This is a genomic window from Streptomyces sp. NPDC102283 (assembly GCF_044766265.1).
GTDB lineage: Bacteria > Actinomycetota > Actinomycetes > Streptomycetales > Streptomycetaceae > Streptomyces.
Window position 1 is genome coordinate 114,928 of the sequence record NZ_JBIWLQ010000004.1, and the last position, 57,326, is coordinate 172,253.

Consider the following 57,326-nt stretch of genomic DNA (forward strand, 5'->3'; position numbering starts at 1 on the left):
GGACAGCGGGCGGTCAGGAGGGTGTTGGTGAGCAGGTCGTCGGCGAGCCCGTGGGCCGCCTTGGCCAGCATGTCCGCGGTGGCCGGGGCGACCACCACGAGGTCGGCCTCCTGCCCGATCCGCACGTGCGGGACCTCGTGGACGTCGCTCCAGACCTCGTCGGAGACCGGGTGGCCGGAGAGCGCCGACCAGGTGGCGGCCCCCACGAAGTGCAGCGAGGCGGCGGTCGGGACGACCCGTACGTCGTGGCCGGACTCGGTCAGCCGCCGCAGCAGCTCGCACGCCTTGTAGGCGGCGATGCCCCCGCTGACCCCCAGGACCACCTTCGGCTTGTCCACTGCGTCTCCCCGCACTCGGCAACGTAAGGCAACGTGTGCGTCCCATGCTGCCTCACCGCCGCGAGCGCGTTCATCCGGCCCCGGACACACCTCAGGCCCGGCGGACGGGCCGCCGGGCCTGGAGTGAAGGTGCCGTGGTGCTCCTGCGTTACTGCGCGGGGCCCTCGATGGCCTCGGAGGTCAGCAGGCCCGCGTTGATCTCGCGGAGTGCGATCGAGAGCGGCTTCTCGTGCACGTGGGTGTCGACGAGCGGACCGACGTACTCGAGGAGGCCTTCACCGAGCTGCGAGTAGTACGCGTTGATCTGGCGGGCGCGCTTGGCCGCGTAGATCACCAGGCTGTACTTCGAGTCGGTGGCTTCGAGGAGCTCATCAATCGGCGGGTTGATGATGCCCTCGGGCGTGGTGATGGAAGAGGACACTCTCTGCCTTCCGAAGGGGATGTAGATCAAAGATCAACAGGATCTGACACGATCGTGGAGATCTAGGCCTGAAGCATCAACGTTAGCAGCTCACGCGCCACGTCCTCGACGGAGGTGTTGACGAGCGTCGTATCGAACTCGGCCTCGGCGGCCAGCTCGATCTTCGCGGCGGCGAGCCGGCGCTCGATGACCTCGGGGGCCTCGGTGCCCCGGCCGGTGAGCCGGCGCACCAGCTCGTCCCAGCTCGGCGGGGCCAGGAAGACCAGCCGCGCGTCGGACATCGACTGGCGGACCAGCCGGGCGCCCTGGAGGTCGATCTCCAGCAGGACCGGTTCACCGGCCTCCAGGCGATCCAGCACGGCGCGGCGGGGCGTGCCGTAGCGGTTGCCCGCGAACTCGGCCCACTCCAGCAGTTCACCGTTGGCGACGAGCTTGTCGAACTCCTCGTCGTCCACGAAGAAGTAGTGCACACCGTTGCGCTCCCCGGGGCGCGGCTTGCGTGTCGTCGCCGACACGGAGAGCCAGACCTCGGGGTGCACGGTGCGCATATGAGCGACGACCGTGCTCTTGCCGACCCCTGAGGGGCCGGAGAGCACGGTCAGCCGCGGACGTACGTCCGGGGGTACGGGGGACGTCCCCCGGGATGTTGCAGCCATGGGGCGATTATCCCCGCTCTCAGGAGTGCCTGAGAACGTCAGGCGGGGCTGCCGCCGAACTCACGCTCCAGGGATGCGATCTGATTGGAGCCAAGACCCCTGACCCGGCGGCTCTCGGAGATACCGAGACGCTCCATGATCTGCTTGGCGCGGACCTTGCCGACGCCCGGCAGTGATTCCAGCAGTGCGGAGACCTTCATCTTCCCGATGACGTCGTTCTCCTGGCCCTGTTTGATGACCTCCTGGAGGGAAGCGCCGGAGTGCTTGAGTCGATTCTTGACCTCGGCCCGCTCCCGGCGAGCCGCGGCGGCCTTTTCGAGCGCGGCTGCGCGCTGTTCAGGGGTAAGGGGCGGAAGAGCCACGCCTACGTCACCTCGGATGTCGATCTGTCGGATACGGACCGGCGGGGAAGCTGGACGCCACCCACCAGGTGAGCGGAGAACACACTGTGCTCGGCCGCTCTCGACGGAGACTAGCGGCAAGGGCCGCTGTAGTCAGCGAGAACAGACGAAAAGTCCTGGTCAGCTGTGGCCGACCAGGATTTTCGCGACATATCGACCAGGTTTCTCGTCAGTATTTCGTCAACACGCTGTAAACGTGTCAGGGTCAGCTGCCGGATACGGCGTCGCGGACCTCGTCCGCGAACCGTTCGGCGGCTTCGCGCAGCCCGGACACGTCCGGGCCGTGGCGCAGCACGCCGCGGCTCACGCTGGGGACCACGTTGCCCACCGCGTCGCCGAACACCGCCGGGAGATCCGCCGGGGTCGCGCCCTGGGCGCCGATGCCGGGCGCGAGGAGCGGTCCGTTGATCGCCAGGTTCACCCCGGCGTCGCCGAGCGTCGCCCCGACCACCGCGCCGACGGAGCCGAGCGGAGTGGCTCCCTCGTTCTCCGCCGCCATGTGGTCGAGCATCAGCTGGGCGAGCGAGCGGCCGTCGGCCGCCGTCGCCCGCTGGACCTCGGCACCCTCCGGGTTGGAGGTGAGGGCGAGGACGAAGACGCCCGCGCCGGAGGCGGCGGCGGCGTCGAGCGCCGGGCGCAGCGAGCCGAAGCCCAGGTACGGGGAGACGGTGACCGCGTCGGAGAAGAGCGGGGAGTCCTTGTCCAGGTAGGTCGCCGCGTAGGCGCCCATGGTGGAGCCGATGTCGCCGCGCTTGGCGTCCATCAGGACGAGCGCCCCGGCGGCGCGTGCCTCCTCGACGGCCTTCTCCAGGACGGCGACGCCGCGCGAGCCGAAGCGCTCGAAGAACGCGGACTGCGGCTTGAGGACGGCGACCCGGTCGGCCAGCGCCTCCACGACGGTCCGGGTGAAGCGCTCCAGGCCGGCGATGTCGTCGTCGAGGCCCCAGGAGGCGAGCAGGGAGGCGTGCGGGTCGATGCCGACGCAGAGCGGCCCGCGGGTGTCCATGGCACGGCGCAGGCGGGCGCCGAAGGGTTCCGGCGTCACAGGGCGGCCTTCTTCCGGGTCTCGGCGCCGACGGCCTCGGCGAGGGTGGCGTACGGGGAGGCGGCGAGCCGGGCGGCGAGGCCCTTGTGGATCGCGCGGGCGTAGCAGGGACCTTCGTAGATGAAGGCGCTGTAGCCCTGGACGAGGGTGGCTCCGGCGAGAATGCGCTGCCAGGCGTCCTCGGCGTCCTCCACGCCCCCGACGCCCACCAGCGTGATCCGGTCCCCCACACGGGCGTACAGGCGGCTCAGGACCTCCAGCGAGCGCTCCTTGAGGGGCGCGCCGGACAGTCCGCCGGTCTCCGCCACCAGATCGGGGGCCGACCTGAGACCCAGGTCCTCGCGGGCGATGGTGGTGTTGGTGGCGATGATGCCGTCCAGACCCAGCTCCACGGCGAGGTCGGCGACGGCGTCGACGTCCTCGTCCGCGAGGTCCGGGGCGATCTTGACGAGCAGCGGGACGCGCCGGGTGGTGACGGTGCGGTCGGCGGCCTCGCGCACGGCGGTGAGCAGCGGGCGCAGCGACTCGGTGGCCTGGAGGCTGCGCAGGCCGGGGGTGTTGGGCGAGGAGACGTTGACGACCAGGTAGTCGGCGTGGCCGGCGAGGGCTTCGGTGGACTTCACGTAGTCGGCGGCGGCCTCGGCCTCGGGGACGACCTTGGTCTTGCCGATGTTGACGCCGACCGTGGTGCGGAAGACGGGGTTGCGGGCGGCCAGGCGGGCGGCGACGGCGGCGGAGCCCTCGTTGTTGAAGCCCATGCGGTTGATCAGCGCGCGGTCCGCGACCAGCCGGAAGAGGCGCTTCTTGGGGTTGCCGGGCTGCGGCTCGCCGGTGACGGTGCCGATCTCGACGTGGTCGAAGCCGAGCATCGCCATGCCGTCGATGGCGATGGCGTTCTTGTCGAAGCCGGCGGCGAGGCCGAAGGGACCGTGCATCCGCAGGCCGAGGGCCTCGGTGCGCAGCTCCTCGAAGCGCGGGGCGAGGGCGGCGGCCACGAAGGTGCGCAGGACGGGGACGCGGGCGGCGAGGCGGATCCAGCGGAAGGCGGCGTAGTGGGCCTTCTCGGGGTCCATCCGCTTGAAGACCAGCCGGAAGAAGAGCTTGTACATGGGGTGGTGTCCTTGGTGCTCGGTGGGCTCGACGGGGCTCGACGGGGGCTCGCAAAGAGGGGGACACCGTTTGACGGTGTCCCCCTCACGCCCTAGTCGCGGGCCGCGATCAAGTGTTCCGCGTGTTCCTGGAGGGAACGGACCCCGACGTCGCCGTGGTTGAGGGCGTCGATGCCCTGGACGGCGGCGGCGAGCGCCTGGACCGTGGTCAGGCACGGTACGGAGCGGGCGACGGCCGCGGTGCGGATCTCGTAGCCGTCGAGCCGGCCGCCGGTGCCGTACGGCGTGTTGACGATGAGGTCGACCTCGCCGTCGTGGATGAGCTGGACGATGGTCTTCTCGCCGTTGGGGCCGGTGCCCTCGGACTGCTTGCGCACGACGGTGGCGTTGATGCCGTTGCGCTTGAGGACCTCGGCGGTGCCGGAGGTGGCCATCAGCTCGAAGCCGTGGGCGACCAGCTCGCGGGCCGGGAAGATCATCGAGCGCTTGTCGCGGTTGGCGACCGAGATGAACGCGCGGCCCTCGGTGGGCAGCGGGCCGTACGCGCCGGCCTGCGACTTGGCGTACGCCGTGCCGAAGACCGAGTCGATGCCCATGACCTCGCCGGTGGAGCGCATCTCCGGGCCGAGGACCGTGTCGACGCCCCGGCCGTGGATGTCGCGGAAGCGCGACCACGGCATCACGGCCTCCTTGACGGAGATCGGCGCGTCCAGCGGCAGGGTGCCGCCGTCGCCGCTCTTCGGCAGCAGGCCCTCCGCGCGCAGCTCGGCGATGGTCGCGCCCAGCGAGATGCGGGCGGCGGCCTTGGCGAGCGGCACGGCGGTCGCCTTGGAGGTGAAGGGGACCGTGCGGGAGGCGCGCGGGTTGGCCTCCAGGACGTAGAGGATGTCGCCGGAGAGCGCGAACTGGATGTTGATCAGTCCGAGCACGCCGACGCCCTTGGCGATGCCCTCGGTGGAGGCGCGCAGCCGCTTGATGTCGAAGCCGCCGAGGGTGATCGGGGGCAGGGCGCAGGCCGAGTCGCCGGAGTGGATGCCGGCCTCCTCGATGTGCTCCATGACGCCGCCGAGGTACAGCTCGGTGCCGTCGTAGAGGGCGTCCACGTCGATCTCGATGGCGTCGTCGAGGAAGCGGTCCACCAGGACCGGCCGGGTGGGGCTGATCTCGGTGGACTCGGAGATGTACGAGGCGAGGCGCGTCTCGTCGTACACGATCTCCATGCCGCGCCCGCCGAGCACGTAGCTCGGGCGGACCAGGACCGGGTAGCCGATCTCGTCGGCGATGGCCTTGGCCTCGCCGAAGGTGGTGGCGGTGCCGTGCTTGGGCGCGGGCAGTCCTGCCTCGGCCAGGACCCGGCCGAAGGCTCCCCGGTCCTCGGCGGCGTGGATGGCCTCCGGGGAGGTTCCGACGACGGGCACGCCGTTGTCCTTGAGGGCCTGCGCGAGGCCGAGCGGGGTCTGGCCGCCGAGCTGCACGATGACACCGGCGATCGGGCCCGCCAGCGATTCGGCGTGCACGATCTCCAGGACGTCCTCCAGGGTGAGCGGCTCGAAGTAGAGCCGGTCGGAGGTGTCGTAGTCGGTGGAGACGGTCTCCGGGTTGCAGTTGACCATGACGGTCTCGTAGCCCGCGTCGCTCAGGGCGAAGGAGGCGTGCACACAGGAGTAGTCGAATTCGATGCCCTGGCCGATGCGGTTGGGGCCCGAGCCGAGGATGATCACGGCCGGCTTGGTGCGGGTCGCGACCTCGCTCTCCTCGTCGTAGGAGGAGTAGAAGTACGGCGTGTTCGCGGCGAACTCGGCGGCGCAGGTGTCGACCGTCTTGTAGACCGGGCGGATGCCGAGCGCGTGCCGGACCTCGCGGACGACGTCCTCGCGCAGCCCGCGGATCTCGCCGATCTGGGCGTCGGAGAAGCCGTGCCGCTTGGCCTCGGCGATCAGGTCGGCGTCCAGGCGTTCGGCGGAGGCCAGCTCGTCGGCGATCTCCTTGATCAGGAAGAGCTGGTCGACGAACCAGGGGTCGATCTTCGTGGCGTCGAAGACCTCCTCCTGGGTGGCTCCGGCCCGGATCGCCCGCATGACGGTGTTGATGCGGCCGTCGGTGGGGCGGACCGCCTCGGCCAGCAGCTCGGCCTTGTCGCCGACCGGGCCGGTGAAGGCGAACTGCGAGCCCTTCTTCTCCAGGGAGCGCAGGGCCTTCTGGAGGGCCTCGGTGAAGTTCCGGCCGATCGCCATGGCCTCGCCCACCGACTTCATGGTGGTGGTGAGGGTGGAGTCGGCGGAGGGGAACTTCTCGAAGGCGAAGCGCGGGGCCTTGACGACGACGTAGTCGAGGGTCGGCTCGAAGGAGGCCGGCGTCTTCTCGGTGATGTCGTTGGGGATCTCGTCCAGGGTGTAGCCGACGGCCAGCTTGGCGGCGATCTTGGCGATCGGGAAGCCGGTGGCCTTGGAGGCGAGCGCCGAGGAGCGGGAGACGCGCGGGTTCATCTCGATGACGATGACCCGGCCGTCGGTGGGGTCGATGGCGAACTGGATGTTGCAGCCGCCGGTGTCGACGCCGACCTCGCGGATGATCGCGATGCCGACATCGCGCAGCCGCTGGTACTCGCGGTCGGTGAGCGTCATCGACGGGGCGACGGTGATGGAGTCGCCGGTGTGGACGCCCATCGGGTCGAAGTTCTCGATGGAGCAGACGACCACGACGTTGTCGTTCCTGTCGCGCATCAGCTCCAGCTCGTACTCCTTCCAGCCGAGGATGGACTCCTCCAGGAGGACCTCGGTGGTCGGGGAGAGCGTGAGGCCCTGTCCGGCGATGCGCCGCAGTTCCTCCTCGTCGTGGGCGAAGCCGGAGCCGGCGCCGCCCATGGTGAAGGAGGGGCGGACGACGACGGGGTAGCCGCCGAGGGTGCCGACGCCGGCGATGACGTCGTCCATGGTGTGGCAGATGACGGAGCGGGCGGACTCGCCGTAGCCGATCTTCTCCTTGACGGCCGCGACGACGCCCTTGAAGAGGTCGCGGTCCTCGCCCTTGTTGATCGCCTCGACATTGGCGCCGATCAGCTCGACGCCGTACTTCTCCAGGACGCCGTTCTCGTGCATGGAGATCGCGGTGTTCAGCGCGGTCTGGCCGCCGAGCGTGGGCAGGAGTGCGTCGGGGCGCTCCTTGGCGATGATCTTCTCGACGAACTCGGGGGTGATCGGCTCGACGTAGGTGGCGTCGGCGATCTCCGGGTCGGTCATGATCGTCGCCGGGTTGGAGTTCACCAGGATGACGCGCAGGCCCTCGGCCTTGAGGACGCGGCAGGCCTGGGTGCCGGAGTAGTCGAACTCGGCGGCCTGGCCGATGACGATCGGACCGGAGCCGATGACCAGGACGGACTGGATATCGGAGCGCTTAGGCACGCTGGCCCTCCATCAGGGTGGTGAAACGGTCGAAGAGGTACGCGGCGTCGTGCGGGCCCGCGGCCGCCTCGGGGTGGTACTGGACGCTGAAGGCGGGCCGGTCCAGGAGCTGGAGGCCCTCGACCACCTGGTCGTTCAGGCAGACGTGGGAGACCTCGGCGCGGCCGAACTCCGTGTCGGAGACCTTGTCCAGCGGGGCGTCGACGGCGAAGCCGTGGTTGTGCGCGGTGACCTCGACCTTGCCGGTGGTGCGGTCCTGCACCGGCTGGTTGATGCCGCGGTGGCCGTACTTCAGCTTGTAGGTGCCGAAGCCGAGCGCGCGGCCGAGGATCTGGTTGCCGAAGCAGATGCCGAAGAGCGGCGTGGACCGTTCCAGGACGCCGCGCATGAGGGCGACCGGGTGGTCGGCGGTGGACGGGTCGCCGGGGCCGTTGGAGAAGAAGACGCCGTCGGGCTGGACCGCGTACACCTCTTCCAGGGTGGCGGTGGCCGGCAGCACGTGCACCTCGATGCCGCGTTCGGCCATCCGGTGCGGGGTCATACCCTTGATGCCGAGGTCGATCGCGGCGACGGTGAACTTCTTCGTGCCGATCGCGGGAACGACGTAGGCCTCCTTGGTGGCGACCTCGGCGGAGAGGTCGGCGCCCACCATCTCGGGGGCCTGCTGGACCTTGGCCAGCAGCGCGGCCTCGTCGGCCAGCGCCTCGCCGGAGAAGATCCCGACGCGCATCGCGCCGCGCTCGCGCAGGTGGCGGGTGAGGGCGCGGGTGTCGACGCCGCTGATGCCGACGACGCCCTGCGCCGCCAGCTCCTCGTCCAGCGAGCGCTGGGAGCGCCAGTTGGAGGGCTTGCGGGCGGGGTCGCGGACGACGTAGCCGGAGACCCAGATGCGAGCGGACTCGGGGTCCTCGTCGTTCACGCCGGTGTTGCCGACGTGCGGGGCCGTCATGACGACGACCTGACGGTGGTACGAGGGGTCGGTCAGCGTTTCCTGGTAGCCGGTCATGCCGGTGGAGAACACCGCTTCGCCGAAGGTCTCCCCCACGGCCCCGTAGGCACGGCCGCGGAAGGCGCGGCCGTCCTCCAGGACGAGTACGGCGGGGGTCTGGGCCCCCCGGGTGGAGATCGTCATCGTGCGGTGCCTTCCGTAGTGGTTCCGGTGAGTTCGGTGGTGGCCGGTGCGCCGGCGAGCCGGCTGACGGCGTCGACCCAGGCCTGGTGCTCGGCGGCGTGGTCGGAGCGGAAGCCGGAGTCGATCAGCGTCTCGCCGTGCGCCCAGGTGATGATCAGCAGGCCGCCCTCGGGGAGGACCTTGCCCGCGAGCGCCTTGTCGAGGCGGGCCTCGCGCAGGGCGTCGGCCGGGATGAAGAAGTCGGCCGCCCCGGGGCGTTCGACGTGCAGGCCGCGGGCGGTGAGCGTCAGCTCGGTGCGGCTGCGGGTGCCGAGGCCGTGCGCGACGATCCGGTCGAGCCACTGCCCGGCGGTGGTGGAGGCGTGGTAGCGCCCCTCCAGAGTCAGCAGCGTCTCGTCGTCGGCGAAGCCCTCGGGGGCCGCCGGCAGCTCGGGCAGGCCTGCCTGGAGGCTGCCGCGCCACTTCCAGCCCTGGCGCATCAGCCAGTAGACGAGGGCGATGAAGACGAGCAGGCCGATCACCCAGGCGATGCGGGCGGCCCAGTCCGTCACTTCCGCCGACTTCTGCTCGGCGGCCAGGTGGTACAGGGGGGTCAGAGTTGTCACGCGAGCTTCCCGTCGACGACCGTGGCACGGCCCCGCAGGAAGGTGTGGGTGACGCGGCCCGGCAGCTCACGGCCCTCGTAGGGGGTGTTGCGGCTGCGGGACGCGAAGCCCGCGGGGTCCACGGCTCCACGGTATGCCGGATCGACCAGCGTGAGGTTGGCGGGCTCACCCGCCGAGACGGGGCGGCCGTGTCCTTCGAGCCGTCCGATGGCCGCGGGGCGGAAGGACATGCGGTCGGCGACGCCCGCCCAGTCCATCAGGCCGGTGTCCACCATCGTCTGCTGGACGACCGAGAGCGCGGTCTCCAGGCCCACCATGCCCATGGCGGCCGCGGCCCACTCGCAGTCCTTGTCCTCGTGCGGGTGCGGGGCGTGGTCGGTGGCGACGCAGTCGATCGTGCCGTCGGCGAGCGCCTCGCGCAGGGCCAGCACGTCGGCCTCGGTGCGCAGCGGCGGGTTCACCTTGTAGACCGGGTTGTAGGTGCGGACCAGCTCGTCGGTGAGGAGGAGGTGGTGCGGGGTGACCTCGGCGGTGACGTTCCAGCCCTTGGACTTGGCCCAGCGGACGATCTCCACGGAGCCGGCGGTGGAGAGGTGGCAGATGTGGACGCGGGAGCCGACGTGGGCGGCGAGGAGGACGTCGCGGGCGATGATCGACTCCTCGGCGACGGCGGGCCAGCCGCCGAGCCCGAGTTCGGCGGAGACGATGCCCTCGTTCATCTGGGCGCCCTCGGTGAGGCGGGGCTCCTGGGCGTGCTGGGCGACGACGCCGTCGAAGGCCTTCACGTACTCCAGGGCGCGGCGCATGATCACCGCGTCGTCGACGCACTTGCCGTCGTCGGAGAAGACCTTCACGCCGGCGGCGGAGTCGTGCATCGCGCCGAGCTCGGCGAGTTGCTTGCCCTCCAGGCCGACGGTGACGGCGCCCACGGGCTGCACGTCGCAGTAGCCGGACTCCTTGCCGAGTCGCCAGACCTGCTCGACGACGCCGGCGGTGTCGGCGACGGGGAAGGTGTTGGCCATCGCGTGCACGGCGGTGAAGCCGCCGACGGCCGCGGCCCTGGTGCCGGTGAGGACGGTCTCGGAGTCCTCGCGGCCGGGCTCGCGCAGATGGGTGTGCAGGTCGACCAGGCCGGGCAGCAGGATCTGCCCCTCGGCCTCGATCACGGTGGCGCCGGCGGCGTCGAGGCCGGTGCCCACCTCGGTGACGGTCTCGCCTTCGATCAGTACGTCCCTGGGCTCGCCGCCGAGGATCCGCGCACCGCGGACAATGGTCTTGCTCATGGTTACTTGTTCTCCTCGGTACGGGCGGGGGCGGCGGACAGTGCGGTGTCGGAGCCGCCGAGCAGCAGGTAGAGCACGGCCATGCGGATGGAGACGCCGTTGGCGACCTGCTCGACGACCGTGCAGCGGTCGGAGTCGGCGACCTCGGCGGTGATCTCCATGCCGCGGACCATCGGGCCGGGGTGCATGACGATGGCGTGCTCGGGCATCTTCGCCATCCGCTCGCCGTCCAGGCCGTAGCGGCGGGAGTACTCGCGCTCGGTCGGGAAGTACGCGGCGTTCATCCGTTCACGCTGCACACGCAGCATCATCACCGCATCGGACTTCGCCAGCACGTCGTCGAGGCTGTAGCTGACGTCGCAGGGCCACTTCTCGACGCCGACGGGGACCAGGGTGGGCGGGGCCACCAGGGTGACGTGCGCGCCGAGCGTGGTGAGCAGGTGGACGTTGGATCGGGCGACACGGCTGTGCAGGATGTCGCCGACGATCGTGATGCGGCGGCCGTCCAGGTCGCGGCCGAGCCCGGCGTCGGCGCCGACGAGCCGGCGGCGCATCGTGAAGGCGTCCAGCAGGGCCTGGGTGGGATGCTCGTGGGTGCCGTCCCCGGCGTTGACCACGGCCCCGTCGATCCAGCCGGAGGTGGCGAGCCGGTAGGGGGCTCCGGAGGCGCCGTGCCGGATGACGACGGCGTCGGCGCCCATCGCCTCCAGGGTCAGCGCGGTGTCCTTCAGGGACTCGCCCTTGGAGACGGACGATCCCTTCGCGGAGAAGTTGATGACGTCGGCGGACAACCGCTTGGCGGCCGCCTCGAAGGAGATGCGGGTGCGGGTCGAGTCCTCGAAGAAGAGGTTGACGACGGTACGGCCGCGCAGGGTGGGGAGCTTCTTGATCGGCCGGTCCGCGACCCGGGCCATCTCCTCGGCGGTGTCGAGGATCAGGACGGCGTCGTCGCTGGTGAGGTCGGCGGCCGAGATGAGGTGACGCTTCATCTGGGGGTTCTCCGGGTTGCTGGAGGGAGTTTCAGGCATGCGGGCGCGCGGGAGCGGCCGTACGTCCCCGAAAGGGCGTACGGGAGGGCTCGGGCTACTGCGTGTCCGCGGGGGTGGCCTGCTTGACGCCCAGCAGCACGGCGTCGCGGCCGTCCTCCTCGGCGAGCTGGACCTTGACCGTCTCCCGCAGCGACGTGGGGAGGTTCTTGCCGACGTAGTCCGCGCGGATCGGGAGCTCGCGGTGGCCGCGGTCGACGAGGACCGCGAGCTGCACCGCGCGGGGGCGGCCGATGTCGCCGAGCGCGTCGAGGGCGGCGCGGATCGTGCGGCCGGAGAAGAGCACGTCGTCGACCAGGACGACCAGACTGCCCTCGATCCCCTCGCCGGGGATGTCGGTGCGGGCCAGGGCGCGCGCCGGGCGCATCCGCAGATCGTCGCGGTACATGGTGATGTCGAGTGATCCGACCGGCGTCTTCCGGCCGGTGATCTCCTGGAGTTTCTCGGCCAGCCGACGCGCGAGGAAGACGCCCCGGGTCGGGATGCCGAGCAGCACCACGTCGTCGGCGCCCTTGGCGCGTTCGACGATCTCGTGGGCGATACGGGTCAGAACACGGGCGATGTCGGGGGCCTCGAGAACGGGGCGCGCCGCGTTGCCGGTGTCGTCGTGCTGTGCGTCCATAAGAAACGGACCTCCTTCTCCGCCTCACGGGACGGATCGTTAAAGGACGTCGAAATTGCGTCATCCACGCTACCAGGGCTTGCGCTCGGCCCTGGCCCCGCCCCCGGGAGGTGCCGGTCCGGACCATTCGGCTTGACGCATCCAAGTAACGCTGCGTAACCTCACAGTGAGTTACCAGCCACGCGGCGGAGCCGCACACTGTTCCAGCGTCCGGGGAGCCATATGTCCAGCGAATACGCAAAACAGCTCGGGGCCAAACTCCGTGCCATCCGCACCCAGCAGGGCCTTTCCCTCCACGGCGTGGAGGAGAAGTCCCAGGGTCGCTGGAAGGCCGTCGTGGTCGGTTCGTACGAGCGCGGCGACCGTGCCGTGACCGTACAGCGCCTCGCCGAGCTGGCGGATTTCTACGGGGTCCCGGTGCAGGAGCTGCTGCCCGGTACGACGCCGGGCGGGGCCGCGGAGCCGCCGCCGAAGCTCGTCCTGGACCTGGAGCGCCTCGCCCACGTCCCGCCGGAGAAGGCCGGTCCGCTGCAGCGCTACGCGGCGACCATCCAGAGCCAGCGCGGTGACTACAACGGCAAGGTGCTCTCGATCCGCCAGGACGACCTGCGCACGCTCGCCGTGATCTACGACCAGTCGCCTTCCGTGCTCACGGAGCAGCTCATCAGCTGGGGCGTGCTGGACGCGGACGCGCGCCGCGCGGTCTCCCACGACGAGGGCTGAGCGAGCGGGGCAGGACCCCACAGCAGAAACGTGCCGCCGGGTGGGCGGGGACCTTCGGGCCCCGCCCACCCGGCGTTTCCGTGCCCGCGCCCGTGGAGCGCCTCCAGTGGAACCGCGGTGGCGCTCACGGGTACGACGGAGGGCCCGCGGTCGACCGCGGGCCCTTCGTGGTGTGTGCGACCGAACCGTCGCGGCCGGGGGCTACTGCTCCCGGCGGAGGTTCGGCTTCAGGTCCTTGAAACGGGCCAGCAGGCCGTTCACGAAGGACGGGGAGTCATCGGTGGAGAACTCCTTGGCGAGCTGGACGGCCTCGTCGATCACCACGGCGTCCGGGGTCTCGTCCATCCAGATCAGCTCGTACGCACCGAGCCGCAGGATGCTCCGGTCGACGACCGGCATGCGGTCGATCTCCCAGTCCACGGCGTAGGTGACGATGAGGTCGTCGATCCGGTCCGCGTACTGCGCGTACCCCTCGACGAGCTCCATCGTGAACTCCCCGACCGGCGGCTGACGGTCGTCGGTCCGCGAGAGCCGAACCCAGTCCGCGAGCACGCTCTGCACGGACTCACCGCGCTGGTCGGCCTCGAAGAGGATCTGGAAGGCGCGCTTGCGGGCCTTGTTCCGGGCAGCCACGGTTAGCTGTTCACCCGGCCGAGGTAGGTGCCCGTGCGGGTGTCGACCTTGATCTTCTCGCCGGTGCTGATGAAGAGCGGGACGCCGATCTCGTAGTCGGTCTCCAGGGTGGCGGGCTTGGTGCCGCCGGTGGAGCGGTCGCCCTGGACACCCGGGTCGGTGTGCTTGATCGTCAGCTCGACGGCGGCGGGCAGCTCGACGTAGAGCACCTCGCCCTCGTGCTGGGCGACGGAGGCGGTGAAGCCCTCGATCAGGTAGTTGGCGGCGTCGCCGACAGCCTTGCGGTCGACCATGAGCTGGTCGTAGGTGTCCATGTCCATGAACACGTAGTACTCGCCGTCCATGTACGAGAACTGCATGTCGCGGCGGTCGATGGTGGCCGTCTCGACCTTCACGCCGGCGTTGAACGTCTTGTCGACGACCTTGCCGGAGAGCACGTTCTTGAGCTTGGTGCGCACGAAGGCGGGGCCCTTGCCGGGCTTGACGTGCTGGAACTCGACGACGGACCAGAGCTGGCCTCCGTCGAGCTTGAGCACCAGGCCGTTCTTGAGGTCGTTCGTGGAAGCCACGGTTGCGGAATCTCCTGGACTGAAGCTGGTGGAACGACCGCGGAAGCGCGCTAGAGCGCGAGCAGCTCCTTGGTCGTCATGGTGAGTAGCTCGGGTCCGCCGTCCGCCTCGGGGCGCACGACGAGCGTGTCATCGATCCGGACACCGCCCCGGCCCGGGAGGTGGACCCCCGGTTCGACGGTGACCGGCACACAAGCGTCCAGTTTACCCATGGCTGTCGGTGCCAGTTGCGGGTCCTCCTCGATTTCGAGCCCCACACCGTGCCCGGTCCTCGGTTGAAGCCCCTCTCCGTGCCCCGCCGACTCCAGCGGATGCCGGGCGGCACGGTCCACGTCCCGATAGGCGGCACCCGGCGCCAGGGCCTCCCGGCCGGCCCGCTGAGCGGCGAAAACGAGGTCGTAGAGCTCGATCTGCCACTCGGCGGGGGCGGTGCCGATGACGAAGGTCCGGCCGATCTCGCAGCGGTAGCCGTGGTAGCTCGCCCCGAGGCGGACGGAGAGGAAATCCCCCTCCTCCACCCGGCGGTCCGACGGCCGGTGCCGCCCCTGACCGGAGTTGGGGCCGGTGGCCACGGAGGTGGCGAAGGCGGGGCCGTCCGCACCGTGGTCGACCAGGCGGCGCTCCAACTCCAGCGCGAGATGCCGCTCGGTGCGGCCGACCAGGATCGATTCGAGGAGTTCCCCGAGGGCCTGGTCGGTGATCTCGGCGGCGATCCGGAGGCAGCCGATCTCCTCCTCGTCCTTGACGATCCGCTGCTGCTCCACGGTGAAGCCCAGATCGGCCAGGATCAGGCGCGGGGCGGCCTTCCCCATGGCACGGTGCCGGGCCACGGTCAGGTCGTGCTCCTCGACGGCGAGCGAATCCGCGCCCGCCGAGGCGGCGAGCCCGGCGGCGGCGACCACCGGGTCCCCGTCCGGGACGGGCAGGAGGTCGACCCGTAGCGCCTCGTCGGGCCGCCCGTGGGCGGGTTCACCGGTCGGAGCGCGGGGGCAGAGCAGAACGTCCTCGCCGGGGCCGAGCAGCAGCACGGCGCCGGGCGGCGCTCCGCCCGCGAGATAGCGGACGTTGGCGGGGCGGGAGACCAGGGCGGCCGCGGAGCCCGCGGCGGCGCACCGGTCGCGGAGCAGCCCGCGTCGGACGGCGTGCACCTCTGACATGGTTCGAGCGTACGAGCGGGGGCGGCTCCCCGCCCGGCCGGTGCACCCGACCGGGGTTCCGGGTGGCCGGGCGCCGCGGTCGGCCGCCGGGTCTCCCGGCCGGGCGGGGAGCCGACGGCTACCAGGCGGGCGGGCTCGCGATGGAGCGGGCCAGCACGTCGTCCAGGACCCGGGCGGTGGTCTCGACGTCGTACGTGGAGTTGTCGATGATCGGGAGGCCGGAGCCGTACCAGCCGGCCATCCGGCCGTGGATGCGGGCGACCTCCTCGTCGGAGAGCCTGCGGTTGCCGCTGCGGGCGGCGTTGCGCTCCAGGACGATCTCCAGGCCGGGCAGCAGGACCACGGGCAGCAGGCCGGGGCCGACGTGGCGTTTCCAGCCGCCGAGGCCGACGACCGGGCGGTCGGGGAAGACGGCGTCGTCGAGGATGCAGGAGATGCCGTTGGCGAGGAAGTTGCGGGCGGCGAAGCCGCAGGTGCGGCGGGCCAGGCGGTACTGGGCCTCGGAGTGGTCGTTCCAGCCGGCCTGCGGGTCGGCGAAGCCGGAGCGGACCCATTCGCGGACGTCGTCGAGGGAGACGTGGGCGGTGGGCACCTGGCGGCGGGCCGCCCAGAGCTTGGCGACCGTGGTCTTGCCCGCCCCGGCGGGACCGATGAGCAGGACGGCGAGCGTGGCACCGCCGGTGCCGGCCCCGGCGGGGGGCGCGGGCAGCGGAACGGGACCGCCCGGGGGCAGCTGGACGTGCCCGGTGTGCCCGGTGACCTGCCCTGCGGGCGGCGGCGTGGGTCCGGTGCCGCTCCAGCCGGGCTGCGGGGCCTGGCCGGGGGCTGGAGGCTGCTGGGGGCGGCCCTGGGCCGGAGGAGGCGGGGCCTGCCCGGAAGCCGGGAGCGCCTGGCCGGGCGGCGGCGGGGCCTGCCCGGGCGGCGGGGATATCGGGGGCGGGCCGGGGTGGCCGGGGTGCTGGGCCTGGTACGGCCGGCCGACGTGCCCGATGCCGGGGCCGTGCGGCGGCGGCAGCGGGGCCCCCACTGCGTGCTGCATCCGGTGCCACTCCGTCTCGTAACTGCAACTGACGCTGATGGGACGGCCACCGTACCTTCCCGGGCCGTCTCGGGGTGAACGGCCCGGGAGGGTGCGAAGTGCCCGTCGGCCGTGCGGAGGGCGGACGGGCACTTCGCGAGGTGTCAGCCCGTCAGTTCGTCGGCCAGGGCGCGCAGGGCGAGCCGGTAGGAGCCGATGCCGAACCCGGCCACCGTGCCCGTGGCCACCGCGGCGACCACGGACGTGTGCCGGAACTCCTCGCGGGTGTACGGGTTGGAGATGTGCACCTCGATCAGCGGGGCGGTGCGCTGGGCGGCCGCGTCCCGCATGCCGTACGAATAGTGCGTGAAGGCGCCCGGGTTGAGAATGACCGGAATCGATCCGTCCGCCGCCTCGTGGAGCCAACGGATCAACTGGCCCTCGTCGTTGGTCTCCCGCACCTCGACGTCGAAGCCGAGCTCCTTGCCGAGGGCCGTGCAGGCGTCGACGAGTCCGGCGTAGGAGGTGGCCCCGTAGACGTCGGGCTCCCGCGAGCCGAGCCGTCCGAGGTTGGGGCCGTTCAGGACGAAGACCCTGCGGGTCACGCGGAGACCTCCCCGTAGGCGGCGAGCAGCACGGCCGGGTCGGGGCCCTCCAGGACGGTGGGCCTGCCGATGCCGTCCAGGACGATGAAGCGCAGCAGGTCGCCGCGCGACTTCTTGTCGACCTTCATGTTCTCCAGCAGCTTGGGCCACTGGTCGCCGCGGTAGGCGAGCGGCAGGCCCACCGACGCGAGGACGCTGCGGTGCCGGTCGGCGGTGGCGTCGTCGAGGCGTCCGGCGAGCCGGCCCAGCTCGGCGGCGAAGACCATGCCGATGGAGACGGCCGCACCGTGGCGCCACTTGTAGCGCTCGTTCTTCTCGATGGCGTGGGCCAGGGTGTGGCCGTAGTTGAGGATCTCGCGGAGTCCGGACTCCTTGAGGTCGCTGGAGACGACCTCGGCCTTGACCCGGATGGAGCGCTCGATCAGCTCGGCGGTGTGCGGCCCGGCCGGGGTGCGCGCGCCCTCGGGGTCGGCCTCGACCAGGTCGAGGATGACCGGGTCGGCGATGAACCCGGCCTTGATGATCTCGGCCATGCCGGAGACGTAGTCGTTGACCGGCAGCGAGTCCAGCGCGGCGAGGTCGCAGAGGACCCCGGCGGGCGGGTGGAAGGCGCCGACGAGGTTCTTGCCCTCGGCGGTGTTGATGCCGGTCTTGCCGCCGACGGCCGCGTCGACCATGCCGAGCACGGTGGTCGGGATCGCGATCCAGCGCACTCCGCGCAGCCAGCTGGCCGCGACGAACCCGGCGACGTCCGTGGTGGCGCCGCCCCCGATGCCGACGATCACGTCGGTACGGGTGAAGCCGGTCTGGCCGAGCGCCTTCCAGCAGTAGGCGGCGACCTCGACGGTCTTGGACTCCTCCGCGTTCGGCAGCTGGATGGCGATGGCCTCGTACCCCTGGTCGGCGAGGTCCTCGCGGACCGCCTCACCGGTCTCGGCGAGCGCCTCCGGGTGCAGTACGGCGACGCGTCGCGCGCGGTCGCCGATCAGCTGGGGCAGCTCGCCGAGGAGTTGGTGGCCGACGAGGACCTCGTACGGGTCGGAGCCCGCGGAGCCTGCGACCTGGATGCGGGTGGGTCCCTGCTGCGTCATGCCGGTGTTCTCCACGCCGGGGGCGGCTTGGCCCTCCGGCAGTTCCAGTGCGTCGATGATCGCCTGGGCGACCTCTTCGGGGGTGTGCTCGTCGGTGGGGACGACGGTGCGGGCGACCTCTTCGTAGAGGTGGCGGCGGGCGTCCATCAGCTCGCGCCACTGCCGCCGCGGGTTGACCGCGAGCAGCGGGCGGGCGGCGCCGAGGCCGACGCGGCGGACGGCCTCGTCCACGTCCATGGAGAGGTAGGCGACCGGACGGCCGGCCAGCAGCTCCCTGGTCGCCGCGTCCAGGACGGCCCCGCCGCCGAGGGAGAGGACGCCCGGGTGCCCGGTGACGGCCGCCTCGACGGCCCGGCGCTCCAGGGCGCGGAAGTGCTCCTCGCCCTCGTCGTAGAAGATCTCCGCGATCGGCTTGCCGGCCGCGGCGACGACGTCGGCGTCGGTGTCCCGGTAGGTGGTGCCGAGCCGCGCGGCGAGCAGTTCGCCGACGGTGGACTTGCCGACGCCCATCGGGCCCACGAGGACGACCAGGGGGCCGCTCATCGGATCTGGAGGTGGTCGAGGTACGACCGGACGTTGCGGTGGGTCTCGGGGACGCTGTCGCCGCCGAACTTCTCCGCGACCGCGTCGGCCAGGACGAGCGCGACCATGGCCTCCGCGACGATGCCCGCGGCCGGGACGGCGCAGACGTCGGAGCGCTGGTGGTGGGCCTTGGTGGCCTCACCGGTGACGACGTCCACGGTGGCCAGGGCACGCGGCACGGTCGCGATGGGCTTCATCGCTGCGCGCACGCGCAGCAGCTCACCGGTGGTGAGCCCGCCCTCGGTGCCGCCGGAGCGGCCCGAGGCGCGCCTGATGCCGTCCTCGGTGGCGACGATCTCGTCGTGCGCCTGGGAGCCGGGGACCCGGGCCAGCTCGAAGCCGTCGCCGACCTCGACGCCCTTGATGGCCTGGATGCCCATGAGCGCGGCGGCGAGCCGGGCGTCCAGGCGCCGGTCCCAGTGCACGTGCGAGCCGAGCCCGACGGGCACGCCGTACGCCAGCACCTCGACGACTCCACCGAGGGTGTCGCCGTCCTTGTGGGCCTGGTCGATCTCGGCCACCATCGCCTTGGACGCGTCGGCGTCCAGGCAGCGGACCGGGTCGGCGTCCAGCTTCTCCACGTCGGCGGGGACGGGCACGACCCCGTAGGGCGCCTTGGCGGCGGCCAGCTCGACGACATGGCTGACGATCTCGATGCCCGCGGTCTCCTTGAGGTAGGAGCGGGCGACGGCCCCGAGGGCGACGCGCGCGGCCGTCTCCCGGGCGCTGGCGCGCTCCAGGACCGGCCGGGCCTCGTCGAAGCCGTACTTCTGCATCCCCGCGAGGTCGGCGTGGCCGGGCCGGGGGCGGGTCAGCGGGGCGTTGCGGGCGAGCTGGGCCAGCTCGTCGGGGTCGACCGGGTCGGCCGACATGACCTGCTCCCACTTGGGCCACTCGGTGTTGCCGACCATGACGGCGACCGGGGAGCCCATGGTGAGCCCGTGGCGTACGCCGCCGAGGAAGGTGACCTCGTCCTTCTCGAACTTCATCCGCGCGCCGCGGCCGTAACCGAGCCGTCGCCGGGCCAGCGCCTCCGCCACCATCTCCGTGGTGATCGGGACACCGGCGGGAAGGCCCTCCAGCGTCGCCACCAGTGCGGGGCCGTGCGACTCCCCCGCGGTCAGCCAGCGCAACCTGCTCAACGGTGCTCCTCATGCTCGCGCCTGAAATCCAACGGCGCCACCGGGTGCGCGGCCCTGGCCCGCCGCCTTTGATCCTCCCACGACCGGGGGCACGATCAGGCCGCCGGTCCAGCAGACGGACGGGCCGTGCCGGTCGGCGGGCCCGTCAGCGGGCCGCGAGCGCGGCTTCCCCGGCCCGGCGCATGGCGGCCAGCGGTGCCGGGACGCGGCCGGTCATCTGCTCGACCTGGAGCAGCGCCTGGTGCACGAGGAGGTCGAGTCCGCCGACGACGGCCCCGCCGTGCGCCGACCAGGCGGCGGCGAGCGCGGTGGGCCACGGCTCGTACAGCACGTCGAAGAGGATGCCCGGGGCCGTCGGCACGGATCCGGCGAAGGCGTCGGTGACGCCGGCCGGGGTGGTGGCGATGACCAGCGGTGCGGCCAGTGCCGCCGCCGCGTCCGCCCAGTCGGCGATCACGACGTCGACCCCCAGCCGCTCACCCCAGCCCCGCATCTCGGCGGCGCGCTCGGAGCCGCGCACATACGCCGTCACGGGTCCGGCGCAGACCGCGGAGAGCGCGGCGAGCGCGGAGGAGGCGGTGGCTCCGGCGCCGAGGACCGCGGCGGAGTCGACCTTGTCGATCCCGCGCTCCCGCAGGGCGGCGATCATGCCGGGGATATCGGTGTTGTCACCGACCCGCCGGCCGCCCTCGGAGAGGACGACCGTGTTGACGGCCTCCACGGAGGCGGCCGTCGCGCTGATCTCGTCGAGCAGCGGGATGATCGCCCGCTTGAGCGGCATGGTCAGCGACAGCCCGGCCCAGGAGGCGTCCAGCCCCGCGACGAAGCCCGGCAGCGCTGCCTCGTCGACCTCGAACCGGTCGTAGGACCAGTCGTCGAGGCCGAGCTCGGCGTACGCGGCGCGGTGCAGGGCCGGGGAGAGGGAGTGGGCGATGGGCGAGCCGAGGACGGCGGCCCGGCGGCGCATGTCAGCCAAGTCCCTGCTGCTCCTTGAACTTGTCGTTCAGCTTCTCGTGTTCCTCGACGGTCTTCGTGAAGTCGGTCTTCTTGCCGTCGAGCGAGATGAAGAACATCCAGCCGTTCGTGGTCGGGTTGAGCGAGGCCTTGATGGCGTCCATGCCCGGGTTGCTGATCGGTCCCGGCGGGAGGCCCTCGTGGTAGTAGGTGTTGTACGGATCCGGGTTGGTCCGGATCTCCTTGGTACTGATCTTGATCTTGCTCTGTTTCATGAGGTAATTGAAAGCAGAGTCGAATTCGAGCTTACGGTTGGTGATGATGTTGTCGGGTTCGAGCCGGTTGTAGACGACTTCGGCCATCTTGCGGAAGTCGTCGTGCGTCAGGCCCTCCGCCTGCACCAGGCTCGCCACCGTGAGCACCTGCCACGGCCCGTCGAGGTTGAACTTCTTGGCCGTGGCCTTGAAGTCGATGTCCGCGTACTCCTTGTTGGCCCGCGCGACCATCCGCTTCAGCGCGTCCTCGGGCTTCGTTCCCTTGGCGACCGGATAGGCGGCCGGGTACAGGAAGCCCTCCAGCGGGTCCTTCACCTCCGGGTTGTCGCCCACCCAGTCGGGCAGCCCCAGGGACTCCGCCTTGGTCTTGGCGACCTTCGCCGTGGCGCCCTTCTCCAGTTCCAGCCGCTCGTCGATCATCTCGTAGACCCGGACGTTACGGGTGCCCTCGGGGATCACGAAGGCGTTCTGGCTCTTGGGGTCGAGCATCAGGTCGATCGCACTGGCGGCGGACATCTCCTTCTTCATGAGGTAGACGCCGGCCTGGAGCAACTTGCCCTTGGGGTTGTCGTTCTGTGCCGCGATGAACGCGTCGGACGACTTGATGACGCCCTTCTTGCGCAGGATGTTCGCGATGTCGTAGCCGTACGCGCCCTCGGGGATCTCGACCTCGACCTGGTCGGTGCCCGCACCCGCGTAGTCGGCCGGAGCGCCGAACTGCTTCTTCCAGAAGGTGTAGCCGACGTAAGTGGCTCCGCCCAGGCCGCCGACCAGGACGACGGTGACCACCAGACAGGCGACGCCGCTGCGGCTCTTCTTCTTGCCCTTGCCGCCCCGGCGGTCACTGCCGCCGCGGTCGCGGCGTGAGGCGCGCGATCTGTCGTCGTCCGGGTCGTCGTCGTCGCGCGGTTCACGGCCGGCCGGTTCGTCCGCGCCGGTGAAGAAGGGGTGCGTCTCCTCCTGCGGCGCGTCCGGATCCCAGTCCGTCGACCCCTGCTGCTGGTGCTGCTGCTCGGCTGCGGCGTCGCGGCGGCCCGGGGGCTGCGGCGGCGGGTAGGCCTCGGGGGTGCCGTAGTAGTCCTGCGAAGCGTCGTAGCCGCCGGGCTGCTGGGCGTACGGGTCCTGGGGCTCGGCCCCGTACGGCATGGCGGCCTGCTGTCCGGTGTCCCAGCCGCCGTCGTACGGCGGCTGGGCACCCGGCTGCTGGGCGTACGGGTCCTGCTGGGGCGTGCCGTACTGCTGGTGGTTCTGCTGCCCGTACTGCTGCTGGTCGTACTGCTGCTGCTGGTCGTACTGCTGCTGCTGCGGGTACTGCTGATGGTTCTGGTGCTGCTGGGCGTAGGGGTCCTGCGGAAAGGACTGCTGCTGGTCGCCGTACTGGCCCTGGCCGTGGGCGGCCTGCTGGCCTCCCCATCCCTGGTCCCCGTACAAGGGGTCCTCGGGATGCCACGGTTCGGAGCCGGGGCCCCGGCCATACTCAGTCATCGATCCCCTAGAGCCGCGAGACGACGTTCCGTCTCTTCGCTTCGCTGTGCGGTGTTTGTTCGAACACCGCCGCATCGCGCGGAACGTTACCGTATCGCGATCAGACAACCACTTCGACGCCCTCACCCGGGGGATTACCTGACGCCCGTTCGGACTCCAGAGCGTTCTGAAGGATCACCACAGCGGCAGCCTGGTCGATGACAGACCGGCCCTTCTTGGACTTCACGCCCGAGGCGCGCATCCCCTGAGCGGCCGTCACTGTGGTCATCCTCTCGTCCACCAGCCGCACCGGAACGGGTGCGATCGAGCGGGCGAACACCTGGGCGAACTCCCGGACCTTGACGGCCGCCGGTCCCTCGCCGCCGCCGAGGGAGCGCGGCAGGCCGAGGATGACCTCGATCGGCTCGTACTCCTCGACGAGTTGGCGGAGCCGCCGGTGGGCGGCCGGGACGTCGCGTCCCGGCACGGTCTCCACCGGCGTGGCCAGGATCCCGTCGGGGTCGCACGAGGCGACCCCGATCCGGGCGTCCCCGACATCGACGGCGAGCCGCCGGCCGCGGCGCATCGGCGTCATTCCGCTCGTCACGCCGTCTCGGTGACGAGGCGTTCGACCGCGGCGACGGCGTCGCCGATGGCGGCCGGGTTGGTGCCGCCGCCCTGGGCGACGTCCGGCTTGCCGCCGCCACCGCCACCGAGGGTCTTGGCGGCGGCGCGCACCAGGTCACCGGCCTTGAGGCCGCGCTCGCGGGCGGCCTCGTTGGTGGCGATGACGGTGAGCGGGCGGCCGTTGGCCGTGGTGAACAGGGCCACGACGGCCGGGCGGCCGCCCTGGATGCGCCCGCGCACGTCCAGGACCAGCTTGCGCAGGTCGTCGGCGGAGGTGCCGTCGGGGACCTGACCGGTGACCAGGGCGGTGCCGCGGACGTCCTTGGCGGACTCGACGAGTCCGGCGGCGGCCGCGAGGACCTTCTCCGCGCGGAACCTCTCGATCTCCTTCTCGGCATCCTTGAGCTTGCCGAGCATGCCCGCGATCTTCTCGGGAAGCTCCTCGGGGCGGCCCTTGACCAGCTCCTGGAGCTGGGCGACGACCGTGTGCTCCCGGGCGAGGAAGTTGTACGCGTCCACGCCGACGAGGGCCTCGATGCGGCGCACGCCGGAGCCGATGGAGGACTCGCCGAGCAGCTTCACCAGACCCAGCTGGGCGGTGTTGTGGACGTGGGTGCCGCCGCACAGTTCCTTGGAGAAGTCGCCGATGGTGACGACGCGGACCCGCTCGCCGTACTTCTCGCCGAACTCGGCGATGGCGCCCTGCTTCTTGGCCTCGTCGATGGACATGACCTCGGCCTGGACGTCGAGTTCCCGCGAGAGGACCTCGTTGATCCGCTGCTCGACGTCGGTGAGGACCGTGCCGGGGACGGCGGCGGGCGAACCGAAGTCGAAGCGGAAGCGGCCCGGCGAGTTCTCCGAGCCGGCCTGGGCGGCCGTCGGGCCGAGAGCGTCGCGCAGCGCCTGGTGCGTGAGGTGGGTGGCGCTGTGCGCGCGGGCGATGGCGCGGCGGCGGGTGTTGTCGATGGAGGCGAAGACGGGGGCCCCGACCGTCACCTCGCCGACCTGGACGACGCCCTTGTGCACGTGGACGCCGGGGACCGGCTTCTGGACGTCGCGGATCTCGATCACGGCGCCCGTGTCGAGCCGGATGCGGCCGGTGTCGGCGAGCTGGCCGCCGCCCTCGGCGTAGAAGGGGGTGCGGTCCAGGACGACCTCGACCTCGTCGCCCTCGGTGGCGGCGGGCGAGGGCACGCCGTCGACCAGCAGGCCGACGATGGTGGACTCGCCGGCGGTGGAGGTGTAGCCAGTGAACTCGGTGGCGCCGGAGGTGTCGGCGACCTCGCGGTAGGCGGAGAGGTCGGCGTGACCGGTCTTCTTGGCGCGGGCGTCGGCCTTGGCCTTGTCGCGCTGCTCCTGCATGAGGCGGCGGAAGCCGTCCTCGTCCACGGAGAGCCCCTGCTCGGCGGCCATCTCCAGGGTGAGGTCGATCGGGAAGCCCCAGGTGTCGTGGAGCAGGAACGCCTTGTCGCCGGCGAGGACCTGGCCGCCGGCGGCCTTGGTCTCGGTGACGGCGGTCTCCAGGATGTTGGTGCCGCCCTTGAGGGCCTTGAGGAAGGCGGCTTCCTCGGCGAGCGCGACCGTCTCGATGCGCTTGCGGTCGGTGATCAGCTCCGGGTACTGGAGGCCCATCGTGTCGATCACGACGTCGACCAGGTCCTTCACGACCGAGCCGGTGGCGCCCATGAGGCGCATGTTGCGGATGGCGCGGCGCATGATGCGGCGCAGCACATAGCCGCGGCCCTCGTTGCCGGGGGTCACGCCGTCGCCGATGAGCATCACCGACGTACGGATGTGGTCGGCGACGACGCGGAGCGAGACGTCGGTTCCCTGCTCGGCGCCGTAGCGGACGCCGGTCAGCTCGGTGGCCTTGTCCATGACGACGCGCAGGGTGTCGGTCTCGTACATGTTCTGTACGCCCTGGAGGATCATGGCGAGGCGTTCGAGGCCGAGACCGGTGTCGATGTTCTTCGACGGCAGGTCCCCGAGGATCGGGAAGTCTTCCTTGCCGTCGCCGGCGCCGCGCTCGTACTGCATGAAGACCAGGTTCCAGATCTCCACGTAGCGCTCGTCGTTGACGGCCGGGCCGCCCTCGACGCCGAACTCGGGGCCGCGGTCGTAGTTGATCTCCGAGCACGGGCCGCAGGGGCCGGGGACGCCCATGGACCAGAAGTTGTCCTTCTTGCCCAGGCGCTGGATGCGCTCGGCGGGAACGCCGATCTTGTCGCGCCAGATCTGCTCGGCCTCGTCGTCGTCGAGGTAGACCGTGATCCAGAGCTTCTCCGGGTCGAGGCCGTAGCCGCCGTCCTCGACGGAGTTGGTCAGCGCCTCCCAGGCGAGCTGGATGGCGCCTTCCTTGAAGTAGTCCCCGAAGGAGAAGTTGCCGCACATCTGGAAGAAGGTGCCGTGGCGGGTGGTCTTGCCGACCTCTTCGATGTCCGGCGTACGGACGCACTTCTGCACGCTGGTGACGCGCGGGGCGGGCGGCTTGACCTCACCGAGGAAGTAGGGCTTGAAGGGGACCATGCCCGCGGGGACCAGCAGCAGAGTCGGGTCGTCCGCGATGAGCGACGCCGAAGGCACGGCGGTGTGACCGCGCTCCTCGAAGAAGCTCAGCCAGCGGCGGCGAATTTCAGCCGACTCCATCAGTGGTCCTCATTCCGGTTGTTCGGTTTGTAGGGGAGCTTGCGGTACGTGTTCGCGTTCGCGGGCGGTTCGGCCGCTTCGACGGCGAAGTGCCGCTGTACGGGAAGGTCGGGGTCGACCGGCGCTTGAAGGCCCAGGGCGCCGCCCAGTTCGGCTTCGCGCCGGACCATGCCCTCGCGTACGTCGAGGGCGAAGTCCTTGAGCCTGTGACCGGTCTCGATCGCCTTGTCCGCGGCCTGCGCCGCGAGGCTCTCGGGGGTCAGTTGCTTGAGCTTGCGGTTGACCTTGGTGGTGGCCCACACACCGGCGGCTGCGCCGGCGGTGAACCAGAACGTGCGGCGGAACATCGCTCGATCAGTCCTTCTGTCCGCGGGCGTTTCGGCGGTCGCGCCTGCGTCCGCGCGCCGAGGGTACGGTCCGGCCGACGATCACCGTGCGGCGGGCGGAACCGCGGCCCCGCGTCGGTTCCGGTTCGGGCTCGGGCGCGGTGCGGCGGCCGAGGGCCTGCCGTACGCCGTAGCCGAACGCGGCGACCTTGACGAGGGGGCCGCCGAAGGTGGAGGCGACGGTCGTGGAGAGCGCGGAGGCGTTGGAGGTGACCTCCTGGACGTCGCTCGCGATGGCGTCGACCTTGTCCAGCTGGGTCTGCGCGGAGCGCACCGTCGCCGACGCGTCGGCCAGCAGCGGAACGGCCTGGTCGGTCACGTCCGCCACGAGCTTGGTGGTCGCCCTGAGCGTCTGGGCGAGCCTCACCAGCACCACGGCGAGGAACGAGACCAGGATCGCCCAGAAGACGGCCACGAGGATTCCGGCCACCTCTCCACCGGACACTGTGCACCGCTCTCTGCTCGTCGCTCGGGCCCTGCCGGGCCTTGTCTCCGTCGGTCGCGTCCGAGCCTAGGCCCGCAACGCCCGATCGTCGTCACCCGAGCCTATCGCGCCGCGCATCTCCTCCCCTACCGCATTCTCCGCGGGCCGGGCGGGAGTTGCCATAACGAGATTGTACGGAGAGCTTTCAAGCCAGTACGCTCCGTGTTTCATGCGACGCCTGCACGACCCCTGCCCGAATCCCGGCCATCCGGACGCCCGCCCCGCACCGGCGCCCGGCAACCTCCCGGCCGAACTGAACCCCTTCGTGGGGCGCGAGGACGAACTGGCCGAGCTGGGCGGGCTGTTGGAGGAGTCCAGGCTGGTCACCGTCGCCGGAGTGGCGGGCGTGGGCAAGACCCGGTGCGTCATCCGGATCGCCGCGCTTCGGGAGAAACGGTACTGCGACGGGGTCCTGCTGGCCGAGCTGTCCGCCGTCCGCCATCCCGATCTGCTGGAACACGCCCTGATCGACGCGCTGGGGCTGACCGATCACACCAGCAGGCCCCCGCGCGCCGCCCTCGTCGAACATCTCTCCGAGCGTCGTACGCTGCTGGTGATCGACGGCTTCGAGCACCTCGTCGACGCCTGCGCCGACCTCGTCACGGAACTCCTGCGCCGGGCCCCGCGCCTCCAGGTGCTCGCGGCCGGACGCTGCCCCCTCCGCGTGGACGGGGAACGGACGTTCCCGCTCGCCCCGATGTCCGACGAGGACGCGGTGGAGCTCTTCACCGAGCGGGCGCGCGGGGTCCGGCCGGGCTGGGAGCCGACGGCGGGCGAACGGACGACCGTCCTGGAGCTCTGCCGCCGTCTCGACGGGATTCCGCTGGCCCTGGAGCTGGCGGCCGGGCGGCTGCGCGCACTCTCGGTGGAACAGGTACTCCTGCGCCTGGACGACCGGTTCCGGCTGCTGACCGGAGGCCGTCGCGGCGCGCCGCCCCGCCACCAGACACTGCGTACGGCGATCGGCTGGAGCCATGAGCTGTGCACGCCCGAGCAACGGCTGCTGTGGGCGCGGCTCTCGGTGTTCGCGGGGCAGTTCGACCTGGAGGCCGCCGAGTACATCTGCGGGGGGCCGGATCTGCCGGCCGACTCGGTGCTCGATGTGCTGGACGAGCTGCTCGCCCAGTCGGTGGTGGAGCGCGAGGACGGCCCGACCGGCGCCCGCTACCGGCTGCTGGACACGGTCAGCGAGTACGGGGCGCAGTGGCTGGCGGCCGCCGGGGAGACCCCGCGGCTGCGGAGGCGGCACCGGGACTGGTTCCTGGGGCTCGCGACCTGGTGCGAGCTGGACTGGTTCAGTCCGCGCCAGGCGGAGGTGGCGGCGCGGATCGACAGCGAGCTGCCCAACCTCCGCCGGGCGATGGAGTGTTCGATGGAGAGCCCCGACGAGGTGCATCTGGCGCAGTATCTGGCGGGCACGCTGTGGTTCTTCTGGGCCGGTTGCGGACGGCTGTCGGAGGGGCGGCACTGGCTGGACCACGTCCTGGAGGAGCCGACCCCGCACGATGCCGCACGGTTGAAGGTGCTGTGGGTGCTGGGCTATGTGGCCGTGCTCCAGGGCGACGCGGTCGGCGCGATCTCGGCGCTCCAGGAGTGCCGGGAGGAGGCCGAGCGCTCCGGGGACGCGGCGGCCCTGGCGTACGCGGTGCACCGCACGGGATGCCTGGCGATCGTGACGGACGACCTGCCGCGTGCCGAGGTGCTGCTCCGCGAAGCGCTCGGCCGGTATCGCGAGGTCGGCGAGCTGAACAGCAATGTGCTGATGGCGCAGGTGGAGTTGGCCATGGCGGTGGCGTTCCTCGGCGACCTGGACTCTGCGGCGGCGATCTGCGACGAGGTGCGGGAGATCTGCGAGGACCACGGGGAGCGGTGGGCGCTGGCGTACGCGCTGTACGTCCTGGCGTACGCGGCGCTGCGGCGCGGGCGGCCGGCCCGGGCGCGGCAGATGCTCGGGGAGTGCCTGACGATCGGCCGGACGTTCAACGATCTGCTGGGCACCGTGCTGGCGCTGGAGCTGTTGGCCCTGGTGACGGCGGTCGAGGGGGACGCCGGGGAGGCTGCCGTGCTCCAGGGAGCGGCGGAGGGCATCTGGCCGTCGGTGGGGCTGCAGCTGTTCGGCTCGGAGTTCTACGGACGGCCGCGGGCGGAGTGCGAGGAGCAGGCGCGCCGGGAGCTGGGGAACGTGGCGTACGAGGAGGGGCTGCGGGCGGGCCGGCGGCTGGATCCGGCCTCCGCGGTCGACCGGGCGCTGGCCGGCGGCGGACCGGCCGCGGCGAAGGACGCGCCGGGCACGGGCGGAGCGCCGACGGCGGGCGGATCCGGGGGAACGCGAAGGCCCGCCGCCTCCCGGATGACAGGGAGGGGCGGGCCGGAGCGCTGGTGAGAGCGGCTACGCCTGGATCAGCGGGCGTAGTACTCGACGACGAGCTGCTCGTCGCAGATCACCGGGATCTCCTTGCGGTTCGGGTCCCGGTCCAGGCGGAAGGCCAGGGCCTTCAGGTTCACCTGGAGGTAGCGCGGGGTCTCACCGTCGGTGTCGTAGCCACCCTCGCGGGCCACCTGGAAGGGGACCTTGGTGCGGCTGCGCTCGCGGACCTGGACGACGTCGTCGGGGCGCACGCGGAAGGACGGCTTGTCGACCTTGCCACCGTTGACCTCGATGTGGCCGTGGACGACCATCTGACGGGCCTGGTAGATGGTGCGGGCGATGCCCGAACGCAGGACCAGGGCGTCGAGGCGGCGCTCGAGCTCGACGACCAGCGCCTCGCCCGTCTTGCCTTCGGCCTTCTTGGCGCGGTCGTAGGCGCGCGCCATCTGGCGCTCGCTGATGTCGTACTGCGCACGCAGGCGCTGCTTCTCCAGCAGACGGACCTTGTAGTCCGAGTTCTGCTTGCGGCCACGGCCGTGCTCGCCCGGCGGGTACGGACGAGCTTCGAAGTACTTGACAGCCTTGGGCGTCAGAGCGATGCCGAGGGCACGCGACTTCTTGACCTTGGGACGCGACTGGTTAGGCACGTTCTCCAGACCTCCGTTGTAGGTTAGGTTAGGCTTACCTTACTCAAGGAGATCGCATGTCTCGCCCTGGGAACACCACTCACGTCACGGACAGCACAGACAGCGGCAGCACACCAGAAGGTGCTGCTACGACGGAAGGCCGATCTGATCGTGGTCAGCCGCGTCCCAGCGGGCTTGAAAACACTCGGATGCCGTCAGCAGCCGAGCGCACACGAACTCTCGTACAGAGTACCTGCTCCGCGCTGCTCGTCGTACCGGGGCTCGATCTGGCCCGCGCCGAAGCCCTGGTCCCGGACAGCAGGAGCGTGGGCCCCGAGGGCGACCTGTTCCTCGAGTTCCCCGCGGATTCCCCGGCCGTGCGGGCCGCGACGCACGCGCAGGGCGACGAGCTGACCGCCGTGCTGGAGATCACGGACGTCGCCCCGGTCTCCGTACCGCACCGGATCCGCGGCCGCGCGTGGGTCTCCGGCTGGCTCACCTCCGTCCCCGGCCTGGCCGAGCCCGGCCGGATGATGCTGCGCCTGGAGTTCGGCGAGGCGTATGTGGACGACCTCTGGGGCGCCGAGGACATCGAGCCGGAGGACTTCCGGGACGCGGCCCCCGATCCGCTGGTCTTCCACGAGCCGGAGCTGCTCCAGCATCTGCACTCAGCCCACGACGAGCAGATGCGCGCCCTGTGCGGTCTGCTGGGCGAGCGCACCGCCCGCGCCTGCTCCTCCCACCAGCCCAGGGCCGTGCCGGTCGCGCTCGACCGCTTCGGGCTGCGGGTCCGCTTCGTCGAGGACCAGGGCTCCTGCTTCGACGCCCGTTTCGAGTTTCCCGAGCCGGTGCGCGACGTCACCGAGCTGCGCCGCGCCATGCACACGCTCTTCGAGGCTGCCGCCTCCTGATGCGGCGGCCGAGAGTCCCTGAAAAAGCTAGGACGGCTCCGCGCTCTCGCCGGAACGGCCCAGGCGCTCGCGAACGCGCTCGACGACGTCCGCGTACCGCGCCTCGGCGCCGTAGCGGGTCGGGGTGTAGTACCGCCGGTCGCGGACCGCGTCCGGGGCGTACTGCTGAGCGGCGATGCCGCCCTGCACGTCGTGCGGATAGACATAGCCCTGTGCGTGGCCGAGCTTGGCCGCGCCCTTGTAGTGACCGTCGCGCAGATGGGCCGGGACCGGTCCCGCGAGCCCCTTGCGCACATCCTCCTGCGCGGCGGAGATCGCCAGGGTCGCCGCGTTGGACTTGGGGGCGAGCGCCAGGGCGATGGTGGCGTGGCTGAGGGTGAGCGCCGCCTCCGGGAACCCGATCATGGCGACCGCCTGGGCGGCGGCCACGGCGGTCGGCAGCGCGGTGGGGTCGGCCAGGCCGATGTCCTCGCTGGCCGAGATCATCAGTCGCCGGGCGATGAACCGCGGGTCCTCCCCCGCCTCGATCATGCGGGCCAGGTAGTGCAGAGCGGCGTCCACGTCGGAGCCGCGGATCGACTTGATGAGCGCGCTGGCCACGTCGTAGTGCTGGTCGCCGTCACGGTCGTACTTCACGGCGGCGCGGTCGACGGTCGCTTCCAGTGTCGCCAGGGTGATCTCCGGCTCGCCCGTGGCGATGGCCGCGCCCGCCGCGGCTTCCAGCGCCGTCAGGGCCCGGCGCGCGTCGCCGCCCGCGATGCGCAGCAGATGCGCCTCGGCGTCCTCGGGCAGGGTGACCGCACCGCCCAGACCCCGCTCGTCGGTCAGCGCCCGGCGCAGCAGATCACGCAGGTCGTCGTCGGTCAGCGACTCCAGGGTGAGCAGCAGGGAGCGCGAGAGGAGCGGGGAGATGATCGAGAAGTACGGATTCTCCGTGGTGGCGGCGATGAGGGTCACCCAGCGGTTCTCCACGGCGGGGAGCAGGGAGTCCTGCTGGGCCTTGGAGAAGCGGTGGATCTCGTCCAGGAAGAGAACGGTCTCCTTGCCGAAGCCACCGGTGGCTCGGCGCGCGCTCTCGATGACGGCGCGGACCTCCTTGACGCCCGCGGTGATCGCGGAGAGCTCGACGAAGCGCTTGTTGGTCGCCTTGCTGACCACGTAGGCCAGGGTCGTCTTGCCGGTGCCGGGCGGGCCCCACAGAATGACCGAGGACGCGCCGGCGGGACCGCCGCCCCCCTCGCCCACGAGGCGGCGCAGCGGCGAACCCGGCTTCAGCAGATGCTGCTGGCCGACGACCTCGTCGAGGACACGGGGGCGCATCCGGACAGCGAGGGGGCTGCTGGACGGGTCCTTCTCCTGGCGGTCTTCGGCGGCTGCGGTAAAGAGGTCGGGCTCCACGTCATCAAGCCTATGCGACCCCACTGACAGCGCCGCGGGCCACCTCCGGAGATCCGTAGGTGCTCAGCTGGTCCAGAAGTCCCACCAGCGGGTCAGGATCAGCATGCCGATGATCCCGATCCACATCACCGGCAGCACCCAGGGGAACTCGGTGAGACCACTGCGCAGCCAGGACGGGGCAGGGAGGATGCGGTGTTTGACGTTGTGCGTGGTCACGTAGCAGAACATGACGATCGTGGCGACCCAGGCCAGGCAGCACCAGAGGCAGAGCGAGTTGATGTTGTACAGCGACTGGTACTGGAGCCAGGTGCAGAAGCCGACGCCGAACAGCGTCCCGGCGTTCAGCCCGAGCCAGAACCAGCTGCGGAAGCGCGCGCCGGCGAGGAGGCCCATCCCGATCGCGATGACCATGCCGTACGTGACGAGGCCCAGCATCGGGTTGGGGAACCCGAACACGGAAGCCTGCTCGCTCTTCATGATGTTGCCGCACGCGACGACGGGGTTGAGGCTGCACCCGGGGGTGAAGGAGGGGTCCTCCAGCAGCTTGAACTTGTCGATCGTGATGACCCAGGCGGCCAGCAGTCCGGCCGCGCCGGTGATCACCAGGAGCAGGGCGAGACCGCGTCCGGCCCCGAAGGCACGCTTGCGGCCGCCCTCGTCCTGATCGGAGGAGAGATCGTGGTCTACCGCTGCAGTCGTCATATCGCCGTTCCATCACCGAGTGGTCAGCCGGGCATGGTCATTGTGCCGTACCCCCGCACGGATCAACCGTTCGATGGACGTAAAGGTGTGCGCCCGCGAGCGCTTCCCCGGGCGGGGGCGCGGGGGTGGCGGGGCCGGGACGACGGCAGATGTACGTGTCCCCCGCGCCGGTCGGGCGACGCCGACCGCGCGGGCGGCTCCAAGTCGAGGTCACCTGCCGTGATGAATCCCTGCTCGCCGGGTTGACGGCGGACGGGAAAGACGCGGGCGGCGGGACCTGAGGTCCTGCCGCCCGCGCCCCGCTCACGACTCGGCGGTCAGCCGAGGCGCTTCGTCAGCTCCGCCGCGACCTCGGCCAGTGCCACCGGGCCCTGCTCGCCGGACTCCATGTCCTTGAGCTGGACGACGCCCTCGGCGAGATCGCGCTCGCCCGCGACCAGGGTGTAGCGCGCGCCCGAGCGGTTGGCGCTCTTCATCGCGCCCTTCAGCCCGCGGCCGCCGAACGCGAAGTCGGCGGCGATCCCCGCGCGGCGCAGTTCGGTGACGACGCCGAACAGCACCCGGCGGGCCTCCTCGCCGAGCGGGACCGCGTACACGCTGGTGATGCCGGGCAGGTCGAGCTCGACGCCCTCGGCCTCCAGCGCGAGCACCGTGCGGTCCACGCCGAGCGCCCAGCCGACGGACGGCAGCTCGGGGCCGCCGATCATCTCGGACAGTCCGTCGTAGCGGCCGCCGCCGCCCACCGCGGACTGGGAGCCGAGACCGTCGTGGACGAACTCGAAGGTCGTACGGGTGTAGTAGTCGAGGCCGCGCACCAGCTTCTCGTCGTCCTCGAAGGCGACCCCGGCGGCCGTGAGAAGCGCCCGGACCTCCTCGTGGTACGCCTTGCACGCGTCACAGAGGTAGTCGCGGAGCTTCGGGGCGTCCGTGAGCTGCTTCTGCACGTCGGCCCGCTTGTCGTCCAGGACGCGCAGCGGGTTGATCTCGATGCGGCGGCGGGTCTCCTCGTCGAGGTCCAGGTCCCGCAGGAAGGTCTGGAGCGCCTCGCGGTAGACCGGGCGGCACTCCTTGTCGCCCAGCGAGTTCAGCAGGATGCGGAACTGCCGCAGGCCCAGCGAGCGGTACGCCTGGTCGGCGAGGATGATCAGCTCGGCGTCCAGGACCGGGTCCTCGGTGCCGATGGCCTCGGCGCCGACCTGCGAGAAGTGGCGGTAGCGGCCCGCCTGCGGGCGCTCGTAGCGGTAGTACGAGCCGGAGTACCAGAGCTTGACGGGGAGGTTGCCCGCCTTGTGGAGGTTGGCCTCCAGGGCCGCGCGGAGCACGGACGCGGTGCCCTCGGGGCGCAGGGCCAGCCGGGAGCCGCCCTTGGTGGTGAGGGTGTACATCTCCTTGGTGACGATGTCGGTGGACTCACCGACACCGCGTGCGAAGAGCTCGACGTTCTCGAAGCCGGGCGTCTCGATGTAGCCGTAGCCGGAGTCGCGCAGGGGCGCGGCGATGGCCTCGCGCACCGCCAGGAACTTCGCGGAACGGGGCGGGGTCAGGTCGTACGTGCCCTTGGGGGCCTGAAAGGTGCTCACGTGAATACGTCTCTCGTCTACAGTCCTCGGCGCGGTGCCGCGTCCAGACCGTTCAGGAACGGGTTGGAGGCGCGCTCGCGGCCGATGGTCGTCTGGGGGCCGTGGCCGGACAGCACCACGGTCGAGTCGTCGAGCGGCAGGCACACACGGGCCAGCGACTCGAGCAGCTCGGCGTGGTCGCCACCGGGCAGGTCGGTGCGTCCGACGGAGCCGGCGAAGAGCAGGTCGCCCGAGAAGAAGACCGGCGGAATGTCCGCGGCCTCGGGCATCCCGAACGTCACCGACCCCTTGGTATGGCCGGGCGCGTGCGAGACGCCGAACTCCAGACCGGCCAGGGTCAGCTTCGAGCCGTCGGTCAGCTCCTTGACGTCGTCCGGCTCCCCCACGGTCAGCTCGCCCATGAGCGGCATCCCGATCGAGCGGCCGAGCGCCTTCTCCGGGTCGCTCATCATGTAGCGGTCCTCGGGGTGGATCCAGGCGGGGACGTCATGGGCGCCGCAGACGGGGACGACCGAGGCGACATGGTCGATATGGCCGTGGGTGAGCACGACGGCGACGGGCTTGAGCCGATGCTTCTTCAGCGTTTCCTCGACGCCCTGGGCGGCCTGGTGGCCCGGGTCGATGATCACGCACTCCTCACCGGCGGCGGGGGCGACCAGATAGCAATTGGTCCCCCAGGCCCCGGCGGGGAACCCGGCAATGAGCACGATCGTCCTTAATGTTCGTCCGGAGGATGCGGCAACGGCGGAGGATGCGGCAGATCAGAGCCTACCGGCGCTCCTCATGACACAGGTAACCCATATACGGTACGGGCAACTCAGGCCCTCATCTCACGACGTAACAAGGAGCCCAACCGGTGTCCAGCAGCGAACAGCGGCGGCGGCAGCTCGCCCGGGAAAAGTTCGAGCGCCAGCAGAAGCGCCGGGAGGAGGCCCGCAGCAGGACGAGGCGCGTCACCGCGATCGTCGCGGCCTCGGTGGCCGTGGTCGCCGTCGTGGGCGTGAGCGCGTTCGTCGTGGCGGGCAAGGACGACGACAAGGGCAAGAAGAGCGAGGCGGCGTCGAGCCAGAGCCCCGCTCCGGAGCCCTCGAAGAGCGAGAGCAAGGCTCCCACGCCGCCGATGAAGATCGACAAAAAGGCGAAGTACACGATGTCGCTCAAGACGAGCCAGGGCGACATAGCGTTCTCGATGGACGCGGCGAAGACTCCCGAGACGGTGAACTCCTTCAAGGCGCTCGCCGACAAGGGCTACTTCGACGACACCAAGTGCCACCGGCTGACCACCCAGGGCATCTTCGTGCTCCAGTGCGGCGACCCGAAGGGCGACGGCACGGGCGGTCCGGGCTACAACATCCCGGACGAGAACCTGGACGCGCTCGGCAAGGCGGGCGGCGACGGCACGGTCGTCTACCCGCCCGGCACGGTGGCGATGGCCAACACCGGCCAGCCGAACTCCGGTGGCAGCCAGTACTTCCTGGTCTACAAGGAGACGAAGCTCCCGCCCACCTACACCCCGTTCGGCACGATGGACGACGCCTCGCTGAAGGCCGTCCAGAAGGTCGGCGAGGCCGGTGTCGAGGGCGGTGCGGGCGACGGCGCCCCGAAGAAGGCCGTGACGGTCGAGAAGGCTTCGGTCGACAAGGGCTGAACCGTCGGTACGGGACCGACGGTACGGCGACCGGCCGGGCGGCCACCGGTGGGGCAGAGCGCTGCCGATGACCGGAGCGAAGAATTTCGGCCGTGCTGAGTGCGGACAGCCGGGCGGCCGGTCGCCTAGATTGGCGTTGTGCAGGGCGGGCGATGCCCGCCCCAGGAAACTGTGGACGATGCCCGGGGGGCGAACCCCCTCGCAGGCATCAGGTGGAGGAGGCGCTGTGAGCAGCGACCCGTGGGGCCGCGTCGATGAGACGGGCACCGTGTACGTGCGTACCGCCGAGGGCGAGCAGGTCGTCGGATCGTGGCAGGCCGGTTCGCCCGAGGAGGCTCTGGCCTATTTCGAGCGCAAGTACGACGGCATTGTGGTCGAGATCGGCCTCCTCGAACGGCGGGTGAAGACCACCGATCTGTCGGCGAAGGACGCGACGACGGCGATCGACCACCTGCGGCAGCAGGTCGACGAGCACCACGCGGTGGGCGACCTCGACGCGCTGCGCAAGCGGCTGGACGCGCTCGTCGCGACGGTCGAGGCGCGGCGCGAGGAGCGCAAGGTCCTGAAGGCCAAGCAGACCGACGAGGCGAAGCAGGCCAAGGAGGCGCTGGTCACCGAGGCGGAGGAGCTGGCGCAGAGCGAGCAGTGGCGCTCGGCCGGCGAGCGGCTGCGGGCGCTGGTGGACACCTGGAAGGGTCTCCCCCGTCTCGACCGCAAGTCGGACGACGAGCTGTGGCACCGTTTCTCGCACGCCCGCTCGGCGTTCTCCAAGCGGCGCAAGGCCCACTTCGCCGCGCTGGACGCGCAGCGCGAGGACGCCCGCAAGGCCAAGGAGAAGCTGGTCACCGAGGCCGAGGCGCTGTCCGGCTCCACGGACTGGGTGACCACGGCCGCGCGCTACCGCGACCTGATGACCGAGTGGAAGGCGGCGGGCCGCGCCCAGCGCGAGTCCGAGGACGACCTGTGGAATCGTTTCCGCGGCGCCCAGGACATCTTCTTCGCCGCCCGCAGCGGGGTCTTCGCGGAGCGGGACGCCGAGCAGGTCGAGAACCTCAAGCTGAAGGAGGAGCTCGCCGCGGAGGCCGAGAAGCTGGTGCCGGTGAAGGACCTCAAGGCGGCCCGGGCCGCGTTCCGGTCCGTCAACGAGCGCTGGGAGGCCATCGGCCACGTACCGCGTGACGCCCGCCCGAAGGTCGAGGGCCGGATGCAGGCGGTGGAGCGGGCGCTCCAGGAGTCCGAGGAGTCGGAGTGGCGCCGGACGAACCCGGAGGCGCGGGCCCGCGCCGCGGGTCTGACGGGTCAGCTCCAGGCCGCCGTGGACAAGCTGCGCGGCCAGATCGACACCGCGCGTGCCCAGGGCAACAACGCCCGCGCGGACAAGCTGGCCAAGGAGCTGGAGGGCCGCCAGGCGCTGCTGGACCAGGCGCTCAAGGGCCTGGAGGAGTTCGGCGGCTGATGCTCCCGTGCTCGTACGTGAGGGGCCCCGGTACGCGATGCGTACCGGGGCCCCTCACGAAGGTGGCGGCCGATCGTGGGTTCGGCTAGGACTGGGCGCGGATACCGTTCTCGGCCAGATCGAGTGCGTGTTTGAGCACCTCGCAGGCTTGGATGTGATTGCCGGACTCCTGGAGCAGGTCGGCGAGCCGTCGGCAGACCAGCACCGCTTCGGGACCGTAGATCTTGTACGCCTGCTGGAATGCCACTTCGAGCACCTCGATGGCTTCGCCTGTCTGCCCCGCCTCCGCGAGCATGTCGGCCAGTTCCAATTGCACGGCGAGCAGGCTGCCCTCACCGTCGGGTACCCGCTCCTGCAGGACGAGCCGCAGAACCGGAAGGGCGTCCCTGCCCCGCCCGCCGGCCCGCAGCATCCGGGCCAGTCCCAGTCCCGCCGACACCATGGAGGCTCTGATGTCGGCGGCGAGGACCGGACCGGCCGGGGCGCGGCGAGAGGCACGGGCCTTGTTCCGGACGAGTCCGAGTCGTCCGACCCCGTTCTCCTGGGACCGCTGCGGGAGCGGGCGGTTCTTCCCTCGGAGCCGTTCCTCCAGGACCCGGAAGACGGTGTCCAGATCGATGAGTTCCGGGCCGTTCTCGATTCCCTCGCGCAGCAGCGTCAGCAACTCACCGGTGAAGGCGGTGTAACGCTCGCCGTCCGGGGCGAGCGCCATCCTGTCGCGCGGGGAGGCGGTGATGACGTACGCACCGTCGACGGCCGCCTGGGCGGCGAGGATGTTCTGCCCGGCGGTGAGGGTCCTGGCCGCCCTGCCGCTGAAACAGCAGTCGAGCACCACGATCTTGCGGCTGGCCCGGGAACCCCGGAGCTCCGCCCGCACGTGCTGGTAGGCGACAGCGGTGTACCCGGCGTTCTCCCGCGATCCCTTGAGCCCGAGGTAGAGGTCCGCGGAGTCCGCGTCGCGCATCCCGTGGCCCGCGTAGTAGACGAGCAGGGTGTCGGTGGCCTCCTCCCCCGCCTGCCGCACGGGGTCCAGCATCGCGGCGGCATGCTGAGGGTCGGCGACGACGGCGCAGTGCTGCGGAGGCAGACCCCAGACGGTCGCGTCGCAGAGTTCCGCCCGCAGATCCGCCAGATTGGCCTCGACGGCGGGCAGTGCGTGCAGATGACGGTAGGAGGCGGTGCCGATCAGTACGGCCCTGGAGGCGCCGGGGTCAGGCAGTCCCGTCATCGCCCTCGAGCTCCTGGCTCTGCCGGTCGTCCTCCCCGAGCGCAGTGACGATACGGCGCAGTTCCTCGTCGTCGGCGGACCGGCCCACGGGAAGATGCACCTCGACGGAGCCCCGGCGCACGATCAGCGCAGGCGCCCTGCGTCGCCCGGCCTGCCATTCCAGTACGGAGAAGACGAGCGATGCCGCGGAGAGCCCGCTGCCGGCGATCAGGGCCACCAGGTCCAGGCCCGTGCCCATGTCCTCGGTACTCGACGGTGTCGGACTGCTGAGAGTGGCGCGCACGCCGTGGTCAAGGCTTTCGTCCTCCTTGAGCCAGCGCAGCAACGAGCGCAGGTGCTCCTCGGCGTCCTCGGCGCTGCCCGGAGCCGGTCGTACTTCGTACTCAGTCATGGCCGTCGTTCCCCCTGTGATCGGTATGGCGATTGACCCGCGAGAAGAGTTCGAGCGCCTCGGGGCCTGCCCCCAGCCGGGCCAGGCAGACAGCCTGCCAGAACTGACCGGTCAGTGTGGTGGGGTGGTGCGGGCCGAGCGAGGACAGACAGACCTGTGTGATGGACGACAGCATCTGGGCTGCTTCCTGGAGCTCACCACGCAGCACGAGGCTCACGGCTTCACGTTGCCGCGAGGCAGCGTTCTGCGGGGTCATGCTGCTGAGGACCAGCCTCCTGGTCTTGGTGCTGAGCGTGAGCGGCCTGAACTCGTCGCGCCGCCGGACGCGCTGGTTGGGCAGCACGTTCTCGTCCCAGTCGTACTCGGGGCCCGACTCCGCGGGCGCGCAGTTCCGCGGAGGAGACTCATGCGCCTGCCGGACCGCGGTGTCGCGTACGTTCGCCGCGACCAGATCCGCCAGAGCCGACCGGCCTCCGTCCTCCACGAACGGTTCCAGGAGCCGAGCGGTCTCGGCCGCCGTCTGCGGGCGGGCGAAGGCTTCCCGTGCGCACAGCTGATCCACCAGGAGGGCGAGCTTGCCGGGCTCGAACGGGAAGAGGCCGGTGCTCAACGGCCGGACTCCGGCCCCGAGGGCGATGTCCACAACAGCGCCCACCTCCGCGCCCGGCCCGAAGGGCAGATTACCCGTGAGCATGAAATGGAGACAGACGCCGAGGCCGTACAGGTCCGCGGTGGGCCCCGGCGCCGCCCCCATGATCACTTCGGGTGCCATGAACTGGGGTGTCCCCATCATGACCCCCGTGCGGGTGATGGCCGATTCACCGGCCAGGCGGGCGAGCCCGAAGTCATGCATGACCACGCTGCCCTGCCGTGTGATGCCCACGTTCGTCGGCTTGACGTCGCGGTGGAGGACCCCCGCCTCGTGGGCCGCCGCCAGCGCCTGGGCCATCCCGAGGCCGACGGCGCAGGCCGCGCCGGAGGTGAGGGCCCCGGCCTCGACCAGGGTCGCGAGATCCACGCCGTCGACGATCTGCATCACGAAGTACGGGACGTCCCCGTGCAACCCGCTGTCGTAGAGCGACACCACTCCCGGATGGTCGATGCGGGCCAGCGCCTCGGCCTCACGGTTGAACCGTCGCAGCGCTTCGTCACCCGCCCACATGCCGCCGACGGCCGATAACTTCTTCAGCGCGACCCGGCGCCGGAGGTTCTCGTCCTCGGCCTCGTAGACCACGCCCATGGCTCCGCGGCCCAGGGGCCGAACCAGCCGGTAGCGTCCGTCGATCAGCCCCGGATCGGTCACACGCTCCCCCTTGCCCGCGATTTCAGGGCCGCCTGGCCGAGGTGACCCGGTAGACGTCGTAGACGCCCTCCACGCCGCGTACGGCCTTCAGGACGTGGCCCAGGTGCTTGGGGTCGCCCATCTCGAAGGTGAACCGCGAGGTGGCCACCCGGTCGCGGGAGGTCTGGACGGCCGCCGACAGGATGTTGACGTGCTGGTCGGAGAGGATCCGAGTGACGTCGGAGAGCAGCCGGGAGCGGTCCAGCGCCTCGACCTGGATGGCGACCAGGAAGACCGAGGACTGGGTGGGGGCCCACTCGACCTCCAGGATCCGTTCGGGCTGCTGCGAGAGCGACTCCACGTTGACGCAGTCGGCGCGGTGCACGGAGACGCCGCTGCCCCGGGTGACGAAGCCGATGATCGGGTCGCCGGGTACGGGCGTACAGCAGCGGGCCAGCTTGACCCAGACGTCCTCGACGCCCTTGACGACGACTCCGGGATCCGCGTTGGCGCGGCGCTTGCTGCGGCCGCCGTGCGAGGGCGGGGTGGACTCGGCGAGGTCCTCGTTGGCCTCGTCGTGGCCGCCGAGCGCCTGCACCAGCTTCTGCACGACGCCCGCCGCCGCGACATGGCCCTCGCCGATGGCCGCGTACAGCGAGGAGATGTCCGGGTAGCGCATCTCGTGGGCGAGGGTGACCAGGGAGTCGCCGGTCAGGATGCGCTGGATCGGCAGGTTCTGCTTGCGCATGGCGCGCGCGATGGAGTCCTTGCCCTGCTCGATGGCCTCGTCGCGGCGCTCCTTGGAGAACCAGGCGCGGATCTTGTTGCGGGCGCGCGGCGACTTGACGAAGCCGAGCCAGTCCCGGGAGGGTCCGGCGCCGGCCGCCTTGGAGGTGAAGACCTCGACCAGGTCGCCGTTGTCGAGCGTCGATTCGAGCGGGACGAGCCGCCCGTTGACGCGTGCTCCTATGGTCCGGTGGCCGACCTCGGTGTGGACGGCGTACGCGAAGTCGACGGGGGTCGCGCCGGCCGGCAGCGCTATCACGTCGCCCTTCGGTGTGAAGACGAAGACCTCGTTGCGCGAGAGGTCGAAACGCAGGGACTCCAGGAACTCGCTGGGGTCCTCGGTCTCCTTCTGCCAGTCCAGGAGCTGGCGCAGCCACGCCATGTCGTTGACCGTGTCCTGGCCTCGCCCGGTGTGCTTGGGCACGTCGGTACGCACCTTGGAGGCGCCCGCGACGGCCTCCTGCTTGTACTTCCAGTGGGCGGCGATGCCGTACTCGGCGCGGCGGTGCATGTCGAAGGTGCGGATCTGGAGCTCGACGGGCTTACCGCTGGGACCGATCACCGTGGTGTGCAGCGACTGGTACATGTTGAACTTGGGCATCGCGATGTAGTCCTTGAACCGCCCGGGCACCGGGTTCCACCGGGCGTGGACGGTGCCGAGCGCCGCGTAGCAGTCGCGGACGGTGTCGACGAGGACCCTGATGCCCACCAGGTCGTAGATCTCGGCGAAGTCGCGGCCTCGCACGATCATCTTCTGGTAGACGCTGTAGTAGTGCTTGGGGCGGCCGGTGACGGTGGCCTTGATGCGGGCGGCGCGCAGGTCGGCCTGGACCTCGTCGGTCACTATGGCGAGGTATTCGTCGCGCTTGGGGGCGCGCTCGGCGACGAGCCGGACGATCTCGTCGTACATCTTGGGGTAGAGGATCGCGAAGGCGAGGTCCTCCAGCTCCCACTTGATGGTGTTCATGCCCAGCCGGTGCGCCAGCGGGGCGTAGATCTCCAGCGTCTCGCGGGCCTTCTTCTCCTGCTTCTCCCGCTTGAGGTAACGCATGGTGCGCATGTTGTGCAGGCGGTCGGCGAGCTTGATGACCAGGACCCGGGGGTCCTTGGCCATGGCGACGACCATCTTGCGTACGGTCTCGGCCTGCGCGGCCTCGCCGAACTTGACCTTGTCGAGCTTGGTGACGCCGTCGACGAGGAGGGCGACCTGGTCGCCGAAGTCGCGCCGCAGGGTGTCCAGGCCGTACTCGGTGTCCTCGACGGTGTCGTGCAGCAGGCCCGCCATCAGCGTCGCCGGGTCCATGCCCAGCTCGGCGAGGATCGTGGTGACGGCCAGCGGGTGGGTGATGTAGGGGTCGCCGCTCTTGCGCTTCTGCCCGCGGTGCCAGCGCTCGGCGACCTGGTAGGCCTTCTCGATCTGGCGGAGCGTGGCCGTCTCGATCTTGGGGTCGTTGCCCCGGACCGTACGCAGGAGGGGTTCCAGGACCGGGTTGTACGGGCTGGAGCGCTGTACGCCCAGTCGGGCGAGGCGGGCCCGCACGCGGTTGGAGGAGCCGCCGGTGCGGGAGGCCGACCCGGCGGTGGCCCCGGTCTTCGCGGGGGGTCCGGGAGCCGGAGGCTTGGGCGTCTCAGGGGCCGGTTTCCTTGCCGGTGGCTGCGCGGGTCCGGTCGTCCCGGCCGGATTCGGCGGCGTCTCGGGGCCCGCGGGCTTCGCGGGAGGGGCGGTCGGCCCGGCGGGCTTCGCGGCCGCCGGGGGGCGCGCGGCGTCGACGGCGGGCGCGGGCTCCGGCGCGTTCGAGGGCGCGGCCTTTTCCGGCGTGGCTGGGGCCGCCACGGGCTTGTCGGGCTGCGGGGCGGCGGCTGACTGGGCCTCGTCTGGCAAGAGCGCTCCTCGTGCGGATCCGGGGTACCCGGAGAGCCCATGGTATCGATCCCCCGGCGGGACCTCGCCCGGGGACGGTGGGAGCCTGCACAACGAGGGATGGGCACCCGGTGTTCCCGGATGCCCATCCCTCGTGCTCGGTGTCCGTCGCAGGTCGGTGACCAGCGGATCAGACCGTGATGAGGGCCTCCAGCGGTGCGCCGGCGAGGCCCGGCTCCAGGCGGGCCCGGCCCGCGAGGAAGCCGAGCTCCATGAGCACCGCGACGCCCGCGACCTGGGCGCCGGCCCGCCGGATGAGCTCCAGCGAGGCTTCGGCGGTGCCGCCGGTGGCGAGGACGTCGTCGATGATCATGACCCGGTCGTCCGCGTCGAGGTCCTCGGCGTGGATCTCGATCTCCGCGCTGCCGTACTCCAGCTCGTAGGTCTGGCTCAGCGTGGCACCGGGGAGCTTCCCGGCCTTGCGGACCGGGATGAAGCCGATGCCCGCCCGGACCGCGACGGGCGCGGCCAGGATGAAGCCGCGCGCCTCCAGGCCGACGATCTTCGTGGCGCCGTGCCGTACGCACAGCTCCGCGAGGGCGTCGGTGAGCGCCGTGAAGGCCACCGGGTCCGCGAGCAGCGGGGTGATGTCCTTGAACATCACGCCCGGCTTCGGGTAGTCCGCGACATCGCGGATCCGGCTGAGCAGCAGCTCCTTGATGGATTCGGTGGTGCTCGTCATCGCTCAGCGCTTCCCGGGGGTACGGCCGTGCGACCGGGGGCGGCCGATCGTCGTGCCCGCCGTCTCGGTGTCGTCGCGCGGGTCCTCGGGGCCGTCCTCGGGAGACTCGCCCTTGGCGGCCGCGGCGGCCCGCTTGGCGAGGATCCGCTTCTTCAGCGCCTTCATCTGCGGCTCGCGTTCCTTGAGGTCGGCGACGAGCGGCGTGGCGATGAAGATCGAGGAGTAGGCGCCGGCGGCGAGACCGACGAACAGCGACAGCGAGATGTCGTTCAGCATGCCCGCGCCGAAGACGCCGCCGCCGATGAACAGCAGACCGGCCACCGGCAGCAGCGCCACCACGGTGGTGTTGATGGAGCGGACCAGGGTGCTGTTGATCGACCGGTTGGCGACCTCGCTGTACGTGAAGCGGGTCTGCTTGGTGATGTCCTTCTGGCCCTCCTTGAGGCTGTCGAAGACCACCACCGTGTCGTACAGGGAGTAACCGAGAATGGTCAGCAGACCGATCACCGTGCCCGGCGTGACCTCGAAGCCGACCAGGGCGTAGACGCCGACCGTGATGGTGATGTCGTGGATCAGCGCGATGAGGGCGGCGACGGCCATCCGCCACTCGAAGGCGATGGCCAGATAGATCACCACCAGGATCATGAAGACCCCGAGGCCGGTCCACGCCTTGTTCGCGATCTGCTCACCCCAGCTGGGGCCGACCAGGTCCGCGTTGATGTCGTTGGCGGGAATGCCCAGCTCGTCGGAGAGCGTCGCCTTGATCTCGTTGGCCTTGGCGGTGTCGACCTCGGTGATCTGAATGCGCAGACCGCCGTTGCCCAACTCCTGGACGATCGCCATGTGGCCGGACGCCTCGGTCGCCACGTCGGTGGCCTGGGCGGTCGAGATCTGGGCCTTGGTGTCGGTCGTGAAGACCGCGCCGCCCTTGAACTCGATGCCCATGCGCAGGCCGCCGACCGCCACGCCGATGATGGCCGTGATGGTGATCAGGATCGAGATGCCGTACCAGATCTTGCGGTTGCGGATGAAGTCGTAGCCGACCTCGCCGCGGTAGAGCCGGGCGCCGAGATTGCCGAGTCGCGACATCTCACGCCTCCTTCGGTTCGGTGGGGGCGTTGACACGGCGCGAGCGGCGCAGCGGCGGCTGGGCACCGAGCCGCTTCGGGTCCAGCCCGGACCACGGGCCGCCCCTGGAGAAGAACTTCGTCCGTCCCATGAGCGTCATGAGGGGCTTCGTGAAGAAGAAGACCACGACGACGTCGAGGAGCGTGGTGAGGCCGAGTGTGAAGGCGAAGCCCTGCACCTTGCCGACGGTGACGATGAAGAGCACCGCGGCGGCCAGGAACGACACGAAGTCGGAGACCAGGATGGTGCGCCGGGCGCGCGGCCAGGCGCGCTCGATGGCGGGACGGAGCGTGCGTCCCTCGCGGATCTCGTCTCTGACGCGTTCGAAGTAGACGATGAACGAGTCAGCTGTGATGCCGATGGCGACGATGGCGCCGCAGACCGCCGGCAGGTTCAGCGCGAAGCCGATGGCCGGGCCCAACAGAGCCATGATCGTGTACGTCAGTGCGCCGGAGACCAGGAGGCTCAGGAGCGCGATGAACGCGAGGCCCCGGTAGTAGACGACCAGGTAGACGACGACCAGTGCCAGACCGATGGCGCCGGCGATCAGACCGCCCTTGAGCTGCTCGCTGCCGAGGGCCGCGGTCACGGTGGTGACGCTGACTTCCTTGAAGGTCAGCGGCAGTGCGCCGTAGGACAGGATGTTGCCGAGGTCCTCGGCCGACTGCTGGTCGAAGCTGCCGGAGATCTGGGCGTTCTTGCTGAGCGCGGTGCGCACCGAGGGAGCGGAGACGACCTCGCCGTCGAGGACGATCGCGAACTGGTTCATCGGCGGCTGCTGCTGCGAGAGCCGGCTGGTGATCGTCTGGAACTTCTTCGCGCCCTTGGAGGTGAACTCCATCGACACGATCCACTCGCCGGTCTGCTGCTCGATGGCGCCCTTGGCGTCGTCGACGTCGCTGCCGGAGACCTCGGCCGGGCCGAGGACGTACTTCTCGTAGCTGCCCGGGACGTTCGAGCCGCAGGCGACGATCGAGTCGGTGGGCTTGGCGTTCTGGCCGGCCTCCGAGCGCTGCTTGGGGTCGGTGCAGTCGAGCTTGGCGAACTCCTCCTGGAGCTTGGCCGTGGCCGGGTCCGCGGAGGGCGAGGCCTCGGGGGAGTCGGACGGCTTCGGCTTGTCGGAGGCGCCGGGGGTCGGGTCGTCCTTCGTCAGGGCGCCGGTGACCGCGCGGCCCTGGGTGGTGGCGCTCGCCGAGGGGGTGGCCTCCGAACCGGTGGCCTCCTCGCCCTTGGGCTTGTCCGCGCCTTCGGCGGACTCACCGGGCTTCGGGGTGGCGCTGCCCGAGGGCGTCGCGGAACCGGAGGGCTCGGGCTCCGCGGGGCCGCTCGCCTGCACCGTCAGAACGGGCCGGAAGTAGAGCTGGGCGGTGGTACCGACCTGCTTCTGGGCCTGCTCGGAGTTGGTTCCCTTGGGGATGTTGACGATGATGTTCTCGCGGCCCTGGGTCTGAACCTCAGCCTCGGAGACGCCCAGCCCGTTGACTCGCCGTTCGATGATCCCGACCGCGGTGTTCATGTTGGTCGGGTTGATCGCGTTCGGCTTGCCGGGCTGGTTCTGCGCCTCCAGCGTGATCGACGTCCCGCCGGCCAGGTCGATGCCCAGCCGGGGCGTGGTGTGCCCCGAGAGGAACATCCCGCCTGCGAGCGCGACCATGGCGATGAGGATCAGAGCCAGGGCACGCCCCGGCCTGCCATGACCGCCGGACGGCCCTCGGCCCTTCTTGGGTGCTGCCACCTTCTCGTTTCTCCCTGTCCAACCGCCCCGCGCCGGGTACGCGCCCGAGCGGCCACGAAGTGTAGTGGGGACCCTGCCCCCGCAGACGACCGCACGGTCCCGGGGACGCCGCGCGCCGATGGGCGCGCGACGTCCCCGGGATCGTGAGAACTACTTGGAGTCGGCCTCGCCGTCGGTCTTGCTCTCGTCCTTGGCGTCCTTGACGTCCTTGACGTCCTTCACCGCGACGTCCTCCGGCTCGGCGTCGTCGGCCGTGTCGTCCTTGGCCAGGTCGATCTTGGCGACCTCGGCGGAGTCGGACTCGCCGGTCAGCGACGAGGCGTCGTCGGGAACGACGGTGCCGTCGGCGTCCAGCTCCGGGTCGTCACCGTGCACGATGCGGTTGTACTCCGTGTCGTCCAGGACGGCGCCGATGGAGTTCTTCGCGTAGATGGCGTGCACGCCGGGAGCGACCTCGAGGAGAACGGTGTCGTCGTGGACTTCCTTGACGGTGGCGTACATGCCCCCGATCGTCCGGACGCCGGTGCCGGGCTGCATGTCGTTGCGCATCTGCGCGGCCGCCGCCTGCTTCTTCTTGGCGGAGCGGGTCATCAGGAACATGGCCCCGATGAGCACGATGAAGGGGAGGAGAGTCAAGATATCCACGGGACGGGAATTCCTTCGCACGACCGCGCTGGAATGCGGCCTGTATCTACGGGGGTGGGTACACCGACCGGTAAGGGCGGCATCGGCGGAGTCTAAGCGAGTCCGCATCGATGGAACAACGCCCAGCATGGCACCGGGGTTCCTGTGCACGCGAACCTGTGACGCATCACGCCCCGAACAGACCCTGTTGTCCCTTTGCTCCGTGCTGCGGCGGGACCAGTCCCAGATGTGCCCAGGCAGCCGGGGTGGCGACGCGGCCGCGCGGCGTCCTGGCCAGCAGTCCTTCCCGTACGAGGAAGGGCTCGGCGACCTCCTCGACGGTCTCCCGCTCCTCCCCCACCGCGACCGCCAGCGTGGACAGCCCCACCGGGCCGCCGCCGAAGAGCTTCAGCAGGGCGCCGAGGACGGCGCGGTCCAGCCGATCGAGTCCGCGGGCGTCAACCTCGTACACCTTGAGGGCGGCCATCGCGATCTCCCGGTCGATCGTGCCCTCCGCCTTGACCTGGGCGTAGTCGCGGACGCGGCGCAGCAGGCGGTTGGCGATACGGGGGGTGCCGCGGGAGCGTCCGGCGATCTCGGCGGCGCCCTCCACGTCGATGCCGACGTCGAGGAGGCGGGCGGAGCGGTGGATGACGCGCTCCAGCTCGGCGGGGGCGTAGAACTCCATGTGCCCGGTGAAGCCGAAGCGGTCGCGCAGCGGGGGCGGGAGCAGCCCGGCCCTGGTGGTGGCCCCGACCAGGGTGAAGGGGGGCAGTTCCAGCGGGATGGCGGTGGCGCCGGGGCCCTTGCCGACGATGACGTCGACCCGGAAGTCCTCCATCGCCATGTAGAGCATCTCCTCGGCGGGCCGGGACATCCGGTGGATCTCGTCGAGGAAGAGGACCTCGCCCTCCTGGAGGGAGGAGAGGATCGCCGCGAGGTCGCCGGCGTGCTGGATGGCGGGGCCCGAGGTGATCCTGATCGGGGCGTTCATCTCCGCCGCGATGATCATCGAAAGAGTGGTCTTGCCGAGGCCGGGCGCGCCGGAGAGGAGGACGTGGTCGGCGGTGGCGCCGCGGGCGCGGGCGGCCTTGAGGACCAGGTCGAGCTGTTCGCGGACCTTCTCCTGGCCGACGAACTCCTCCAGGTCCTTGGGGCGCAGCGCCGCCTCGACCGCGGTGTCCTCGCCGTCGAGATGGCCGGCGTCGACCAGCCGGTCGTCGAGGACCGGGCCGGTCGGCTCGTCGGTCTCGGGTCCGGTCTCGTCCCAGTTCATCAGGGGCCTCTTCGGTGGTTCGGTGCCGGTCAGCGTGCGCGGTTGAGAGTCTGCAGGGCGGCCCGCAGCAGCTGCGGCACGGGGGGTGCCGTGCCCTCGGCGACGGCGGCCTCGGCCTGCGGGGCGACGGCGTTCACGGCCTCGTCGGCCTCACGGCCGGCGTAGCCGAGGCCGATCAGGGCGGCCTGGAGCTGGTCGCGCCAGCCCGAGGTGACGGGGGTGCCGATGCCCTGCGGGCCGATGTGCGCGCCGACCGGTTCGCCGAGCCGGTCCTTGAGCTCCAGAAGCAGCTTCTGCGCGCCCTTCTTCCCGATGCCGGAGACGGCGGTCAGCGCCTTCTCGTCGCCGGTGGAGACCGCGCGGCGCAGGGCGTCGGGGCTGTGGGTGGCGAGCATCGCCTGGGCGAGACGGGGCCCGACGCCGCTGGCGGTCTGGAGGAGCTCGAACACCTGCCGCTCGTCGTCGTCCCGGAAGCCGTACAGCGTGAGGGAGTCCTCGCGGACGACCAGCGAGGTGGCGAGCCGGGCCTCCTTGCCGACGCGCAGGTCGGCGAGGGTGTGCGGGGTGCACTGGACCGCCATGCCGATGCCGCCGACCTCGATGACGGCCGTGGTCGGGGCGAGGGCGGCCACCGGGCCGGAGACGAAGGCGATCATGCGGTGCGGCCTTTCAGCGGGCGAGGCGTGCTGGGCGTACGGGAGGCGCCGGGCGTGCGGGACGTGCCGGGGACCCCGGGGGTGCGGGACGCACCGGACGTGCGGTGGGCGGCGACGGCCTGCTGGAGCCGGTTCTGCGCGGGGGCGCGCCAGATGTGGCAGATGGCCAGCGCCAGGGCGTCGGCGGCGTCGGCGGGCTTGGGCGGTGCGTCCAGCCGCAGCAGCCGGGTCACCATGGCTCCCACCTGGTCCTTGTCGGCGCGGCCCGATCCGGTGACGGCCGCCTTGACCTCGCTGGGGGTGTGCAGGGCGACGGGGATGCCGCGACGGGCGGCGCAGAGCATGGCGACCGCGCTGGCCTGGGCGGTGCCCATCACGGTGCGGACGTTGTGCTGGGCGAAGACGCGCTCGACCGCGACGAAGCCCGGGGAGTGTTCGTCGAGCCACTGCTCGATGCCGCGCTCGACGGCGACGAGCCGGTCGCCGAGCTCCGCGTCGGAGGGGGTGCGCACGACGCCGACGCCGATCATGGTCAGAGGTCTTCCCGCGACTCCTTCGACCACGCCGACGCCGCATCGGGTCAGCCCCGGGTCAATGCCCAGAACCCGCATGAAGCCCCCCTGTCCTCAGCCCGTCGCCGACGCGCGCCGCGCCCGCTCGATCATCTGTTCCCGCAGGCTATCGGCTCGCACGGACAATCCGTCGCAACCACAGGACGACGGGCCGACGGGGAGTGCCCCGTCGGCCCGTCGCACGGGACCGTGTCCGCCCTGTCGGCCGTACCGTCAGGCGGCGTCGACCTTCTCCATGACCTCGTCGGACACGTCGAAGTTGGCGAAGACGTTCTGCACGTCGTCGCTGTCCTCCAGCGCGTCGATGAGCTTGAAGATCTTGCGGGCGCCCTCTTCGTCCAGCTCGACCTGCATGGTCGGCAGGAAGTTGGCCTCGGCGGAGTCGTAGTCGATGCCCGCCTCCTGGAGCGCGGTGCGCACCGCGACCATGTCGGTGGCCTCGCTGACCACCTCGAAGGTGTCGCCGAGGTCGTTGACCTCCTCGGCGCCCGCGTCGAGGACCGCGCCGAGGACGTCGTCCTCGGCCAGCTCGCCCTTGGGCACGATCACGACGCCCTTGCGGTTGAACAGGTACGAGACGGAGCCCGGGTCGGCCATGGAACCGCCGTTCCGGGTCATCGCGACACGTACGTCGGACGCGGCACGGTTGCGGTTGTCGGTGAGGCACTCGATGAGCACCGCGACACCGTTGGGGCCGTATCCCTCGTACATGATCGTCTCGTAGTCGGCGCCGCCCGCTTCGAGACCGCCACCGCGCTTGACCGCGGAGTCGATGTTCTTGTTCGGGACGGAGCTCTTCTTCGCCTTCTGGATGGCGTCGACGAGCGTGGGGTTGCCGTCGGGGTCCACGCCGCCGGAGCGCGCCGCGACCTCGATGTTCTTGATCAGCTTCGCGAAGAGCTTGCCGCGCTTGGCGTCAATCACGGCCTTCTTGTGCTTCGTCGTAGCCCATTTAGAGTGGCCGGACATCTGCCTTCTCCTTCGCGTCACCAAAATCGAGTCGAACCCGAGAGATCCTACCGGGGTCCGCTCAGTTCACTGCGCGCACCATGTCCGCGAACAGAGCGTGTACGCGATGGTCGCCGGTCAGTTCGGGATGGAACGAGGTGGCGAGGGCGTTTTTCTGCCGGACGGCCACGATATGCCCGCCGTGTTCGGCGATGACCTCGGTCTCGGCCCCGACCGACTCGACCCACGGAGCGCGGATGAACACACCGTCCACCGGGCCGCCTTCGACGCCGCCGACCTCCACCGCGGCCTCGAACGACTCGTTCTGGCGGCCGAAGGCGTTGCGCCGCACGATCATGTCGATGCCGCCGACGGTCTCCTGGCCCGAGCGGGGGTCGAGGATCTTCTCGGCCAGCAGGATCATCCCGGCGCAGGTGCCGTAGACCGGCATCCCGGCCCGGACCCGTCCGCGCAGCGGCTCCATCATGCCGAAGAGCACGGCCAGTTTGGACATGGTGGTGGACTCGCCGCCCGGTATGACCAGGCCGTCGACCTCGGCGAGTTCCTCGGGGCGCCGGACCGGCCTGGCCAGGGCGTCCGCCGAGGCCAGGGCGATCAGGTGCTCCCGTACGTCGCCCTGGAGAGCCAGCACGCCGATCAGGGGGGTGTCGCTCATCAGTGGTTACCAGCCGCGGTTGGCGTAGCGCTCGGACTCGGGGAGGGTGTCGCAGTTGATGCCGACCATGGCCTCGCCCAGGTTGCGGGAGGCGTCCGCGATGACCTTCGGGTCGTCGTAGAAGGTGGTGGCCTTCACGATGGCGGCGGCGCGCTTGGCCGGGTCGCCGGACTTGAAGATGCCGGAGCCGACGAAGACGCCCTCGGCGCCGAGCTGGCGCATCAGCGCGGCGTCGGCCGGGGTGGCGACGCCACCGGCGGAGAACAGCACGACGGGCAGCTTGCCGAGCTCCGCGACCTCCTTGACCAGCTCGTAGGGGGCGCGGAGGTCCTTGGCGGCGGCGTACAGCTCGTTGTTGTCGAAGCCGCGCAGCCGGGCTATCTCGTTCTTGATCTGGCGCAGGTGGCGGACGGCCTCGACGACGTTGCCGGTGCCGGCCTCGCCCTTCGAGCGGATCATGGCCGCGCCCTCGGCGATGCGGCGCAGGGCCTCGCCCAGGTTGGTGGCGCCGCAGACGAAGGGGGTGGTGAAGGCGAACTTGTCGCTGTGGTTGACCTCGTCGGCCGGGGTGAGGACCTCGGACTCGTCGATGTAGTCGACGCCGAGGGACTGGAGCACCTGGGCCTCGACGAAGTGGCCGATGCGGGACTTGGCCATGACGGGGATGGAGACGGCCCCGATGATCTCCTCGATCATGTTGGGGTCGGACATCCGGGCCACTCCGCCGTCCTTGCGGATGTCGGCCGGGACGCGCTCCAGGGCCATGACGGCCACGGCGCCCGCGTCCTCGGCGATCTTCGCCTGTTCGGCGTCGACGACGTCCATGATCACGCCGCCCTTGAGCTGCTCGGCCATGCCGCGCTTGACGCGGGCGGTGCCGGTGGCGGGGTACTCGGCGGACTGCGGGGTGCTGGGAAGCGTGGACACGGGACCTCACTCGGTGAAAGACGCTGGATGCTGCAACGCCGAGCAAACGCCCCGGGACCAGTCCACAGCAAGGGCCAATGAACAGGCCGTGGATCGTTTTGGCCCTGGATCGGTCCGGGGACCGGTCCTCCAAGTCGGTCCGTCGGTCCCCGGGTCGATAGCCGGCTCAGGTGCCGGGCCGGTCCGCGAGGGCCACCGGTGGGGCGTCGTCCATCTCGAAGGCGAGCGGGAACGGCGCGTGCCCGGCCAGCCGGAAGAGCCGGACGGTACGGTGCCGGCGCAGGGCGCGGGCGGCGCGTACCGCGTCGTTGTGGAAGCGCCGGGCCATGGGGACGCGGCGTACGGCGGCGGCCAGTTCGGTGGCCGCCTCCTCGCCGCCGGGGATCTCCTTCACCGCGTCGACCTGTGCCGGTTCGCCGAACACGGCGCGCAGGGCGGTGCTCAGTTCGCTCTCGGCGACCTCGCGGTGGTCCTCCTCGGCCTGCCGGGCGGCGTGCGCCGCCTCGTACAGGACGATCGAGGCGGCCGGGTCCAGGACGCCGGAGGTGGCCAGCTCCTGGGTGACCGAGGCGCGGCGCAGCAGTTGGGCGTCGAGGGCGGCGCGGGCGGCGTCGATCCGGGAGTGCAGGCGGTCGAGCCGGCCGGCGGTCCAGCTGAGGTACACGCCGACCGCGATGAGGGCGACGACGATCCAGACGATGAGGGTTACGGTCACGGGCCCACACGCTACCGTCGCCGGGGGCCCCCGCTTCAACAGGAGGCCCCGGGGCCGGCCCGGTGCTCAGTCCCGGGCCAGCCCGAACCGGGCCCGCAGCCCGGAGCGTTCGTCCGCCGCGACCGAGGCGGCCCCGTCGGTCACCGTCTCGTACACCGCGAGGATGTCGGCCCCCACCGTCGCCCAGTCGAAGCGCCGGACGTGGGCCTCTCCGCGCTCGCGCAGTCCGGCCCGGCGCTCCGGGTCGCCCAGCAGCCGGATCGCCGCGTCGGCCAGCGCCTCGGCGTCCTCGCCTGCGAACAGGTCGCCCGCCGCGCCCTGGTCCAGCACCTGCGCGAAGGCGTCCAGGTCGCTCGCCAGCACCGGCGCACCGGCCGACAGCGCCTCGACCAGGATGATGCCGAAGCTCTCGCCGCCGGTGTTCGGGGCCACGTACACATCGACGCTGCGCAGCAGCCGGGCCTTGTCCTCGTCGCTGACCATGCCGAGGAACTCGACGCGCTCGCGCATTTCCTTCGGCAGCGTGGCCACCGCCTCCTCCTCGTCGCCGCGCCCGGCGACCAGCAGCCGGGCCCCGGGGTGGGCGGCGAGGATCGCGGGCAGCGCCTTCATCAGGACGGGCAGGCCCTTGCGGGGTTCGTCGATGCGGCCGATGAAGCCGAGGGTCCCGCCCTGCCACTCGGCCTTCGGCTCGGCCCGGGAGAAGAAGCCGACGTCGACGCCGTTGGGGATGACGACGGCGTCCCCGCCGAGGTGCTCGACCAGGGTGCGCCGGGCGTACTCGCTGACGGCGATCCGGGCGCTGATCTTCTCCAGCGCGGGCTGGAGGATCGGGTACGCGGCGATCATCGCCCGGGAGCGCGGGTTGGAGGTGTGGAAGGTGGCCACGATCGGCCCCTGCGCCGCCCAGCAGGCCAGCAGGCCGAGCGACGGGGAGGTCGGCTCGTGGATGTGGATGACGTCGAAGGTGCCGTCGTGGAGCCAGCGCCGCACCCGGGCCGCCGACAGGAAGCCGAAGTTCAGCCGGGCGACGGAGCCGTTGTACGGGACGGGGACGGCCCGGCCCGCCGAGACGACGTAAGGAGGCAGCGGCGTCTCGTCGTCGGCGGGGGCCAGGACGGAGACCTCGTGGCCGAGCCCGATCAGGTGTTCGGCGAGGTCCCGGATGTGGAACTGCACACCGCCCGGTACGTCCCAGGAGTACGGGCAGACGATGCCGATCTTCACGTGGGTTCCCCCCGGGGGTCCAGGTCGTCCAGCCAGAGCCGCTGGAGCATGTGCCAGTCCTCCGGGTGCTCGGCGATGCCGCCGGCGAAGGCGTCGGCCAGCGCCTGGGTCATGGCGGTGGCCTTCTCGACGCGGGTGCCCTCCGCCGGCACGTCGACCGCCGGATGGATGCGCCCACGCATCACCGGCCCGTCGTACCAGAGGGTCACCGGCAGCAGCTTCGCGCCCGTCTGCTGGGCGAGCAGTGCCGGGCCCGCGGGCATCCGGGCGGTGGCGCCGAAGAACGACACCTCGACGCCGGACGCGGACAGATCCCGGTCCGCGACCAGGCAGATCAGGCCGCCCGCGCGCAGCCGCCGGGCCAGGGTGCCGAAGGCGGACCCGCCGCTGTGCGGGAGGACCTCCATGCCCAGGCCCTCGCGGTAGGCGACGAACCGGTCGTAGAGCGTCGCGGGCTCCAGGCGTTCGGCGACGGTGGTGAAGGGGACCTTCAGGTCGGTGGTGACCCAGGCCCCCGCGAGGTCCCAGTTGGCCAGGTGCGGCAGGGCGACGATCACGCCCTTCCCGGCGTCCAGGCCTTCGGCCAGGTGGTGGGTGCCGTCGATGTCGATGCCGGCCTTGACGCGCTCGGGGCTCCAGGTCGGCAGCCGGAACGACTCCATCCAGTAGCGCATGTAGGAGCGCATCCCGGCCCGCGACAGCTCCGCCAGCCGGTCGGGACCCGCGTCGGGGACGACCCGGGCCAGGTTCGACTCCAGGCGCAGCACGCTCTTGCCGCGCCGCTTCCACACCTGGTCGGCGATGGTGCGGAAGAGCCGGGCGGCGGCGGGCTCGGGCAGCTTCTTGACGGCGCCCCAGCCCAGTCCGTACAGCCCGTCGGTGAGTCGGCCCTTCAGGTCGGACGTACCGCCGCTCACCGGTCGCCCTCGCTCCCCTGACCGACCTGACCGACCTGACCTGCGGAACCGGCGGCGGACGGGCCTGCGGCGGCCTGCCCCACGGCGGCTTCCGCGGCATCCGCGTCGGCGGATTCGCGGCGCACGGTCACCACGCGCTGGATCAGCGTCACGAGGCTGCCCCCGGCGACGATCCACAGCGCGATCGGCAGCAGGATGTCGATACCGGGGACGCCGAACGTGTGCAGTCCGGCGAGACCGGCGGCGACCAGCGAGATCACCAGGCGCTCGGCGCGCTCCACGAGGCCGTTGACCGCGACCGGCAGGCCGATCGACTCGCCGCGCGCCTTGGTGTAGGAGACCACCTGGCCGCTGGCCAGGCAGAAGATCGCGACGGCGCACAGGATGTTGTCGTCACCGCTGCCCGCGTACCAGAGGGCGAATCCGGCGAAGATCGCCCCGTCGGCGACCCGGTCCAGCGTCGAGTCGAGGAACGCGCCCCACCGGCTGGAGATCCCGGCCTGCCGCGCCATGTTGCCGTCGACGAGGTCGGAGAAGACGAAGATCGTGATGACGATCGTGCCCCAGAAGAACTCCCCCATGGGGAAAAAGACCAGCGCACCCGCCATCACTCCGGCCGTGCCGACGAGAGTGACCGCGTCGGGGCTGACCCCGAGGCGGAGCAGCAGAGCGGCGAACGGTGTGAGGACACGCGTGAAGAATGCACGCGCGTACTTGTTCAGCATGGCCTTCCCGAGGGTTCGGTTCGCCGTGCGGCCCCTTCGGCCACCGGCTGGCCCATCGTAGTCACCGCCGGTGCCTTCCACCGGACGGGCACCCGCCGCCGGGTGTCACACGGGCTCCCCGCCCGGCCCGGACCGCACCCGTGCGCGGCGTGGGACCGCGTCCGTGCGCGGCGTGAGGGACGTGCGGGTGCGCGGCATCCGGACCGTGCCGTGCGGCGACGTATGGACGAGGCCCCGTCGCGGTGCCAAGCTCGAAGGACCGCGGGCGTCGGCGAAGCCGCCGCGGCGGCCTCCCCGTGCCCGTGACCACCGCTGCTCCGCGCGCGGTCGCCCTCCCCCGCACCGCGCCGCCGACCGGGAGGAACGCATCATGGGCGACAAGGCACACGCGCACCCCGGGGCCGCCGGAGGAGTACCGGCGGCCGGCCACCCCGGCGCCGTACGGAACGTGGTGCTGGTCGGCCCCAGCGGATCGGGCAAGACCACACTGGTCGAGGCCCTGGCCGCGGCGGCGGGAGCCGTGAACCGTGCCGGGCGGGTCGAGGACGGGGCGACCGTATCCGACTACGACGACATCGAGCGGCGCCGGCGGCGTTCCGTACAGCTTTCGCTGGTCCCGGTGGCCTGGGACGGCTGCAAGATCAATCTGCTGGACACCCCCGGCTACGCGGACTTCGTCGGGGAGCTGCGGGCCGGTCTGCGCGCGGCGGACGCGGCCCTCTTCGTCGTCTCGGCCGCCCAGGACGCCGCGTCCGTGGCCGCGACCACCCGGGCCGCCTGGGAGGAGTGCGCGCTCGTCGGCATGGAGCGCGCGATCGTCGTGACGCACCTGGACACGGCCCGCACCTCCTACCGGGAGATGAACCGGATCTGCGCCGATGCCTTCGGGGGCGAGGACCCCGACGCCGTACTGCCGCTGTACCTGCCCGTGCTGGGCCCGGAGGGCGCCGACGGGCACGCCCCGCTGACCGGGCTCACCGGGCTGCTGAGCCGGCGCGTCCTCGACTACTCCTCGGGGGAACGCGTCGAGCTGCCGCCCGCGCCCGACCAGGAGGAGCCCCTGCGGGCGGCCCGGGACCGGCTGATCGAGGGGATCATCGCCGAGAGCGAGGACGAGTCCCTGATGGACCGCTATCTCGACGGCGAGGACCTCGACGTCGCGACGCTGATCGCCGACCTGGAACGGGCCGTCGCCCGGGGCTCCTTCCACCCCGTCCTCACCGCGGCGCCCGCGGCCGAGGGCGCCCGCCAGGGCATCGGCACCGTCGAACTGCTGGAGCTGATCACCCGCGGCTTCCCGACCCCGCTGGAGCGCACCCCGCCCGCCGTCACCACCCCGTCGGGCGAGCCGCGGCCCGCCCCGGTCTGCGATCCCGGGGGCCCGCTGGTCGCCGAGATCGTCAAGACGGACTCCGACCCGTACGTGGGCCGGGTCTCGCTGGTCCGCGTCTTCTCCGGCACCCTGCGCCCCGACGACTCCGTACACCTCTGCGGCCACGGCCTGGACGCCACGGGACACGCGTCCCGTCCGTGTCACGAGGCGGAGATCCGCGTCGGGGCGCTCACCTCACCGTTCGGCCGCCGGCAGTACGCCCTGGACCGGTGCGTCGCGGGCGATCTGGCGTGCGTGGCCCGGCTCGGTGGGGCGGAGACCGGCGACACGCTCTCCCCGGCCGACGACCCCGTCCTGATCGAACCCTGGTCGACGCCCGACCCGCTGCTCCCGCTGGCCGTACGGGCACACGGCAAGGCGGACGAGGACAAGCTGTCGCAGGGCCTGGCCCGGCTGGTCGCCGAGGACCCCAC

At 71.1% G+C, this 57,326-nt stretch carries 54 protein-coding genes (2 of these 54 only partly in view); 6 read left to right on the plus strand and 48 right to left on the minus strand.

Features of this window, described 5'->3' with window-relative positions:
• From coaBC to pyrR, 12 genes are all read right to left on the minus strand, one after another.
• Positions 1–338: the start of a bifunctional phosphopantothenoylcysteine decarboxylase/phosphopantothenate--cysteine ligase CoaBC gene (gene coaBC, locus ACIRJT_RS09705; RefSeq protein ID WP_403906799.1), read on the minus strand. Its footprint begins 874 nt before the window's first position; the window shows 338 of its 1,212 coding nt (coding positions 1–338); the start codon lies at positions 336–338; the stop codon falls past the left edge of the window.
• A 148-nt stretch (positions 339–486) separates the two neighbouring features.
• Positions 487–759 (minus strand): DNA-directed RNA polymerase subunit omega, encoded by a 273-nt coding sequence (gene rpoZ / locus ACIRJT_RS09710; RefSeq protein ID WP_003970369.1) that lies wholly within the window; start codon positions 757–759, stop codon positions 487–489.
• A 62-nt stretch (positions 760–821) separates the two neighbouring features.
• Positions 822–1,415, minus strand: a complete 594-nt coding sequence (gene gmk, locus ACIRJT_RS09715; RefSeq protein ID WP_032792681.1) for a guanylate kinase — start codon at positions 1,413–1,415, stop codon at positions 822–824.
• A 38-nt stretch (positions 1,416–1,453) separates the two neighbouring features.
• A complete protein-coding gene (locus ACIRJT_RS09720) occupies positions 1,454–1,777 on the minus strand; it encodes an integration host factor (protein WP_398616894.1) in 324 nt (107 codons plus the stop codon).
• Positions 1,778–2,021: 244 nt separating this feature from the next.
• Entirely contained in the window at positions 2,022–2,861 is an 840-nt protein-coding gene (gene pyrF, locus ACIRJT_RS09725) for an orotidine-5'-phosphate decarboxylase (RefSeq protein ID WP_403906802.1), read from the minus strand.
• Positions 2,858–3,970 carry a quinone-dependent dihydroorotate dehydrogenase gene (locus tag ACIRJT_RS09730; protein WP_403906805.1) on the minus strand — a complete coding sequence of 371 codons (1,113 nt, stop codon included), beginning with the start codon at positions 3,968–3,970 and terminating at the stop codon, positions 2,858–2,860. The genes pyrF and ACIRJT_RS09730 overlap by 4 nt, the downstream gene beginning before the upstream one ends.
• Before the next feature lie 92 nt (positions 3,971–4,062).
• On the minus strand, positions 4,063–7,371 hold the full coding sequence (gene carB / locus ACIRJT_RS09735) for a carbamoyl-phosphate synthase large subunit (protein ID WP_403906808.1): 3,309 nt from the start codon (positions 7,369–7,371) through the stop codon (positions 4,063–4,065).
• A complete protein-coding gene (gene carA / locus ACIRJT_RS09740) occupies positions 7,364–8,503 on the minus strand; it encodes a glutamine-hydrolyzing carbamoyl-phosphate synthase small subunit (protein ID WP_403906811.1) in 1,140 nt (379 codons plus the stop codon). The genes carB and carA overlap by 8 nt, the downstream gene beginning before the upstream one ends.
• The gene (locus ACIRJT_RS09745; RefSeq protein WP_403906813.1) at positions 8,500–9,108 is read right to left on the minus strand and encodes a hypothetical protein; all 609 of its coding nucleotides are present in this window, start codon (positions 9,106–9,108) and stop codon (positions 8,500–8,502) included. Before ACIRJT_RS09745 ends, carA begins: the two co-directional genes overlap by 4 nt.
• Positions 9,105–10,391: a dihydroorotase gene (locus tag ACIRJT_RS09750; protein ID WP_403906816.1), complete on the minus strand. Its 1,287-nt coding sequence runs from the start codon at positions 10,389–10,391 to the stop codon at positions 9,105–9,107. Before ACIRJT_RS09750 ends, ACIRJT_RS09745 begins: the two co-directional genes overlap by 4 nt.
• 2 nt (positions 10,392–10,393) lie before the next feature.
• Complete coding sequence (locus tag ACIRJT_RS09755) at positions 10,394–11,380, minus strand: aspartate carbamoyltransferase catalytic subunit (RefSeq protein ID WP_215108489.1); 987 nt, start codon at positions 11,378–11,380, stop codon at positions 10,394–10,396.
• A 94-nt stretch (positions 11,381–11,474) separates the two neighbouring features.
• A complete protein-coding gene (gene pyrR, locus ACIRJT_RS09760; protein WP_018960532.1) occupies positions 11,475–12,059 on the minus strand; it encodes a bifunctional pyr operon transcriptional regulator/uracil phosphoribosyltransferase PyrR in 585 nt (194 codons plus the stop codon).
• Between the two features lie 222 nt (positions 12,060–12,281).
• On the opposite strand from pyrR, the gene bldD reads away from it, so the two are divergent.
• A complete protein-coding gene (gene bldD, locus ACIRJT_RS09765) occupies positions 12,282–12,782 on the plus strand; it encodes a transcriptional regulator BldD (RefSeq protein WP_003970358.1) in 501 nt (166 codons plus the stop codon).
• Positions 12,783–12,983: 201 nt separating this feature from the next.
• Here the strand turns inward: bldD and nusB are convergent, their stop codons facing one another.
• The 13 genes from nusB to ACIRJT_RS09830 all read right to left on the minus strand — a co-directional run bounded on the left by nusB (position 12,984) and on the right by ACIRJT_RS09830 (position 26,361).
• Positions 12,984–13,415 (minus strand): transcription antitermination factor NusB, encoded by a 432-nt coding sequence (gene nusB, locus ACIRJT_RS09770; RefSeq protein ID WP_007453233.1) that lies wholly within the window; start codon positions 13,413–13,415, stop codon positions 12,984–12,986.
• Between the two features lie 2 nt (positions 13,416–13,417).
• Entirely contained in the window at positions 13,418–13,984 is a 567-nt protein-coding gene (gene efp / locus ACIRJT_RS09775; RefSeq protein WP_403906821.1) for an elongation factor P, read from the minus strand.
• Between the two features lie 50 nt (positions 13,985–14,034).
• Positions 14,035–15,141 carry a M24 family metallopeptidase gene (locus tag ACIRJT_RS09780; protein WP_403906823.1) on the minus strand — a complete coding sequence of 369 codons (1,107 nt, stop codon included), beginning with the start codon at positions 15,139–15,141 and terminating at the stop codon, positions 14,035–14,037.
• A gap of 118 nt (positions 15,142–15,259) precedes the next feature.
• On the minus strand, positions 15,260–16,180 hold the full coding sequence (locus ACIRJT_RS09785; protein WP_403906826.1) for a Pro-rich N-terminal domain-containing protein: 921 nt from the start codon (positions 16,178–16,180) through the stop codon (positions 15,260–15,262).
• Positions 16,181–16,323: 143 nt separating this feature from the next.
• Positions 16,324–16,764, minus strand: coding sequence for a type II 3-dehydroquinate dehydratase (locus ACIRJT_RS09790; RefSeq protein ID WP_403906828.1), 441 nt, complete (start codon positions 16,762–16,764; stop codon positions 16,324–16,326).
• Positions 16,761–18,398 (minus strand): 3-dehydroquinate synthase, encoded by a 1,638-nt coding sequence (gene aroB / locus ACIRJT_RS09795; RefSeq protein ID WP_403906831.1) that lies wholly within the window; start codon positions 18,396–18,398, stop codon positions 16,761–16,763. The genes ACIRJT_RS09790 and aroB overlap by 4 nt, the downstream gene beginning before the upstream one ends.
• Positions 18,395–19,579: a chorismate synthase gene (gene aroC, locus ACIRJT_RS09800; RefSeq protein WP_403906834.1), complete on the minus strand. Its 1,185-nt coding sequence runs from the start codon at positions 19,577–19,579 to the stop codon at positions 18,395–18,397. Before aroC ends, aroB begins: the two co-directional genes overlap by 4 nt.
• A 145-nt stretch (positions 19,580–19,724) precedes the next feature.
• Complete coding sequence (locus ACIRJT_RS09805; RefSeq protein ID WP_403906837.1) at positions 19,725–20,555, minus strand: shikimate dehydrogenase; 831 nt, start codon at positions 20,553–20,555, stop codon at positions 19,725–19,727.
• Complete coding sequence (mltG, locus tag ACIRJT_RS09810) at positions 20,548–22,293, minus strand: endolytic transglycosylase MltG (protein ID WP_403906840.1); 1,746 nt, start codon at positions 22,291–22,293, stop codon at positions 20,548–20,550. The genes ACIRJT_RS09805 and mltG overlap by 8 nt, the downstream gene beginning before the upstream one ends.
• Before the next feature lie 100 nt (positions 22,294–22,393).
• Positions 22,394–22,867 carry a Holliday junction resolvase RuvX gene (gene ruvX, locus ACIRJT_RS09815; RefSeq protein WP_179892451.1) on the minus strand — a complete coding sequence of 158 codons (474 nt, stop codon included), beginning with the start codon at positions 22,865–22,867 and terminating at the stop codon, positions 22,394–22,396.
• A gap of 8 nt (positions 22,868–22,875) precedes the next feature.
• A complete protein-coding gene (gene alaS / locus ACIRJT_RS09820; protein WP_403906843.1) occupies positions 22,876–25,545 on the minus strand; it encodes an alanine--tRNA ligase in 2,670 nt (889 codons plus the stop codon).
• The gene (locus ACIRJT_RS09825; protein WP_403906845.1) at positions 25,545–25,892 is read right to left on the minus strand and encodes a DUF6167 family protein; all 348 of its coding nucleotides are present in this window, start codon (positions 25,890–25,892) and stop codon (positions 25,545–25,547) included. Before ACIRJT_RS09825 ends, alaS begins: the two co-directional genes overlap by 1 nt.
• Before the next feature lie 7 nt (positions 25,893–25,899).
• Positions 25,900–26,361 carry a DUF948 domain-containing protein gene (locus ACIRJT_RS09830; RefSeq protein ID WP_403906847.1) on the minus strand — a complete coding sequence of 154 codons (462 nt, stop codon included), beginning with the start codon at positions 26,359–26,361 and terminating at the stop codon, positions 25,900–25,902.
• 223 nt (positions 26,362–26,584) lie between these two features.
• On the opposite strand from ACIRJT_RS09830, the gene ACIRJT_RS09835 reads away from it, so the two are divergent.
• Positions 26,585–28,798 (plus strand): ATP-binding protein, encoded by a 2,214-nt coding sequence (locus tag ACIRJT_RS09835; RefSeq protein WP_403906850.1) that lies wholly within the window; start codon positions 26,585–26,587, stop codon positions 28,796–28,798.
• A gap of 17 nt (positions 28,799–28,815) precedes the next feature.
• Here the strand turns inward: ACIRJT_RS09835 and rpsD are convergent, their stop codons facing one another.
• Entirely contained in the window at positions 28,816–29,430 is a 615-nt protein-coding gene (gene rpsD / locus ACIRJT_RS09840; protein WP_015607373.1) for a 30S ribosomal protein S4, read from the minus strand.
• Between the two features lie 188 nt (positions 29,431–29,618).
• On the opposite strand from rpsD, the gene ACIRJT_RS09845 reads away from it, so the two are divergent.
• Positions 29,619–30,320: a DUF2470 domain-containing protein gene (locus tag ACIRJT_RS09845; RefSeq protein ID WP_403906853.1), complete on the plus strand. Its 702-nt coding sequence runs from the start codon at positions 29,619–29,621 to the stop codon at positions 30,318–30,320.
• A 27-nt stretch (positions 30,321–30,347) separates the two neighbouring features.
• Here ACIRJT_RS09845 and ACIRJT_RS09850 read toward each other — a convergent pair whose 3' ends face one another.
• The 4 genes from ACIRJT_RS09850 to ACIRJT_RS09865 form a co-directional block, all read right to left on the minus strand.
• Positions 30,348–31,718: a replication-associated recombination protein A gene (locus ACIRJT_RS09850; RefSeq protein WP_403906855.1), complete on the minus strand. Its 1,371-nt coding sequence runs from the start codon at positions 31,716–31,718 to the stop codon at positions 30,348–30,350.
• A 63-nt stretch (positions 31,719–31,781) separates the two neighbouring features.
• Positions 31,782–32,420: a vitamin K epoxide reductase family protein gene (locus ACIRJT_RS09855; RefSeq protein WP_403906857.1), complete on the minus strand. Its 639-nt coding sequence runs from the start codon at positions 32,418–32,420 to the stop codon at positions 31,782–31,784.
• Between the two features lie 317 nt (positions 32,421–32,737).
• Positions 32,738–34,000: a histidine--tRNA ligase gene (gene hisS / locus ACIRJT_RS09860; RefSeq protein WP_403906859.1), complete on the minus strand. Its 1,263-nt coding sequence runs from the start codon at positions 33,998–34,000 to the stop codon at positions 32,738–32,740.
• Between the two features lie 17 nt (positions 34,001–34,017).
• On the minus strand, positions 34,018–34,707 hold the full coding sequence (locus ACIRJT_RS09865) for an MBL fold metallo-hydrolase (RefSeq protein ID WP_047175710.1): 690 nt from the start codon (positions 34,705–34,707) through the stop codon (positions 34,018–34,020).
• Between the two features lie 149 nt (positions 34,708–34,856).
• Here ACIRJT_RS09865 and ACIRJT_RS09870 point away from each other — a divergent pair, with 149 nt between their 5' ends.
• Both ACIRJT_RS09870 and ACIRJT_RS09875 read left to right on the plus strand, forming a co-directional pair.
• The gene (locus ACIRJT_RS09870; protein ID WP_403906863.1) at positions 34,857–35,648 is read left to right on the plus strand and encodes a peptidylprolyl isomerase; all 792 of its coding nucleotides are present in this window, start codon (positions 34,857–34,859) and stop codon (positions 35,646–35,648) included.
• A 226-nt stretch (positions 35,649–35,874) separates the two neighbouring features.
• Positions 35,875–37,104 carry a DUF349 domain-containing protein gene (locus ACIRJT_RS09875; RefSeq protein ID WP_403906865.1) on the plus strand — a complete coding sequence of 410 codons (1,230 nt, stop codon included), beginning with the start codon at positions 35,875–35,877 and terminating at the stop codon, positions 37,102–37,104.
• An 85-nt stretch (positions 37,105–37,189) separates the two neighbouring features.
• On the opposite strand, the gene ACIRJT_RS09880 is transcribed toward ACIRJT_RS09875, so the two are convergent.
• The 18 genes from ACIRJT_RS09880 to pgsA form a co-directional block, all read right to left on the minus strand.
• A complete protein-coding gene (locus ACIRJT_RS09880; protein WP_403906867.1) occupies positions 37,190–38,332 on the minus strand; it encodes a caspase family protein in 1,143 nt (380 codons plus the stop codon).
• A complete protein-coding gene (locus ACIRJT_RS09885) occupies positions 38,316–38,723 on the minus strand; it encodes a hypothetical protein (protein ID WP_403906869.1) in 408 nt (135 codons plus the stop codon). Before ACIRJT_RS09885 ends, ACIRJT_RS09880 begins: the two co-directional genes overlap by 17 nt.
• A complete protein-coding gene (locus tag ACIRJT_RS09890) occupies positions 38,716–40,026 on the minus strand; it encodes a protein kinase (RefSeq protein WP_403906871.1) in 1,311 nt (436 codons plus the stop codon). The genes ACIRJT_RS09885 and ACIRJT_RS09890 overlap by 8 nt, the downstream gene beginning before the upstream one ends.
• A 22-nt stretch (positions 40,027–40,048) precedes the next feature.
• The gene (locus tag ACIRJT_RS09895; RefSeq protein WP_403907499.1) at positions 40,049–42,625 is read right to left on the minus strand and encodes a RelA/SpoT family protein; all 2,577 of its coding nucleotides are present in this window, start codon (positions 42,623–42,625) and stop codon (positions 40,049–40,051) included.
• A gap of 217 nt (positions 42,626–42,842) precedes the next feature.
• Positions 42,843–43,394, minus strand: a complete 552-nt coding sequence (locus ACIRJT_RS09900) for an adenine phosphoribosyltransferase (protein ID WP_403906873.1) — start codon at positions 43,392–43,394, stop codon at positions 42,843–42,845.
• A 3-nt stretch (positions 43,395–43,397) separates the two neighbouring features.
• Positions 43,398–44,483, minus strand: coding sequence for a protein translocase subunit SecF (secF, locus tag ACIRJT_RS09905; protein WP_403906875.1), 1,086 nt, complete (start codon positions 44,481–44,483; stop codon positions 43,398–43,400).
• Between the two features lies 1 nt (position 44,484).
• Positions 44,485–46,257, minus strand: a complete 1,773-nt coding sequence (gene secD / locus ACIRJT_RS09910) for a protein translocase subunit SecD (protein WP_403906877.1) — start codon at positions 46,255–46,257, stop codon at positions 44,485–44,487.
• Positions 46,258–46,407: 150 nt separating this feature from the next.
• Positions 46,408–46,902, minus strand: coding sequence for a preprotein translocase subunit YajC (gene yajC, locus ACIRJT_RS09915; protein WP_403906879.1), 495 nt, complete (start codon positions 46,900–46,902; stop codon positions 46,408–46,410).
• Positions 46,903–47,068: 166 nt separating this feature from the next.
• On the minus strand, positions 47,069–48,157 hold the full coding sequence (gene ruvB / locus ACIRJT_RS09920; RefSeq protein WP_371622442.1) for a Holliday junction branch migration DNA helicase RuvB: 1,089 nt from the start codon (positions 48,155–48,157) through the stop codon (positions 47,069–47,071).
• 29 nt (positions 48,158–48,186) lie between these two features.
• Complete coding sequence (ruvA, locus tag ACIRJT_RS09925; RefSeq protein WP_403906883.1) at positions 48,187–48,813, minus strand: Holliday junction branch migration protein RuvA; 627 nt, start codon at positions 48,811–48,813, stop codon at positions 48,187–48,189.
• Positions 48,810–49,424, minus strand: coding sequence for a crossover junction endodeoxyribonuclease RuvC (gene ruvC, locus ACIRJT_RS09930; protein ID WP_403906885.1), 615 nt, complete (start codon positions 49,422–49,424; stop codon positions 48,810–48,812). The genes ruvA and ruvC overlap by 4 nt, the downstream gene beginning before the upstream one ends.
• A gap of 174 nt (positions 49,425–49,598) precedes the next feature.
• Complete coding sequence (locus tag ACIRJT_RS09935) at positions 49,599–50,354, minus strand: YebC/PmpR family DNA-binding transcriptional regulator (protein ID WP_403906887.1); 756 nt, start codon at positions 50,352–50,354, stop codon at positions 49,599–49,601.
• 61 nt (positions 50,355–50,415) lie between these two features.
• Positions 50,416–51,009, minus strand: a complete 594-nt coding sequence (pdxT, locus tag ACIRJT_RS09940) for a pyridoxal 5'-phosphate synthase glutaminase subunit PdxT (RefSeq protein WP_403906890.1) — start codon at positions 51,007–51,009, stop codon at positions 50,416–50,418.
• 6 nt (positions 51,010–51,015) lie between these two features.
• A complete protein-coding gene (gene pdxS / locus ACIRJT_RS09945) occupies positions 51,016–51,936 on the minus strand; it encodes a pyridoxal 5'-phosphate synthase lyase subunit PdxS (protein ID WP_018960500.1) in 921 nt (306 codons plus the stop codon).
• 166 nt (positions 51,937–52,102) lie between these two features.
• Positions 52,103–52,651 carry a hypothetical protein gene (locus ACIRJT_RS09950; protein WP_047175721.1) on the minus strand — a complete coding sequence of 183 codons (549 nt, stop codon included), beginning with the start codon at positions 52,649–52,651 and terminating at the stop codon, positions 52,103–52,105.
• 66 nt (positions 52,652–52,717) lie between these two features.
• On the minus strand, positions 52,718–53,878 hold the full coding sequence (locus ACIRJT_RS09955) for a glycosyltransferase family 4 protein (protein WP_403906893.1): 1,161 nt from the start codon (positions 53,876–53,878) through the stop codon (positions 52,718–52,720).
• Positions 53,875–54,795, minus strand: coding sequence for a phosphatidylinositol mannoside acyltransferase (locus ACIRJT_RS09960; RefSeq protein ID WP_403906895.1), 921 nt, complete (start codon positions 54,793–54,795; stop codon positions 53,875–53,877). Before ACIRJT_RS09960 ends, ACIRJT_RS09955 begins: the two co-directional genes overlap by 4 nt.
• Positions 54,792–55,520: a phosphatidylinositol phosphate synthase gene (gene pgsA, locus ACIRJT_RS09965; protein ID WP_403906898.1), complete on the minus strand. Its 729-nt coding sequence runs from the start codon at positions 55,518–55,520 to the stop codon at positions 54,792–54,794. The genes ACIRJT_RS09960 and pgsA overlap by 4 nt, the downstream gene beginning before the upstream one ends.
• A gap of 370 nt (positions 55,521–55,890) precedes the next feature.
• On the opposite strand from pgsA, the gene ACIRJT_RS09970 reads away from it, so the two are divergent.
• Positions 55,891–57,326: the 5' portion of an elongation factor G-like protein EF-G2 gene (locus tag ACIRJT_RS09970; protein WP_403906900.1), read on the plus strand. Its footprint extends 790 nt past the window's final position; 1,436 of the gene's 2,226 nt are visible here — the first part of the coding sequence; its start codon is at positions 55,891–55,893; its stop codon lies beyond the right edge, outside the window.

Excerpts from the sequence above, each read along its gene's own strand:
- carA (WP_403906811.1), bottom strand. The coding sequence starts at position 8,503 with ATGACGATCTCCACCCGGGGGGCCCAGACCCCCGCCGTACTCGTCCTG.
- ACIRJT_RS09755 (WP_215108489.1), bottom strand. The coding sequence starts at position 11,380 with ATGAAGCGTCACCTCATCTCGGCCGCCGACCTCACCAGCGACGACGCC.
- ruvX (WP_179892451.1), bottom strand. The coding sequence starts at position 22,867 with ATGACGCCGATGCGCCGCGGCCGGCGGCTCGCCGTCGATGTCGGGGAC.
- alaS (WP_403906843.1), bottom strand. The coding sequence starts at position 25,545 with ATGGAGTCGGCTGAAATTCGCCGCCGCTGGCTGAGCTTCTTCGAGGAG.
- ACIRJT_RS09825 (WP_403906845.1), bottom strand. The coding sequence starts at position 25,892 with ATGTTCCGCCGCACGTTCTGGTTCACCGCCGGCGCAGCCGCCGGTGTG.
- ACIRJT_RS09855 (WP_403906857.1), bottom strand. The coding sequence starts at position 32,420 with ATGACGACTGCAGCGGTAGACCACGATCTCTCCTCCGATCAGGACGAG.
- pdxT (WP_403906890.1), bottom strand. The coding sequence starts at position 51,009 with ATGAGCGACACCCCCCTGATCGGCGTGCTGGCTCTCCAGGGCGACGTA.
- ACIRJT_RS09900 (WP_403906873.1), bottom strand. The coding sequence starts at position 43,394 with ATGACGAGCACCACCGAATCCATCAAGGAGCTGCTGCTCAGCCGGATC.
- ACIRJT_RS09845 (WP_403906853.1), top strand. The coding sequence starts at position 29,619 with ATGCCGTCAGCAGCCGAGCGCACACGAACTCTCGTACAGAGTACCTGC.
- ACIRJT_RS09880 (WP_403906867.1), bottom strand. The coding sequence starts at position 38,332 with ATGACGGGACTGCCTGACCCCGGCGCCTCCAGGGCCGTACTGATCGGC.
- pgsA (WP_403906898.1), bottom strand. The coding sequence starts at position 55,520 with ATGCTGAACAAGTACGCGCGTGCATTCTTCACGCGTGTCCTCACACCG.
- ruvB (WP_371622442.1), bottom strand. The coding sequence starts at position 48,157 with ATGAACTGGGACGAGACCGGACCCGAGACCGACGAGCCGACCGGCCCG.
- mltG (WP_403906840.1), bottom strand. The coding sequence starts at position 22,293 with ATGACTGAGTATGGCCGGGGCCCCGGCTCCGAACCGTGGCATCCCGAG.
- ACIRJT_RS09935 (WP_403906887.1), bottom strand. The coding sequence starts at position 50,354 with ATGTCCGGCCACTCTAAATGGGCTACGACGAAGCACAAGAAGGCCGTG.
- pyrR (WP_018960532.1), bottom strand. The coding sequence starts at position 12,059 with ATGGACGCACAGCACGACGACACCGGCAACGCGGCGCGCCCCGTTCTC.
- gmk (WP_032792681.1), bottom strand. The coding sequence starts at position 1,415 with ATGGCTGCAACATCCCGGGGGACGTCCCCCGTACCCCCGGACGTACGT.
- ruvC (WP_403906885.1), bottom strand. The coding sequence starts at position 49,424 with ATGCGGGTTCTGGGCATTGACCCGGGGCTGACCCGATGCGGCGTCGGC.
- ACIRJT_RS09785 (WP_403906826.1), bottom strand. The coding sequence starts at position 16,180 with ATGCAGCACGCAGTGGGGGCCCCGCTGCCGCCGCCGCACGGCCCCGGC.
- ACIRJT_RS09885 (WP_403906869.1), bottom strand. The coding sequence starts at position 38,723 with ATGACTGAGTACGAAGTACGACCGGCTCCGGGCAGCGCCGAGGACGCC.
- bldD (WP_003970358.1), top strand. The coding sequence starts at position 12,282 with ATGTCCAGCGAATACGCAAAACAGCTCGGGGCCAAACTCCGTGCCATC.
- ACIRJT_RS09835 (WP_403906850.1), top strand. The coding sequence starts at position 26,585 with ATGCGACGCCTGCACGACCCCTGCCCGAATCCCGGCCATCCGGACGCC.
- ACIRJT_RS09780 (WP_403906823.1), bottom strand. The coding sequence starts at position 15,141 with ATGTCAGAGGTGCACGCCGTCCGACGCGGGCTGCTCCGCGACCGGTGC.
- ruvA (WP_403906883.1), bottom strand. The coding sequence starts at position 48,813 with ATGATCGCCTTCGTCTCCGGCCCGGTGGCCGCCCTCGCCCCGACCACG.
- secF (WP_403906875.1), bottom strand. The coding sequence starts at position 44,483 with ATGTCGCGACTCGGCAATCTCGGCGCCCGGCTCTACCGCGGCGAGGTC.
- ACIRJT_RS09730 (WP_403906805.1), bottom strand. The coding sequence starts at position 3,970 with ATGTACAAGCTCTTCTTCCGGCTGGTCTTCAAGCGGATGGACCCCGAG.
- aroB (WP_403906831.1), bottom strand. The coding sequence starts at position 18,398 with ATGAGCGGCCCCCTGGTCGTCCTCGTGGGCCCGATGGGCGTCGGCAAG.
- ACIRJT_RS09750 (WP_403906816.1), bottom strand. The coding sequence starts at position 10,391 with ATGAGCAAGACCATTGTCCGCGGTGCGCGGATCCTCGGCGGCGAGCCC.